The 50,358-nt window shown below is 53.9% G+C and carries 48 protein-coding genes, 1 tRNA gene, 1 other RNA gene and 2 riboswitches; of the genes, 15 read left to right on the top strand and 35 right to left on the bottom strand.

Annotated elements, in window-relative coordinates:
* Window positions 1-263 precede the first annotated feature (263 nt).
* The 14 genes from ACE6ED_RS25945 to rpoE form a co-directional block, all read right to left on the bottom strand.
* Complete coding sequence (locus tag ACE6ED_RS25945; protein ID WP_410830349.1) at window positions 264-530, bottom strand: pro-sigmaK processing inhibitor BofA family protein; 267 nt, start codon at window positions 528-530, stop codon at window positions 264-266.
* Window positions 531-572: 42 nt separating this feature from the next.
* Window positions 573-824 (bottom strand): hypothetical protein, encoded by a 252-nt coding sequence (locus ACE6ED_RS25950; protein WP_410830350.1) that lies wholly within the window; start codon window positions 822-824, stop codon window positions 573-575.
* Between the two features lie 218 nt (window positions 825-1,042).
* The gene (gene recR, locus ACE6ED_RS25955; RefSeq protein ID WP_410830351.1) at window positions 1,043-1,642 is read right to left on the bottom strand and encodes a recombination mediator RecR; all 600 of its coding nucleotides are present in this window, start codon (window positions 1,640-1,642) and stop codon (window positions 1,043-1,045) included.
* 30 nt (window positions 1,643-1,672) lie between these two features.
* Window positions 1,673-1,984: a YbaB/EbfC family nucleoid-associated protein gene (locus ACE6ED_RS25960; RefSeq protein WP_410830352.1), complete on the bottom strand. Its 312-nt coding sequence runs from the start codon at window positions 1,982-1,984 to the stop codon at window positions 1,673-1,675.
* A gap of 57 nt (window positions 1,985-2,041) precedes the next feature.
* Entirely contained in the window at window positions 2,042-3,781 is a 1,740-nt protein-coding gene (gene dnaX / locus ACE6ED_RS25965) for a DNA polymerase III subunit gamma/tau (protein ID WP_410830353.1), read from the bottom strand.
* 139 nt (window positions 3,782-3,920) lie between these two features.
* Window positions 3,921-4,187: signal recognition particle sRNA large type (ffs, locus tag ACE6ED_RS25970), an RNA gene on the bottom strand.
* A gap of 186 nt (window positions 4,188-4,373) precedes the next feature.
* Window positions 4,374-4,571 carry a 50S ribosomal protein L31 gene (gene rpmE, locus ACE6ED_RS25975; RefSeq protein ID WP_410830354.1) on the bottom strand — a complete coding sequence of 66 codons (198 nt, stop codon included), beginning with the start codon at window positions 4,569-4,571 and terminating at the stop codon, window positions 4,374-4,376.
* A gap of 108 nt (window positions 4,572-4,679) precedes the next feature.
* Window positions 4,680-5,969, bottom strand: a complete 1,290-nt coding sequence (locus tag ACE6ED_RS25980) for a radical SAM protein (protein WP_410830355.1) — start codon at window positions 5,967-5,969, stop codon at window positions 4,680-4,682.
* Between the two features lie 177 nt (window positions 5,970-6,146).
* Window positions 6,147-7,496: a transcription termination factor Rho gene (gene rho, locus ACE6ED_RS25985; RefSeq protein WP_410830356.1), complete on the bottom strand. Its 1,350-nt coding sequence runs from the start codon at window positions 7,494-7,496 to the stop codon at window positions 6,147-6,149.
* Between the two features lie 241 nt (window positions 7,497-7,737).
* Window positions 7,738-8,991, bottom strand: coding sequence for a UDP-N-acetylglucosamine 1-carboxyvinyltransferase (locus ACE6ED_RS25990; protein WP_410830357.1), 1,254 nt, complete (start codon window positions 8,989-8,991; stop codon window positions 7,738-7,740).
* A 199-nt stretch (window positions 8,992-9,190) separates the two neighbouring features.
* A complete protein-coding gene (fba, locus tag ACE6ED_RS25995) occupies window positions 9,191-10,045 on the bottom strand; it encodes a class II fructose-1,6-bisphosphate aldolase (protein ID WP_410830358.1) in 855 nt (284 codons plus the stop codon).
* 280 nt (window positions 10,046-10,325) lie between these two features.
* Window positions 10,326-10,712 (bottom strand): response regulator, encoded by a 387-nt coding sequence (locus ACE6ED_RS26000; RefSeq protein ID WP_410830359.1) that lies wholly within the window; start codon window positions 10,710-10,712, stop codon window positions 10,326-10,328.
* A gap of 251 nt (window positions 10,713-10,963) precedes the next feature.
* On the bottom strand, window positions 10,964-12,571 hold the full coding sequence (locus tag ACE6ED_RS26005) for a CTP synthase (protein ID WP_410830360.1): 1,608 nt from the start codon (window positions 12,569-12,571) through the stop codon (window positions 10,964-10,966).
* A 310-nt stretch (window positions 12,572-12,881) separates the two neighbouring features.
* A complete protein-coding gene (gene rpoE, locus ACE6ED_RS26010) occupies window positions 12,882-13,448 on the bottom strand; it encodes a DNA-directed RNA polymerase subunit delta (RefSeq protein ID WP_410830361.1) in 567 nt (188 codons plus the stop codon).
* A gap of 403 nt (window positions 13,449-13,851) precedes the next feature.
* On the opposite strand from rpoE, the gene ACE6ED_RS26015 reads away from it, so the two are divergent.
* Window positions 13,852-15,060 (top strand): S8 family peptidase, encoded by a 1,209-nt coding sequence (locus tag ACE6ED_RS26015; RefSeq protein ID WP_410830362.1) that lies wholly within the window; start codon window positions 13,852-13,854, stop codon window positions 15,058-15,060.
* Window positions 15,061-15,585: 525 nt separating this feature from the next.
* Here the strand turns inward: ACE6ED_RS26015 and argS are convergent.
* From argS to speE, 6 genes are all read right to left on the bottom strand, one after another.
* On the bottom strand, window positions 15,586-17,271 hold the full coding sequence (gene argS, locus ACE6ED_RS26020; protein WP_410830363.1) for an arginine--tRNA ligase: 1,686 nt from the start codon (window positions 17,269-17,271) through the stop codon (window positions 15,586-15,588).
* Window positions 17,268-17,738 carry a YwiB family protein gene (locus tag ACE6ED_RS26025; protein ID WP_410830364.1) on the bottom strand — a complete coding sequence of 157 codons (471 nt, stop codon included), beginning with the start codon at window positions 17,736-17,738 and terminating at the stop codon, window positions 17,268-17,270. Before ACE6ED_RS26025 ends, argS begins: the two co-directional genes overlap by 4 nt.
* 112 nt (window positions 17,739-17,850) lie before the next feature.
* Window positions 17,851-18,522: a GNAT family N-acetyltransferase gene (locus ACE6ED_RS26030; protein WP_410830365.1), complete on the bottom strand. Its 672-nt coding sequence runs from the start codon at window positions 18,520-18,522 to the stop codon at window positions 17,851-17,853.
* Between the two features lie 2 nt (window positions 18,523-18,524).
* On the bottom strand, window positions 18,525-19,202 hold the full coding sequence (locus ACE6ED_RS26035) for a GNAT family N-acetyltransferase (RefSeq protein WP_410830366.1): 678 nt from the start codon (window positions 19,200-19,202) through the stop codon (window positions 18,525-18,527).
* A 39-nt stretch (window positions 19,203-19,241) separates the two neighbouring features.
* Window positions 19,242-20,099 carry a carbon-nitrogen hydrolase family protein gene (locus ACE6ED_RS26040; RefSeq protein ID WP_410830367.1) on the bottom strand — a complete coding sequence of 286 codons (858 nt, stop codon included), beginning with the start codon at window positions 20,097-20,099 and terminating at the stop codon, window positions 19,242-19,244.
* A 196-nt stretch (window positions 20,100-20,295) separates the two neighbouring features.
* Entirely contained in the window at window positions 20,296-21,126 is an 831-nt protein-coding gene (gene speE, locus ACE6ED_RS26045) for a polyamine aminopropyltransferase (RefSeq protein WP_410830368.1), read from the bottom strand.
* Between the two features lie 200 nt (window positions 21,127-21,326).
* Between speE and ACE6ED_RS26050 the strand changes: the two genes are divergently transcribed.
* The 4 genes from ACE6ED_RS26050 (at window position 21,327) to ACE6ED_RS26065 (ending at window position 26,112) form a co-directional block, all read left to right on the top strand.
* Entirely contained in the window at window positions 21,327-23,390 is a 2,064-nt protein-coding gene (locus ACE6ED_RS26050) for a transglycosylase domain-containing protein (protein ID WP_410830369.1), read from the top strand.
* 147 nt (window positions 23,391-23,537) lie between these two features.
* Window positions 23,538-24,203, top strand: a complete 666-nt coding sequence (locus ACE6ED_RS26055; RefSeq protein ID WP_410830370.1) for a DNA-3-methyladenine glycosylase — start codon at window positions 23,538-23,540, stop codon at window positions 24,201-24,203.
* A gap of 222 nt (window positions 24,204-24,425) precedes the next feature.
* Window positions 24,426-25,592: a copper amine oxidase N-terminal domain-containing protein gene (locus tag ACE6ED_RS26060; protein ID WP_410830371.1), complete on the top strand. Its 1,167-nt coding sequence runs from the start codon at window positions 24,426-24,428 to the stop codon at window positions 25,590-25,592.
* A gap of 55 nt (window positions 25,593-25,647) precedes the next feature.
* Window positions 25,648-26,112 carry an AbrB/MazE/SpoVT family DNA-binding domain-containing protein gene (locus ACE6ED_RS26065; protein WP_410830372.1) on the top strand — a complete coding sequence of 155 codons (465 nt, stop codon included), beginning with the start codon at window positions 25,648-25,650 and terminating at the stop codon, window positions 26,110-26,112.
* A gap of 88 nt (window positions 26,113-26,200) precedes the next feature.
* On the opposite strand, the gene ACE6ED_RS26070 is transcribed toward ACE6ED_RS26065, so the two are convergent.
* Window positions 26,201-26,710, bottom strand: coding sequence for a YwhD family protein (locus tag ACE6ED_RS26070; protein ID WP_410830373.1), 510 nt, complete (start codon window positions 26,708-26,710; stop codon window positions 26,201-26,203).
* Between the two features lie 103 nt (window positions 26,711-26,813).
* Between ACE6ED_RS26070 and ACE6ED_RS26075 the strand changes: the two genes are divergently transcribed.
* From ACE6ED_RS26075 to ACE6ED_RS26100, 6 genes are all read left to right on the top strand, one after another.
* Window positions 26,814-28,826: a M1 family metallopeptidase gene (locus ACE6ED_RS26075; RefSeq protein WP_410830374.1), complete on the top strand. Its 2,013-nt coding sequence runs from the start codon at window positions 26,814-26,816 to the stop codon at window positions 28,824-28,826.
* Between the two features lie 11 nt (window positions 28,827-28,837).
* On the top strand, window positions 28,838-29,656 hold the full coding sequence (locus tag ACE6ED_RS26080; RefSeq protein ID WP_410830375.1) for a hypothetical protein: 819 nt from the start codon (window positions 28,838-28,840) through the stop codon (window positions 29,654-29,656).
* A gap of 188 nt (window positions 29,657-29,844) precedes the next feature.
* Window positions 29,845-29,980: riboswitch (cyclic di-AMP (ydaO/yuaA leader) on the top strand.
* 19 nt (window positions 29,981-29,999) lie between these two features.
* Window positions 30,000-30,467, top strand: a complete 468-nt coding sequence (locus ACE6ED_RS26085) for a C40 family peptidase (protein ID WP_410830394.1) — start codon at window positions 30,000-30,002, stop codon at window positions 30,465-30,467.
* A 372-nt stretch (window positions 30,468-30,839) separates the two neighbouring features.
* Window positions 30,840-30,983, top strand: a riboswitch (cyclic di-AMP (ydaO/yuaA leader).
* Between the two features lie 2 nt (window positions 30,984-30,985).
* Window positions 30,986-31,477 (top strand): C40 family peptidase, encoded by a 492-nt coding sequence (locus ACE6ED_RS26090; protein WP_410830376.1) that lies wholly within the window; start codon window positions 30,986-30,988, stop codon window positions 31,475-31,477.
* A gap of 289 nt (window positions 31,478-31,766) precedes the next feature.
* On the top strand, window positions 31,767-32,273 hold the full coding sequence (locus ACE6ED_RS26095; protein ID WP_410830377.1) for a GNAT family N-acetyltransferase: 507 nt from the start codon (window positions 31,767-31,769) through the stop codon (window positions 32,271-32,273).
* A 105-nt stretch (window positions 32,274-32,378) separates the two neighbouring features.
* The gene (locus tag ACE6ED_RS26100) at window positions 32,379-32,735 is read left to right on the top strand and encodes a c-type cytochrome (RefSeq protein ID WP_410830378.1); all 357 of its coding nucleotides are present in this window, start codon (window positions 32,379-32,381) and stop codon (window positions 32,733-32,735) included.
* 158 nt (window positions 32,736-32,893) lie between these two features.
* Here ACE6ED_RS26100 and ACE6ED_RS26105 read toward each other — a convergent pair whose 3' ends face one another.
* Together ACE6ED_RS26105 and ACE6ED_RS26110 are read right to left on the bottom strand one after the other, a co-directional pair.
* Window positions 32,894-33,190 (bottom strand): 4a-hydroxytetrahydrobiopterin dehydratase, encoded by a 297-nt coding sequence (locus tag ACE6ED_RS26105; protein ID WP_410830379.1) that lies wholly within the window; start codon window positions 33,188-33,190, stop codon window positions 32,894-32,896.
* A gap of 256 nt (window positions 33,191-33,446) precedes the next feature.
* Window positions 33,447-33,740 carry a hypothetical protein gene (locus tag ACE6ED_RS26110; RefSeq protein ID WP_410830380.1) on the bottom strand — a complete coding sequence of 98 codons (294 nt, stop codon included), beginning with the start codon at window positions 33,738-33,740 and terminating at the stop codon, window positions 33,447-33,449.
* Between the two features lie 204 nt (window positions 33,741-33,944).
* On the opposite strand from ACE6ED_RS26110, the gene motA reads away from it, so the two are divergent.
* On the top strand, window positions 33,945-34,739 hold the full coding sequence (motA, locus tag ACE6ED_RS26115) for a flagellar motor stator protein MotA (RefSeq protein ID WP_410830381.1): 795 nt from the start codon (window positions 33,945-33,947) through the stop codon (window positions 34,737-34,739).
* A complete protein-coding gene (locus tag ACE6ED_RS26120; RefSeq protein ID WP_410830382.1) occupies window positions 34,732-35,553 on the top strand; it encodes a flagellar motor protein MotB in 822 nt (273 codons plus the stop codon). The genes motA and ACE6ED_RS26120 overlap by 8 nt, the downstream gene beginning before the upstream one ends.
* Window positions 35,554-35,792: 239 nt before the next feature.
* On the opposite strand, the gene rluF is transcribed toward ACE6ED_RS26120, so the two are convergent.
* Both rluF and ACE6ED_RS26130 read right to left on the bottom strand, forming a co-directional pair.
* A complete protein-coding gene (gene rluF / locus ACE6ED_RS26125; RefSeq protein ID WP_410830395.1) occupies window positions 35,793-36,494 on the bottom strand; it encodes a 23S rRNA pseudouridine(2604) synthase RluF in 702 nt (233 codons plus the stop codon).
* Window positions 36,495-36,518: 24 nt separating this feature from the next.
* Window positions 36,519-38,831 carry an ATP-binding protein gene (locus ACE6ED_RS26130; protein WP_410830383.1) on the bottom strand — a complete coding sequence of 771 codons (2,313 nt, stop codon included), beginning with the start codon at window positions 38,829-38,831 and terminating at the stop codon, window positions 36,519-36,521.
* 320 nt (window positions 38,832-39,151) lie between these two features.
* Here ACE6ED_RS26130 and tadA point away from each other — a divergent pair, with 320 nt between their 5' ends.
* Complete coding sequence (tadA, locus tag ACE6ED_RS26135; RefSeq protein ID WP_410830384.1) at window positions 39,152-39,673, top strand: tRNA adenosine(34) deaminase TadA; 522 nt, start codon at window positions 39,152-39,154, stop codon at window positions 39,671-39,673.
* On the top strand, window positions 39,673-40,245 hold the full coding sequence (locus ACE6ED_RS26140; RefSeq protein ID WP_410830385.1) for a GNAT family N-acetyltransferase: 573 nt from the start codon (window positions 39,673-39,675) through the stop codon (window positions 40,243-40,245). The genes tadA and ACE6ED_RS26140 overlap by 1 nt, the downstream gene beginning before the upstream one ends.
* A gap of 91 nt (window positions 40,246-40,336) precedes the next feature.
* Here the strand turns inward: ACE6ED_RS26140 and ACE6ED_RS26145 are convergent, their stop codons facing one another.
* The 10 genes from ACE6ED_RS26145 to ACE6ED_RS26190 form a co-directional block, all read right to left on the bottom strand.
* Entirely contained in the window at window positions 40,337-41,425 is a 1,089-nt protein-coding gene (locus ACE6ED_RS26145) for a hypothetical protein (RefSeq protein WP_410830386.1), read from the bottom strand.
* A 101-nt stretch (window positions 41,426-41,526) separates the two neighbouring features.
* On the bottom strand, window positions 41,527-41,679 hold the full coding sequence (locus ACE6ED_RS26150; protein ID WP_410830387.1) for a small acid-soluble spore protein P: 153 nt from the start codon (window positions 41,677-41,679) through the stop codon (window positions 41,527-41,529).
* Entirely contained in the window at window positions 41,676-42,032 is a 357-nt protein-coding gene (locus ACE6ED_RS26155; RefSeq protein WP_410830388.1) for a hypothetical protein, read from the bottom strand. Before ACE6ED_RS26155 ends, ACE6ED_RS26150 begins: the two co-directional genes overlap by 4 nt.
* A gap of 176 nt (window positions 42,033-42,208) precedes the next feature.
* Window positions 42,209-42,297 (bottom strand) — tRNA-Ser (locus ACE6ED_RS26160).
* A gap of 61 nt (window positions 42,298-42,358) precedes the next feature.
* A complete protein-coding gene (gene serS, locus ACE6ED_RS26165; RefSeq protein WP_410830389.1) occupies window positions 42,359-43,648 on the bottom strand; it encodes a serine--tRNA ligase in 1,290 nt (429 codons plus the stop codon).
* 83 nt (window positions 43,649-43,731) lie between these two features.
* Window positions 43,732-44,310, bottom strand: a complete 579-nt coding sequence (pdxT, locus tag ACE6ED_RS26170; protein ID WP_410830390.1) for a pyridoxal 5'-phosphate synthase glutaminase subunit PdxT — start codon at window positions 44,308-44,310, stop codon at window positions 43,732-43,734.
* A 20-nt stretch (window positions 44,311-44,330) separates the two neighbouring features.
* Window positions 44,331-45,212 carry a pyridoxal 5'-phosphate synthase lyase subunit PdxS gene (gene pdxS, locus ACE6ED_RS26175; protein WP_410830391.1) on the bottom strand — a complete coding sequence of 294 codons (882 nt, stop codon included), beginning with the start codon at window positions 45,210-45,212 and terminating at the stop codon, window positions 44,331-44,333.
* 106 nt (window positions 45,213-45,318) lie between these two features.
* Entirely contained in the window at window positions 45,319-46,725 is a 1,407-nt protein-coding gene (locus tag ACE6ED_RS26180) for a D-alanyl-D-alanine carboxypeptidase family protein (protein ID WP_410830392.1), read from the bottom strand.
* A gap of 123 nt (window positions 46,726-46,848) precedes the next feature.
* On the bottom strand, window positions 46,849-48,306 hold the full coding sequence (guaB, locus tag ACE6ED_RS26185) for an IMP dehydrogenase (protein ID WP_410830396.1): 1,458 nt from the start codon (window positions 48,304-48,306) through the stop codon (window positions 46,849-46,851).
* Between the two features lie 340 nt (window positions 48,307-48,646).
* A complete protein-coding gene (locus ACE6ED_RS26190) occupies window positions 48,647-50,116 on the bottom strand; it encodes a methyl-accepting chemotaxis protein (RefSeq protein ID WP_410830393.1) in 1,470 nt (489 codons plus the stop codon).
* Window positions 50,117-50,358: the final 242 nt, after the last annotated feature.

Below are 50,358 nucleotides of genomic sequence, written 5' to 3' on the forward strand. Positions count from 1 at the left end.
GAATAAATTCTCATTTGTGAAATCACCGAAGTGATTCCCACTCACTCGTTGTTCAGTTTTCAAAGATCAAGCACTTATTTCGTCATTGCTTTGTTTCAGCAGCGACCTTTATAATATATCATAGCTTCTTGTCTAAAGTCAAGGGTTTTTAAAAAAATTATTTTATCTCATTACCTTCTGAACTACAGGTTCTTTCCGGTAATCCTTGACTCCAGCTCAAAGGGCCGAGTATTAATGTATCACATCCATTCAACTCGCGTCAACTACCCGATTAATGTAAATTTTAGGCCTAGCAGCAGAAGTACACCCGGGAGACCCAAAAGGGTTACCGTTCCAATGGTCGCCGGGTTAATCGGAATATACATCCCCTCCAGAAAACCCGAGAAATTAATCAAATAAAGCGCCACGGCAGCCAATATAAGATGCGTCCCAAGGAGGGACAGCCACCCCCACCCCAATTTTTTTCTGAACACAATGGCAACAAGCAGAGCTGCAGAAATCACAAGTACCCCCAATGCAGCTACTCTCATTTTCGTCCCTCCGTTTTCTCCATTTCGTATTTTATGATTCGCTCACTCCATTTGACTGCGGTCCAATCCCAGCATCTTGGCACGCTTTAAATGGATTTGATACTTTCGTTCGGCCGCCTCAAGAATGTAGATGGCATAATCAATTTGGTCCTGGCCAACTGCCTCATCAAACATCAAATACGCCCGCTCCCACTCCGAATGCGCACTCCGGACATCCAGATACACACTCCAGTGCTCTTCCTCCGCTCCGATTTGCTGATGCCCGTTTTTTTTCGTGCGCTTCCACCACTCCATATGCCCGCCTCCCGAAAGTTCATATGTGAGCGATCTGCCTATTCCGCAAACCGCTGCTTTTTCATACATATCGGAATTCGGACAAACTTAGAACCACGGCTCATCCCGCCTTTTTCTCCAAGTGTCCAGGACCGCCCGGTACCGCCTCCTTACGGACTATTGCACAAAAAAAAGAGCCTGGATCTCCAGGCCCTTCTCCAATGTTTACTTCGACTTCTTCATAACAGCTCGCGTCTTCCCTCCAGCGCCTTGGAGAGTGTCACTTCATCCGCATACTCCAGATCTCCGCCTACCGGAAGCCCGTGGGCAATTCTTGTCACCTTAATGTCAAAAGGGCGCACCAAACGAGAGATATACATCGCGGTCGCTTCTCCCTCAATATTCGGGTTGGTGGCCATAATCAGTTCTTTCACCCGTTCATCACTAAGACGTGTCAGCAGCTCCTTTAGCCGGATATCGTCAGGGCCGACCCCTTCCATAGGAGAAATCGCCCCTTGCAGCACATGGTAGTATCCGTCGAATTCCTTTGTCCGTTCCATGGCCACCAGGTCTTTGGAATCCTGCACCACACAGATGACAGAGGCATCGCGCGTCTTATCCTGACAAATCCTGCAGGGGTCAGTGTCTGTAATATTGCAGCACACGGAACAATAGTGAAGATTCCGCTTCACGCTTACAAGTGCTTTGGCAAAATCAATCACTTCATCCTCCTGCATATTGAGCACATGGAACGCAAGCCGGGCCGCAGTCTTGGGACCGACTCCCGGCAGATGAGTAAACGCATCGATCAGTTTGGCGATCGGTTCGGGATAATACAATCTTCAGGTTCTCCTTTGGCTTAAATAAAATTAGAACAGGCCCGGAATTTTCATTCCTCCTGTGAATTTGCCCATATCGTTGTTCGCCAGTTCTTCCGCTTTGGTCAGCGCATCATTCACAGCGGTCAGGATCAGATCCTGCAGCATTTCCACATCATCCGGATCCACTGCTTCCGGTTTAATTTGAATGGAGAGGATTTTTTTGTGTCCATTGGCTTCCACTGTAACCACGCCGCCGCCAGAAGTGCCTTCCACCGTCTTGCTGCCTAGCTCTTCCTGGGCTTTCAGCATTTGTTCCTGCATTTTTTTCACTTGCTTCATCATTTGGTTCATATTGTTCATTTGCGATCTCTCCTTAAAAAGGTTCTAGTGACGAGCAGCCGCGGCCGCTCAAAAGCGCTATTCCTTAATGACCACCAGATCTTCTCCAAACAATTGAATCGCTTCATCGATCCAAGGTTCGGATCGGTCGCCCGGGGTTTCATGCTCATGCTCCAGCTTCAGCTCTTCCTTGTTCTGCTGACCGCCGCCGGCTACCGCCTCATTCCAGTCACGCATCATCATCGTTACCAGCCGATAAGGCTTGCCAAGACGGGAAGCGAGTACATGCTCGATCACCTGCTTATTGGCCGGTTTCTCTGTCGTATCCCGGTGAATGGTGTTCTTAAAAGCAACCAGCACGGCGTCTTCCATCACCGAGACTGGCTCCCCATCCACAAACCAGGCATGCACCGTGACTTTCTCTTCCTTGACAGCCTGGAGCACAAGACTCCACTGCTTGTAAACCTCCGTGAACTCAGAGCTGTCTTTGGCTGCGATAAACCGGTCCATGTTAGGAGGAATCTTGGCTGCCGAGGATATCCGCGGCGCCGGGGCAGCTGGTTTCGCTGTGGCATTACGCTCACGCCCTCCGCCCGAAACGCCGGCTTGCACCGCCTGCTCAAGCTTCTTCTCCAGAGCGGCAACCTGGCGCTTCAACGCTTCAAGCTCCGCCTGTCCCGCTGCTGGTCCGCTTTCCGCGGATGCTCGTGCCGCCGGAACCGCTGCCGATCCATCCGGCTCGGCGCACAGCTTCATAAGCGCTACTTCAAACAGTGTCTGCGGATGGGTCGCATACTTCATCTCCCCGAGATAACGGTTCAGCGTATCGATAATACCAAACAGCCGTTCCCGGCTGAAAGATGCGGCCATCTCCCGGAAAGGCTCCGGGTTCAGAACGCGGTCGGTCATTCTCTGGGAATCCGGAATCATCTTGATCATAAGCAGATCCCGGAAGTAATAAAGCAGGTTCTCCAGGCACTTGTCGGCGCTTTTCCCTTCCTGCATCATCTGTTCTACAAGATCCAGCAGTCCCGCCATGTCGCCCTGCTGTATTGCGGAAGCGAGCCGGGCGAACTGTTCAGCCGGTATTCCGCCGGTCATCCCCAGCACCTGCTGGTAGGTTACCCTTCCGTCTGTAAATGACGAGATCTGATCCAATATGCTGAGTGCATCCCGCATTCCTCCATCGGAGAGCCGGGCAATATACTGCAGCGCATCATCATCAGCTTCTATGCCTTCACCTCTGCAGATCTCCGCCAACCGGCCGGTCTGTTCTTCAAGCGCCACACGGCGGAAATCGAACCGTTGGCAGCGCGAGATAATGGTGGCCGGCAGCTTATGCGGTTCCGTAGTTGCGAGGATAAACATCACATGCTGCGGCGGTTCCTCAAGCGTCTTAAGGAGCGCGTTGAAGGCTTCCGTTGTCAGCATGTGCACTTCATCTATGATATACACTTTGCGGCGGACTTCGGTGGGCGCATATTTCACTTTCTCCCGCAAATCGCGTATTTCCTCAACCCCGCGGTTAGAAGCCGCGTCAATCTCCTGCACATCCATAACGGCTCCCGAAGAAATCCGCTGACAGGAAGCGCACTCATTGCATGGTTCAGGCCCATTCGGCCGCTCGCAGTTCACCGCTTTGGCCAGTACCTTCGCGGCGGTGGTCTTGCCGGTTCCCCGCGGTCCGCTGAACAGGTAGGCATGCGATACCCGCTGTTCGCGAATGGCGTTCTGCAGCGTCTGGATAATGTGCTGCTGTCCTACCATGTCTCCGAACGACTGCGGCCGCCAAGCACGGTACAGCGCAATATGATCCATTAGGCATTACCCTCTTTCAACTGCCGCCTTACCGGCATTTGTCGCTTATCCATTATACTATATTCCCCCGCTCATGACCAAAAACAAAAAAGCATCTTCGCCAATATCGCAAAGATGCTTACCTATCCAAATTTATAAACCGTGCACCTGTTATTGATGGCTGCGATCCAAGCGGCAATCCTGCACAGCTGCTCGGGCTAGGCTATCCTCCGGCACAAGAGCAAACTTGCTTATGGCTGCTTCCTTCCGGACCTGACCAGGTTCACAAGCACTCATTGCGGAGGACCCAACCGTCAACACAGCGTGCAGGGACCAGCCTCACATCGGCAGCACCTCTAACAGGAATTCAACCCCGCTATAGCGGATTGCGAGTTACAGGGCACCGCTACCTCCCCGTCTAGCACGGCGAACTTAAGTATATCCTACCCCACGCCGAAAATCAACCGGACAGGGTCAAATCGGCCGCGTATCCTGTTGGAAATCAAGGAATGATATTCCGCGGCCGCGGCGAAAGCCGCTAAAAAAAGAAAAAACCCGGTTCGATATGAACCGGGGGTTGATCGGCGGACGGCCCTTAAGGGCGCGCTTCCGATTACATTCCGTATTTCTTCTTGAAACGGTCGACACGACCGCCTGCATCCAGGAACTTCTGCTTGCCTGTGAAGAACGGGTGGCAGTTGGAGCAGATTTCGACGCGCAGATCTTGTTTCACCGATCCGGACTCGAACGTGTTGCCGCATGCGCAGGTTACCATGGTTACATGGTATTTCGGCTGAATTGCTTCTTGCATTACTTTTCACCTCTTTTGCCCTGATACTCATGCGGTATCAGAGTTGTATAGACACATAAACGTATTATATCACTCTAACCTAAAATGGGCAATATCCATTTTTGTTCATCAAGGCCGTACGCCGGATGGGCTGACCGGCCGCTTCGGACGGGACATTCCCGCCGGCGGAACATGCGTATAAGAACCAATGACCACATCAGGCAGCTCAGCGCGGAAAATCTCCAGCATTTGCTTCATTCCCAAAATTTCTCCGCGCGCAGGGGGAATAAGCCCCAGGTAGCTCTCCGGATCAATATTCAGATTGCGCATCTGGATCAGCCGAAGACCGGTCCGTCTGGCAAACTCGATCATCGCTTCGATTTCCTCCTCGCGGTCTGTTACGCCAGGGAAAATCAGATAGTTAATGGACGTGTATACGCCTTGGGATACCGCATACTTCAGAGACTTTTCCACATTCGCCAATGTATAGCCTCTAGGTTTGTAGTAGGCATTGTAGTGATCATCCAAGGCACTGATTGTGCTGACCCGCATCAAATCCAGCCCCGCGTCGACAATCCCCCGGATATGGTCGGACAACCCGGCATTTGTGTTGATATTGATATATCCCATATCGGTAATTGAACGGACTTCCCGAATCGATTCGATGATGAGCTTCGCCTGAGTGGAGGGTTCGCCTTCACAGCCCTGCCCAAAGCTGATAATGGACTCCGGCGTCTTCAGATGCTCCAGCATAACCTGCACCAGCTCATCCACACGCGGACGGAAGTTCATGCGCGTCTGGGGCGAGACGAACCCGCTGTCATCCGGCTGCTCCGAGATACAACCAAAACACCCCGCATTGCAGGAATAAGAAACCGGCAGGCCTCCCTCCCACCGCTGCAGGAATGTGTTGGAGGAAGTCAAGCACTCGTAGCCGAGCGCACAATGAGACAAATGCTGGTACAACCGGTTGTCCGGGTATTTCTCTGTCAGCATGCCGACGCCCGCCTTAACCTGCTCACGGTCGCAGCCGACAGGATCCCATTTCTCGGGATCGTCTGTCGGATCGGCAGCGACATAAAACCCGCCGTCCTTCCACACTACGGCCGTATAACCGAATAAAGGCAGCTTGTATTCTTTGTCCGTCTTTACATAGCCAGGCAGACCGAGCCGCGTGTACCCCTGCGGAAGAAGCGCGCCTACCGCCTGGGATCCCTCCGGCAAAGCCTGCATTTCGCCGCTGTCCGGATCAATGCCCACCGCTCTTGTGCATGGCAGACCAACCAGCGTCGCCCCTTCGGGCAGCGGAATGAGTTCGTCTTCCATAATCTCCACGATCATATCCCCGCTGCGGGCAAGCCCGTACAGCTCGGGATGGTCATATACGTTTCCTTGCCCGTCGGCATATACCAAAAACATGTTGTTCTCCTCTTGTTCTTCAAACTTGTTGGCTTGCAATTCAAGCTTGCAATTCAAGCTTGCAATCAAGTGTCAGTTCAGGCTTCCACACCGTTCGCATCTTCAAAAAGAGCGAATGCGGCTTGTTCCGCCATGGTGAATGGTGTAAAACTTTAGTGCAACAGGGTTGAATCCGTATCAGGTAGTCGGCACGGACGCTTTGCCGCGCGTTGTCCGGCGGGCAGCGGCTCCGCTGTTCGAGGTTCCGCCTGAACTTGCCGTACCGCCAGGGTGATCCTTGCTTCCTTCAACGTCAAAAGCCGCCAGGAACTCCGCATTCGTTTTGCTGTTGCGCAGCTTCTTCAAGAAACCTTCGACAAAGTCGTAGGATTCGTTCATATTTTTGCGGATGGACCAGATCGTATCCAGCTCTTCCTTGGTCAGCAGCACTTCTTCGCGGCGTGTTCCGGATCGGCGGATGTCGATGGCCGGGAAAATACGGCGTTCCGCCAGCTTCCGGTCCAGATGCAGCTCCATATTACCGGTTCCTTTAAATTCTTCATAAATAATATCATCCATACGCGAGCCGGTATCGATCAGCGCGGTTGCCAGAATTGTCAGACTTCCGCCTTCTTCAACATTTCGGGCGGAGCCAAAAAACCGTTTCGGCCGGTGGAATGCAGCCGGGTCGATCCCCCCGCTCAGCGTTCTGCCGGACGGCGGCACCACAAGATTGTAGGCTCTGGCCAGACGGGTAATACTGTCCAGCAAAATTACAACATCCTTTTTGTGCTCAACCAGCCGCAGGGCGCGCTGGAGCACCAGCTCGGCTACCTTGATATGATTTTCGGGAAGCTCGTCGAAAGTCGACGCCACTACTTCCCCTTTTACGGAGCGCTGCATGTCCGTTACTTCCTCGGGACGTTCGTCAATCAGCAGAACAAACAGCTCAATCTCGGGATTATTGGCCGAAATACTGTTGGCAATCTCTTTTAGAAGGAGTGTTTTCCCTGCCTTGGGAGGAGCAACGATCAAACCGCGCTGTCCCAGGCCTACAGGAGCAAGCAGATCCATGATACGGGTCGACAAATGGGTAGGGGACGTTTCGAGCGTCAGCTTATCTTGCGGATAAAGAGGCGTAAGCGCCGGAAAATGCAATCGTTCTGCGGCTGTGGCCGGATTCTCGCCGTTTACGGCGTTAACCTGCAGCAACCCGAAATACCGTTCGTTTTCTTTGGGCGTTCTGCATTTACCGGAAACCAGGTCGCCCGTTCTAAGATCAAATTTGCGGATTTGGGAGGCGGAGATATAAATGTCCTCGGCACTCGGGAGATAGTTGATTGGCCTCAAGAATCCGTAGCCTTCCGGCAGGATTTCCAGTACGCCTTCCATAAACATCAGCCCGCTCTGCTCCGCCTGTGCACGGAGAATGGCGAAGATCAGCTCCCGCTTCTTCATCTGGCCGTAGTAAGGAATCTGATATTTCTTCGCCAGTTTATACAAGTCGGTCAGCTTCATTTCTTCCAGATCGGAAATTTGAAGATCCATGTAATAACCACCTATTCAATTTTATATAAGTACAACTGCGCATACAGGCGCGACAAACTATAAGTCTATCAAATCCTCATTAGGATAGCATTACCCAAAATGGAAGGAGATATGCAGTGTTTGGCAAAAAACTATTATCAGAGGGATTACAGGAATGTCCGAACATGGGCCGTGCGGCCGGCATCACTTACATCCGGCCGCACGGCAGGGGAATTCGTTAAGCTTAAGTACTACGGAGAAGTTACTCGTGCTCGCGCCATACCTCCGCGCCCAGGCGCCGGAGGTTCTCTTCCAGATTATCGTATCCCCGGTCAATATACTCGACACCGGTGACTTCCGTCACCCCGCCTTCGACGGTAAGACCCGCGATGACAAGGGCTGCGCCGGCTCTTAAGTCGGCTGCCTTAACTTTGGCCGCATTCAGTTTGCTCCCCTCAATGATGGCAGAGCGCCCTTCTACGCGGATTTTGGCGCCCATACGCACCAGCTCCGGAACATGCTTGAACCGGTTGCTGTATACAAAATCACTCAGGACGCTGACGCCCTCCGCTTGAGTAAGCAAACTTGTCATGGGCGACTGAAGATCGGTGGCAAAGCCGGGATAAATCAGCGCCTTGACGTCAGCCGGCTCATACCGGTCCTTGCCGATAACGCGAATGCTTTCATCCAACTCCTCGATTTGCACGCCCATTTCCAGCAATTTGGCGGTTAACGCCTCCAGATGCTTCGGAATGACATTATCAATAAGCATATTCCCGCGCGTCGCCGCCGCGGCAATCATGTAAGTTCCAGCTTGAATCCGGTCGGGAATAATCGAATGGCGGCAGCCATGCATTTCGGATACGCCTTCAATCCGGATGGTCTCGGTTCCTGCGCCCTTAATGACAGCGCCCATGGAGTTAAGCAGTGTGGCAACATCTATAATCTCAGGCTCTTTAGCCGCGTTTTCGATAATTGTTGATCCTTTGGCCCGGGAGGCCGCCAGCATAATATTAATAGTCGCCCCTACGCTGCATACATCCAAATAAATCTTGGCGCCGCGCAGTTCTTTGGCATACAAATGAATGGATCCGTGTTCGTTGGTTACTGTTGCACCCAGCGCTTCAAAACCTTTGATGTGCTGGTCGATCGGACGGGGTTCGAAGTTGCATCCGCCCGGAAGGCCGATGGTCGCTTCTTTGAATCTTCCAAGCAGCGCCCCCATCATATAATAGGACGCCCGCAGTTTCTTGACCGGCCCGTTGGGCATCGGTATGGATACGATACGGGAGGGATCGATCCGCATCTGGCTGCCTGACCAGGTTACGTGCCCGCCAAGCTCCTCCAGAATTTCGGAATAGACGGCAACGTCGCTAAGGGCCGGCAGGTTATCCAGTACAACTTCGGATTCGGCCAGAATCGCCGCGGGAATAAGCGCAATGGCGCTATTCTTGGCTCCGCTGATCGTGACAACGCCCTGTAAGGCGCGGCCGCCCCCAATCATTAACTTTTCCATCGATTATCAGGTTCCCCCTACGTATTTTGCAGCTGATTAGTCCGGTCCGTCAGAACGGTCCGTAATGAAAATGGAAAGACACCTGCATTGCAGCGTGCTTTCCATAATAAACGATGAACCGGAACGAACCCGGGTTCGTTCCGGCATAAATGACATCCTGCATCAGCCGGCCTGTTAACGGCCAGCACAAACAGGAATCTTAAGCTTTGTTGTTGGAACCGAATTCGCGGATTTTGCCGATTACGGTTTGTTTGATGGCTTCGCGGGCCGGTTGGATAAATGTACGCGGGTCATAGGCGTTTGGTTTAGCTGCCAGTACTTCGCGAACAACCTTGGCGAATGCCATTTGGTTTTCGGTGTTTACGTTGATTTTGGAGGTGCCCAGAGAAATGGCTTTTTTGATATCATGCTCAGGAATGCCAGTACCGCCATGCAGAACCAGCGGAAGCTTAACCGCGTCGCGGATCTCTTCCATTTCCTTGAATCCGAGGTTCGGTTCGCCTTGGTAAGGTCCGTGTACGGAGCCGAGCGCAGGAGCCAGGGTGTCGATGCCGGTCTCTTGAACGATGCGTACGCACTCTTCAAGTTTCGCATACATGATGCCGCCTACCACGTCGTCTTCCTGTCCGCCTACCGTGCCGACTTCCGCTTCTACGGAAGCGCCTTTGGCATGGGCATATTCTACAACTTTCTTCGTCATTTCAATGTTCTCGTCGATCGGATGGTGAGAACCGTCGATCATAACGGAAGTGAAGCCGGCATCAAGAGCTTCTTTACATTTCTCGAAGCTGGAGCCATGGTCCAGATGGATTGCAACCGGAACGGTGATTTTCATGTCGTGGATCAGGCCTTCGACCATTTTCACAACTGTGTAAAATCCGCCCATATGACGGGCTGCGCCTTCGGATACACCCAGAATTACCGGGGACTGCTCTTCTTGGGCCGCGCCCAGAATCGCTTGTGTCCATTCCAGGTTGTTGATGTTGTATTGACCTACCGCGTATTTGCCTTCAAGGGCTTTGTTCAACATCTCTGTCATCGATACTAATGGCATGATTCATCCTCCTAAAGATGGTTTGTCGCTCTGTTTTTATGAACCGACATCACATACAGGCCTATTATAGCACAACCTGTCTCAAATACTAAATAGGGCCGGACAAAAAAACGTCCCGGTGGGACGGAATTCATCCAACCCTTGCAAAAATGCCGCTTCCGGACGGTCAGGCCGCCCTCGCATCCGGACAGGGATGCCGTTTCGGGCATACCCCTCCGTTATGTAATACCCCATTTATTCTGACACTAACAAAGAGAATTCATGGAAGGCGCCAACGACATCAGTTGTTCTGATCAGCTGAATGGTCCCGCAGGTGTGTATTGACGGCCACGCGCATCTCGTCGATGTCGAACGGCTTCGTAAAGTGCATCAGCGCACCCAGCTTGGTCGCCTCCTTGATCATATCCAGTTCCCCGTAGGCTGTCATCATAATGACCTTTATATCAGGGTCGATCTCCTTTAAATGCTTTAAAATCTCCAGTCCGTCCATTCCTGGAATTTTCATGTCCAGCAGCACCAAATCCGGCGATTCGCTGCGGACGATGTCGAGAGCGATTTTGCCGTTCGCCGCCTGGAACGTGGCATAGCCCTCACTGTTGAACACTTCCATCAACAGTATCCGGATTCCGTTCTGATCATCGACAATCAACACCTTTTTCTTATCCATTCGACACCCTCCCGATAGTTGCGGTGGATTGGCTGTGCTGCTTAAAGGGCGGCAACAGTCTCCAACAACATGATCAAAGATATAAATTCGTGCCACACAAGTAAATTCCTGCTAATTGGCAAAAATGCACGAATTACCGGTATATTTGACTCTGGATTGCAAGCGGCCCCTAAAACTTTTGCTGCGCACAAAAAAAGCCTCCATTAACGGAGACTTTTTTGCGCACGGTTTCGGCACCGGCAGGCCAGCGATCAGCGGTTCTCCTGGTGAACCAGGGAAGCCTTAACGAACTCGCGGAAGAGCGGCTGCGGACGGTTCGGACGGGAGGTAAACTCCGGATGGAACTGTACCGACAGGAACCACGGATGGCCCGGCAGTTCTACGATTTCAACAAGGCGACCGTCAGGGGAGGTGCCCGAGATCACCAGTCCGGCTTTTTCGATCTGATCGCGGTATACATTGTTGAATTCATACCGGTGGCGGTGGCGCTCGTATACAAGCTCGTCATCATAGCAGGACATAGCCAGCGAACCCGGCAGCAGCTTGCAAGGATACAGGCCAAGACGCATGGTACCGCCCAGATCCTCAATATCCTTTTGCTCAGGCAGCAGGTCGATCACCGGATGCGGAGTCGAAGGATCGATTTCGGAGCTGTTCGCGCCGGCCAGACCGGCCATGGAGCGTCCATACTCGATCACTGAAACCTGCATACCAAGGCAGATACCGAAGAACGGCACACCCTTTTCCCGCGCATAGCGGATCGCCGTGATTTTGCCTTCGATGCCGCGGTCGCCGAAGCCGCCGGGCACCAGAATACCGCCGATGCCCCCCAGCAGCTCGTCCACATTCTCATCCGTCACCTCTTCAGCGTTTACCCAGCGGATGCTGACGTCGGCATTGGCGTCAAAGCCCGCATGCGACAGGGATTCCACCACGCTGAGGTAAGCGTCGTGAAGAGCGACGTACTTGCCCACGATGGCGATTTCCACTTTGCGCTCCAGCTTGTTAATCCGCTCCAGCAGGCTTTCCCACTCACGCATATCCGGCTTCGGTGTGGTCAACTTCAGATGGTTGACGACGATTTCGTCCAGCCCTTCGTCACGCAGGTTCAGCGGAACCTCGTACAGAGTAGAGGCGTCGCGGCATTCTACAACCGCATTCGCGTCAATGTCGCAGAACAAAGCGATTTTGGCTTTCATGTCGGAGGACAGCTCATGCTCCGTCCGGCAGACGATCACGTTTGGCTGGATCCCGATGCTGCGCAGCTCCTTCACGCTGTGCTGGGTCGGTTTGGTTTTGACTTCACCGGCAGCCTTGATGTAAGGAATCAGCGTTACGTGAATATACATTACGTTTTCCCGGCCGATATCGCTTTTGATCTGACGGATCGCTTCAAGGAACGGCAAGCTTTCGATATCGCCTACGGTGCCGCCGATTTCGGTAATGACGACATCGGAGCCGGTCTCCCGGCCGGCGCGGAATACGCGTTCTTTGATCTCATTGGTAATATGCGGGATAACCTGGACCGTTCCGCCCAGATATTCGCCGCGCCGTTCTTTGCTGATGACCGACGAATAAATTTTGCCTGTCGTGACGTTGCTGTTCTTGGACAGGTTGATGTCGATGAACCGCTCGTAGTGTCCAAGATCGAGGTCCGTCTCAGCGCCGTCGTCGGTTACAAACACTTCCCCGTGCTGGTAAGGACTCATCGTTCCCGGGTCTACGTTGATGTACGGGTCGAATTTTTGAATCGTCACTTTCAAGCCTCTGTTCTTAAGCAGCCTGCCCAGCGAGGCGGCGGTGATCCCTTTGCCCAGGGAGGACACAACGCCACCCGTTACGAAAATGTACTTTGTCACTGTAAAACCCTCCTATATAAAGTCCGGAAATTCAGGCGGCGTATGATGTTTATCGTTACCCGCTTTTCCACCGTTAAAACGGGGAGAATCCAATCCGCTTTCCACCCGGCGTCTTTTAACGCCGATACCCTGCCAAATCAAAGGGAAAATGCCCCGGTCCGCGGCCTATAAAAACAAAAAAAGTGACACCCGCAGAACCGGGGGCACTTTTTATATTGGAAATCTATTTATGCATTTTCATCAGAAGCCCATGCAATAGTTTACTCTGTGGGTTGTTCGCTGTCAAGCAGAGAATTGCCCGGTCCGCGGCTTAGTAGTCGTCTTCCTCGTCGCTTCCGGATTCTTCTTCGTCCAGCTCGTCTTCGCCCTCTTCGTCGTCTTCGAGCTCTTCGCCATCCAGCTCTTCATCCATGGCCACATCTTCGTCGTCCACGTCTTCGCCGCTGTCGTCGTCGGAATACAGGTCGTCACGATCCTCATCGATGGTATCAAAGTCTTCTTCGTCGCCGGAGTAGGTATCCTCCTCATCCGTGAAGTCATCGTCTTCCAGATCGTCGTCGTCATCATTGATGATGCGCGGACGTTTGGCGTTGCCGACCGGATCGTCGGAGCGCTCGAGCGGATACCAGCGTTTCAGGCCCCACAGGTTGGTGCCTACGCAGGCGAACCGTCCGTCAATATTAATTTCGGTATATAACTGGGCGATGGATTCGTTGATCTCTTCGTCGGTCAATCCGCGGACCTTGGCCACCTCGGCCATCAGATCCCGGTAATAATACGGCGTATTGGCCGCTTTGAGCACCAGAAAAGCCAGATCGACCATCGGCATTTCTCTAATCTTCTCCGGATCGAGCTTCAGATTCAGCGGTGTACTCACTCGGACACTTCCTCTCACGCAATGTTCACGTTCTTCGCAATACATTTCAATATATCCATATCAAACCTAAGTAAAACCTATTTGGCAGCAAAATGCAAGTCCATTCGGATAGGGCTTGTCCTGTGCCCGCCTGCCCGGAAAATGCCGGTCCCGCTTTTTTTATCCCATGCGAAAAAGGCGGAGGGAGTCCCTCCGCACCCGACTGTATCCGCGCCAAGGATCGGCTCCTTACGGGATGTTGCAAAGAGACCGGAACATCTCTTCCCTGTTATTCTATGTGAACCGCGCCCGTTTGACACGAATTCCGGCCCATTTTGGCAAAAAAGGGCAAGTTCCCATTCCCGCTATGCGTCCGCCTCATATTATAACCCAGCACCTGCAACAAGAGGGGACGGCGAACGCAATGGATTACTATGCATTTTGGCAGACGCTGCTTCAGGAAATCCCGGCGGCGTCCCGGCTGGGGGACCGGAGAATCGTGACCTTCCCCGATCCGCGGCAGTACGCCGGCGCGTTTTCGTATTGGAAGTCGCTGAAGGCGAAGGAACCGGCGCTGCGGCGAATTCGGAGCTCGCGTTTGATCCGGGCTTTTTTTGTGCCCTCTGCGGCGGCTGCAAAACTGGAAGATGCCTACGGCCATACCATACGGATCGAAGAGGATCACCGGGTTCAGATTCACGCGGCGCCGCCGGGCCAGGCTCCCGCCTCCATCCCTTGGGGCGTTAAGGCGGTCCGCGCACCCCAGTCTTGGACCCGTTCAACCGGTGTTCAGGTCAAAATCGGGGTTATAGACACGGGCATTGATTACCGGCATCCCGACTTAAAACACGCGATTGGACCCGGGATCAATCTGCTGCACCGGGGGATGCTCCCGCTGGACGACAACGGCCACGGCACGCATATTTCCGGTACGCTTGCCGCCGCCGGCGGGAACCGGGGCATAATGGGCGTCGCTCCAAGAGCGCTGCTGTGCCCCGTTAAGGCGTTCGATCACAGCGGGTCAGCGTATGTTTCCGATATTGTGCTCGGTATCGACTGGTGCGTCCTGAACCGGGTCGACCTGATCAATATGAGCTTCGGCATGAAGACCGGCAGCAAAGCGCTGCACAACATTGTTATGAAAGCTTACGATGCCGGCATAGCAATCATCGCCTCTTCGGGCAACGACGGCAAACGCGGCGGCGACTACCCGGCCCGCTATCCCGAAACCATCGCCGTCGGCGCTTTTGACAAAAAGCGCAGAATCGCCGCGTTCAGCAACCGCGGCGCATATATCGACATCTACGCGCCGGGGGAGAGTATCCCCTCCTGCTGGCTGCGGGAGGGGTACAAAGAAATGAGCGGCACCTCCATGGCGACGTCGCACGTCACCGGGGCGGCCGCCCTACTGCTGGCGCTTAGGCCGGGGATCAAGCCGCGCGAGCTCAAGGCGCTGCTGCGCCGGACCGGCGCCCCGCTGAAGCTGCGCAAGGGCCAGAAGCGCGCGGCGCTTGGCGGCGGCACGGCGGACGCGCTGCGGCTGCTGCGGGCGGGCCTGCGGGCGCGGCGGAAGCCCGCGGCTCCCGCGGGCGCCAAAGCCGCTGCGCCGGCCAGCGCCAAGACGGCGGGCTAGCGCTTGGTCGGCGGGCCAGGGCGGCGGCACGGCCTGGCGGACGCGGCGCAGGTTGGGCGCGAGAGAGTTGGCGCGTGGCCGACGCCTTGCGTCAGCGCGCCCGCGCCCGGCCACTGTGCTGACGCGCGCCTAGCCACCGCTCAAGTCAGCGCTCAGTCAGCGCTCAGCCAGTGCTCAGCCCCCGCTCAGTCAGCGCCCAGCTAACGCTCCGGCTCCGCGTCCGAGCATGCGCCGGCACCTCTGTGCGGCGCTTCCGTGCCCGCTCGCAGCCCCCGCGCCTAGCTGCCGCGCCGCCCGCGCACTGGCTCTTCGCCCGCCCCCAGCAGCCGGGCACAGCTTCACGCCTGACCCGCGCCAGCACAGCTGCGGCTACCTTCCGGGCCGCCAACACGCCGGCTCCTTGCCGCGCTTATGCCGCCGCGCCCGCCGCGCTCCACCCGCGCAAGCGCACGCCAAAAACCGCCTTGCGGGAAATCCCGCAGGCGGTTTCTTCGCGCCGCTATGCATAAGCGCGGCGGGCAGAGCTTACATCCGGTCCGGCGCCGTTACGCCGACCAGACGCAGCACGTTGGCGATCGCCGTTCTGGCCGCGCCGAGCAGCGCCAGCCGGGCGACCGTCTGTGCAGCGTCTTCCGTGATGACGCGTTCCGCTTTGTAGTAGCTGTGGAACATGGAAGACAAATCGTATACGTACCGGATCAGCCGGTGCGGCGCGTAGTTCTCCGCTGCAAGGCCCACTTCGGCCGGCAGCTCGCCGATTTTGCGGAGCAGATCGTATTCCCGCTCGTTGTTCAGCTTGCTGAAGTCCACTTCCGACAAATCCGGCAGCGTAATCCCCTGCTCTTCCGCCTGGCGGAAAATGCTGCAGATCCGGGCATGCGCATACTGAACGTAATACACCGGGTTTTCATTGGATGTCGAAATCGCCAGGTCCATGTCAAAGTCCAGATGGGAATCCATGCTCCGCATAGTAAAGAAATAGCGGATCGCATCGACGCCAACTTCGTCCATCAGATCCTCCATCGTTACGGCCTTGCCCGTACGTTTGGACATCTTGACCTTTTCCCCGTCCTGGAACAGGCTGACCATTTGGGCGATCAGCACAACCAGCTTGTCCGGATCGTTGCCCAAAGCCGACATCGCCGCTTTCATCCGGGGGATGTAGCCGTGGTGATCGGCGCCCCAAATGTTGATCATCTTATCGTAGCCGCGCTCGTACTTATCATTATGGTAGGCGATATCCGGCGTCAGGTAGGTGTAGGTGCCGTCGTTTTTGATCAGCACGCGGTCCTTGTCGTCGCCGTATTTGGTCGTGTTCAGCCAGGTTGCGCCATCCTGTTCATACACCTCGCCGCGGTCCCGCAGCTCATCCAGCGCACGCAGCACTTGTCCGTTTTCGTACAGCGACGTTTCGCTGTACCAGATGTCGAACGGAACGCGGAAACGTCCCAGATCGCGTTTGATTTTGGCCAGCTCTTTTTCCAGCCCGTACGTCCGGAAAAAAGCGGCGCGTTCGCCCGGCGTCAGCGACAGCAGCTCTTCGCCCTTCTCCTGCACCAGCTCTTTGGCGAATCCTTTAATGTCTTCGCCGAAATAGCCGTCCTCCGGCATTTCCGCCGGCTGGCCCAGCTCCTGCAGATAACGGGCCTCGATCGACATCGCCAGGTTGTTTACCTGATTGCCCGCATCGTTAATGTAATACTCCCGCGTTACTTGGTAACCGGCAAAATCCAGGACATTGCACAGCGCATCGCCTACAGCCGCGCCGCGGGCATGTCCCAAGTGCAGGCTGCCTGTCGGGTTCGCGCTGACGAACTCGACTTCCACTTTGCGGCCGGCTCCGGCGTTCATCCGGCCGTAATCGCCGCCAAGCTGCGCGGCCAGCGTAATCACCGGGTAGAGATAGCTCTTGGAGAGCGTAAAGTTAAGAAAGCCGGGGCCGGCGATCTCCGCTTTTTCAATCGAAGCCCGGCTCCGGTCGAGATGCTCCAGAATCGCTTCAGCGATTTGGCGCGGATTCCGCTTGGCCAGCTTGGTCAGCTGCATCGCCGCGTTGGTGGCCAGGTCGCCGTGCGCCTTGTCTTTTGGCGTCTCCAGCGTAAAATTCGGCAGTTCTTCGCGGGCAACCAGACCCGCGGCCACTACCGCGTCGGCGATCGCTTCTTTGACCCGTTCTTTGACCTGCTCGAGCGGATTTTGAATCTGTGTCATGATTTCGGTTCCTCCTGTATATGCAAACTGAGCGCGAACCGCCCCGATAACTCGTCGTATACGTAAAGGTCGTAAGTCCACGACACGATTACGGACCGCCCGCTGCGCGTGATGTCCAGCTCACGGGTGTCGGTCGACAAATTAAACTGTGTGAACGGTGAACGGTAAAATCCCGGCAGCCGCTTCCCGGAGCGGAAGCTCTGCTCCGATTCCACGCCGCCATGGCGGATGATCTTGATTTCCTCCGCCGCGATTTTGACCGTTGTGCGGATGGAAGGCGCCCCCTGCTCCGGTCCCTGTCCCGGCTCTTCATAACGGATATACAGCTGCGAACCTCTCGTTATGGCCTGACCTGGCACCTGAAGCACCGTTCTTTCGCCTTCATGCAGACTGGAAAGGGTAACGGCGACGCCGTATCCCGCTGTACCGCCGCGGGCTGCCGGGCCGTTTTCGCCATGCTGTGACATTTCGCTCCCCTTCCTCCCTTTGCCGCCGGTTCTGACGCGTTTATTGTTCCATTGTACTACTATATCCAGTTCGGCGGGCCAATTCAATTTATAATATTCCTTGTTTCCTTCATTATAAAGGAAGAAGAGGAACCGCCGGCCGCCCTCTAAGCTCCTGCACCATGTCCATCCACGCCACAGGCTTGTTGGGAAGAACCGTGTAATACCGTGTCAGAAAATCGGCGATCAATCCCGCTTCCAGCTCGGTTCGTTCGTAGTCGGACGGCATAAAGCACAGGTCCAGCCCTTCTACTGCTTCCCCGTCATTCCCCCAGGAGGGATGCACATACGGAAAATCAAGCCGCTTATAGCCGAGATGCGACAGCACTTCCCTGCGGACAAACGGGTCCATCGGCTTCACGCCCCCAAACTCATGGTGCTCCACCCGGTAAGGATCGTAAATTTCGGCGAACATCCCCCTCAGCTCTTTACCGCCTTCCGCAGCAAGCTTCCGCAGGTCCTCCAGCCGGTTCACCGCCAGGAAACGTCCAATGCCAAGCCCTTCGCGGCCGATAATCGTAAAGTCGGTCATGGCCACATTCCAGTCGGCATAATACCGGTATTCCGTCGCCCCCACCACTTCTCCTTCGTGAACTGCCGCAAACACACGGATGCCTGGATCCTCCAGCGGCTCTTTCCAGAGCGAATACTCCAGCACTTCCTCCGGCGGGAAAACCTCCTGCATCAACCGGTGTAGCTTGGCGAACAGCGGGTCCCCGATGCTTGTAATTCGTGCGTATTCCATCTTTAATTCTCCTCCGCTTCAAAAAAAGGATTGCGCCACTCCATTAAAGCAGCGTAGTTCTTCGACTCTTCATCCTCCAGGTAATCCGCCGCCACGCCAACCGGCGTGCGGCCGCAGCGCAGAAGAAACGAAATCACCGGGTCGGACAGCCTGCCTTCCACTACGGCCGCCAAATATTGGTCCGCCGTCATTTCGCCGGCATGAAGATGGTAACCCGGCATTCTCCCCGCACCAAGCAGCCGCTGCAGCCGCTGCTCCACCACGACATGATACAGCGACTGGATCAGCTCCTTGCCCAGTCCAAGCTTCCGGTGCTTAGGGCGCACACAGATATCCGCGATATAAAGCGTGTCCCCATCGGGGCGGTGTGTCCTCAAATACCCGTTGTCCGTTACCTCCGCCCAGGAGTGCGCTGCTTCCTGCGCATTATAGCGAATTTTCAGTCCGGTGACCGATCCGGCCAGCTCTCCGTTAATCTCCGCGCACAGCGCTCCTTCGGGGAACAAGGCGATATGGCTCCGGAGCTGCTCTTCATTCCACCACAGCTCGGACGGATAAGGAGGCGGGAACGCCTCCGCCTGGATGCGGATCATCTCGGCGAAATCCTGCTCCCGGTAATTGCGTATAATCACGGGAACCGGTTTTTTGTCATCAAAAGCGTACAGCGTCTTGTAATACATCTTCTTAAAGGCCCTCCATCCCGTGCCGCGTGTCGTTGTTCAGGTCCAATCCGTATAGAGATCGGTCCGCCGGTCGCGCCATGTCGTCACGGATCCCCGTTCCCGCACCCGGTACAGCAGCTCCAGATCGAGATCGGCGGTAACGATCATATCGCCGTTAATTTCGCCTTCGGCTAGCAGCCCTTTTGGCGGAAACGGAATATCGTTAGGCGTAATAATTGCGGCCTGACCGAAATTGGCGCGCATCAAATCCACTGTAGGCAGTGATCCGACCGTTCCCGTGAGCACCACATAAATTTGATTTTCGATTGCCCGCGCGTGGCTTGTATACCGCACCCGGTGAAAGCCATGCCGGTCGTCCGTGCAGGATGGACAAAAAATAACGTCCGCCCCTTTGGCCCGGGCCATCCGCACAATCTCCGGAAATTCGATATCGTAGCAGGTGAGCATGGCGATGGTGCCTTTTTCGGTGGGGAACACCTCAAGCCCCTCGCCCGCGCCCATATTCCACCCCTCCACCTCGGAAGGCGTGATATGCAGCTTCGCCTGCTCCGCTACCCGTCCGTCCGGATAAAACAGATGCGCCACATTATACAGTTTGCCGCCCCGGCTGATAACATGGGTTCCTCCGATGATATGCATGCCGTATTTCCGGGCAAAGCCTGTAAACATCTCCCGGTACCGGTCGGTGAACTGCGGCAAATCTTCAATTCCAAGCGCGTTGCCCTGTCCGTCCCCAATGGACATTAACTGGGTGGTCAGAAATTCAGGGAACAGCACGAAATCAGCCGCAAATTCCTCGGCGGTCTTGACGTAATGCTCGCATTCTGCGGCGAATTCCTCAAAGGACGAAATGGTGTGCAGATGGTACTGCACGGCGGATACGCGAAAGCTCATCGGCTACCTCCTGACAAATGCTCCATTCATTTCTTCAAATTTTATCATAACCCCAGGCACAGTACAAAAGACCTGTTTTCTCCTGTCCGGCTGGATGGCGATGCCTTTAGTGCAGGATTAAACACGCCGAAAAACGGCAGCCCATGGCCTGTCCAGCCGTGAAACTGCCGTTTTTCCGGTTTTCGCTTCTATTCGCTCAGTCCCTGCACAACTCTTCAACGAACCTGGGCAGCACAAACGCCGCTTTATGCAGCCGGGGAGAATAATATTTCGTATCCAGCTCCGGTATGTCGTTTTCGTCAACCTCAAGCGGATCGTGTTTTTTGCTGCCCATGGTAAACGTCCACAGCCCGCTCGGATAGGTCGGAATGTTCGCTCCGTACACCCGCACCACCGGGAAGATTTCCTTTACATCTCGGTGTACCTGGCGGATTAAATCCGCTTTGAACCAGGGGTTATCGGTCTGCGCCACAAAAATCCCTTCATCCTTAAGCGCTTCGTGGATACCCTGGTAGAACCCGCGCTCGAACAACGGAGCTGCCGGACCAACCGGCTCTGTGGAGTCGACCATAATTACATCGTATTCGTTTTTATGCTCCAGAATATGCATATAGCCGTCATTGACAATCACCTCGACCCGCGGGTCATCCAGCTTGCCCGCAATTTCCGGCAGGAACTGCTTGGAATACTCAATAACCTTGCCGTCAATTTCAACCAGCACAGCCCGTTCCACGCCCGGATGCTTCAAAATCTCGCGGATGACCCCGCCGTCTCCGCCGCCCACCACCAACACCTGTTTCGGGTCGGGGTGCGTATTCAGCACGGGATGGGCCACCATTTCATGATAAACAAATTCGTCCTTTACCGTGGTCATGACCATACCGTCCAGGACGAGCATCCGCCCGAACTCCTCGGTCTCTATCATATCAAGCTGCTGAAATTCCGTTTGTTCATGAACGAAGGTTTGACGGATTTTGGCCGTGATGCCGAAGGTAGGGGTTTGTTTTTCGGTGAACCATAATTCCATGTTAATCCCTTCTTTCCGAAGTCTTGATGTGCTGCCTGAAAATGCATTATACGCGATACATCCTTCGACTGCAAAAAAACTTGCGGCGCATGATTTGTTCTGTGGAAGAGCGCTCTCCGATGAATATCCACACTCTTCCTTCCCCATAATGAAAACAGAAGAAACGGCCAAGGCCACCAATGAAAAGGAGCGATGAACAAATGACAAGCCCGGATTCCCGCCCGCCCAAACGGATGAAGCGCCTGCGCCGCGTCCTGAAGCTGATGACCGGGCTGTTTATCCTGCTGCTGCTGGCTTTTGGCGCCCTGCTTGGTTATTTGTATCAAAAAGAACTCCCACCTGTCGGCGACGACGCCCGCTCCCGGCTGGTGGATGCGGGCGGAAACGTCATTGCGGCATTTTCCGCCGACGGCCGCACCCATGACCCGGTCGGCCTCGACCGGATTTCCCCGCACTTGATTCAGGCGACGCTGGCCGTGGAGGACCGGAAATTTTACAACCATTTCGGGTTTGATTTGAAGGGGATGACGCGTGCCGTCCTGGTGAATCTGGAAAGCGGCGAGCGGACCCAGGGAGCCAGCACGCTCACCCAGCAGCTTGCCCGCAATCTGTATCTTTCCCACGAAAAGACCTGGTCCCGCAAAGTCCGCGAAGCATTTTATACGATGCAGCTGGAAATGAAGTACAGCAAAAACGATATTTTGCGGATGTACCTTAACGAAATTTATTACGGCCATGGAGCCTATGGCATTGAAGCGGCCGCCCGGATGTACTTCGGCAAACCCGCCTCTGCGCTCAATTTGGCGGAAAGCGCGCTGCTTGCCGGCATTCCTAAGGGGCCAACGTATTATTCGCCGTACACCCATTGGGACAACGCCAAGCAGCGTCAGGAGCTTATTTTGTCAACGATGGAACGCCTCGGACAGATCACCGCGGCCGAGGAGCGTGAAGCAGCGGGGCAGCCTTTGAAGCTGCGCCCCAAAGATGCGCCTGAGACGGTGCAGAGTGCTCCTTTTTTCCGCGACTATGTGCGGGGGCTCGTGCGAGAAGTACTGCGGATCAGCGATGACGAATTGGAGCGCGGGGGGCTGACGGTGTACACCACGCTTGATCCCGCCGTTCAACGGGCGGCCGAAGAGGCGGTAGCCAAAGAGATGGAAGGCAGCGGCGAACTGGAAACCGCCCTCGTCTCGGTTGATCCGAGAAACGGGTTTATTCGGGCAATGGTGGGCGGTAAAAACTACCGCGATAACCAATACAATCACGCTCTCGCAACCACCCGTCAGCCGGGTTCGTCATTCAAGCCAATCATGTACCTGACCGCGCTGGCCTCCAAGGAAATGACCGGGCTGTCGGTATTCGACAGCAAACCAACGCTGTTTCATTTCGATGACAACCGCAAAACGTACCAGCCCCGGAATTTTGGCGACAAGTATCTGGGGGAAATCGACATGCGTCAAGCGATCGCTGCCTCCGACAATATTTACGCTGTGAACACCATTATGAAAATTGGAGCCGGGCGGGTTGCCGATATGGCCCGCAAACTGGGTATCAACAGCCCGCTGAATACAGTGCCGTCGCTTGCGCTCGGCACTTCGCCGGTCAGTCCGCTGGAAATGGCGGGTGCCTTTGCGGTCATCGGCAGCGGCGGCGTTAAACGCCCGGCTACCGCCATCCTTAAAATTACGGACGCTGACGGCACCGTGCTGTACAAAGCCCCTTCCTCCGAAGGCGAAACCGTTGTGGAACCGGCCGCTGCCTATGTGTTAACCCGGCTGATGGAAGGCGTGTTTGAGGACGGAGGAACAGGCAGCCGTGTATCCAGCCTGATCAAACGTCCCGTGGCAGGCAAAACGGGGACAACCGACACCGATGCATGGATGGTCGGCTTTACTCCCGAACTGGCCACCGCCGTCTGGGTCGGATACGACAAAGGCAAAGAAATTCGTGTTGCGGATGGAAGGCGCGCCGCGCCGATCTTCGCCCGGTTCACCGAAAAGGCGCTGGAGAATGTGCCGCCGAAAATTTTTGCGGTCCCCTCCGGTGTCGTTAGCGTCTACATCGATCCTGAATCAGGGCTTCTGGCCGGCCCCGGCTGTCAGGGGAAACGGCTGGAGACCTTCGTCAGCGGCACCGAACCGGCACAATACTGCGGCATCCATGGGACACAAGAGCCGCCCGCACCTTCTCCTTCGCCGGATGCCGGCTCCTCGGGGGAAGAACGGTCATGGTGGGGGGATTTCAAACGGTGGTGGCTGAACTGATCCGTCCCGCCAGCATTTCGTCGAAGAGTCTTTGCCGTTGTCGTAAAGCTGTATTGCCGTGTTAAGGTCCCGTTGAACGGATCGCTCTTCGGCGTTATGATGAGGGGAGCGAACCGCCCCGGAGCGGGACAAGGAGGCTGTACGAGCATGAATGAAAGCCTGCCGGGCAATATACGAACTTGGAAAGCGCTGCCCCCCGCGCTGTACGGATTGACCGCGCTGGAGGCAGCGCCCCTGCTGCTGGGCTGCTGCCTGGTCCGGAGGACTGAGGACGGCGAAATTGCCTGCCGGATCGTCGAGACGGAGAGTTATGGCGGACGGGAGGATAAAGGGAGCCACGCCTACGGGGGGCGAAGAACCGAACGGACGGAGGTCATGTTTCATAGCGGGGGCGAAGCCTACGTGTATCTGATTTACGGCATGCATCACTGTCTTAATCTCGTGACAGGGCAGGAGGGCGACCCGCAAGCCGTCCTTATCCGGGCCATTGAGCCGCTTACCCCCGAGGATGCCCGGCTTATGGCCGCATACCGCGGGGCGCCTCAGCGGAAGCCTGCCGGCCTCTCGGGCGGTCCCGGCAAGCTGTGCAAGGCGCTCCGGATCGACCGGAGTCTAAACGGCATGAGAATGGACCGGCCCATTGGGCCGCTGTTTCTGGCAGAGGGTGAATCCCCGCCCGGGCAACCTATTGTCTGCTCACCCCGGGTAAACATTGCCTATGCCGAGGAATACGCCGCACTCCCCTGGCGGTTTTATTTGCAGGGAAACCCCTATGTTTCCGTTGTGGACAACCAGGCTTTTCCTTACCGTTAAGATTGTTTTTCATTCCGCGTTTCTAAGACCCATTATTGGGTATAAAGATATAGAACCCCAAAGCAACCTCTCCCTTTAGACGCTAAACGGAGGGGTTTTTCTATGATTTCTTATCCACAGCATTTTTTTTTGCTCACTCCGCAACCTTTATCGGTTGGTCACGTTTATTACATAAACGTGCGTGAGCCGGAATAGCTGTTTCCACAAGGAGGGAATGCCCTTATGACTCGCATTGCGGCCAAAGCCATCTCCACTTGTTTGCTGCTGCTTGCCGCAGGCATAACATGGTTCCACGATAACGGCCGCGCCGAAGCTGCAGAAGCGGAGAAACCCGCCGCCGTTACCCGCACACTGGAGCAGGAGGCCTTCCGCCGTGCAGGCACCGTCTATCTCCCGCTCAAGGAGACCGCCGCCCCGCTTGACCTGCAGGTCGCGTGGAACCCTGCCAATTCCTCGGTGGAGGTCACGGGCCTGCATCAGGCCGTAAGTCTGAAGCTCGGGCAGCCCAAGGCTTATACGATCACCAACAAGACGATTAAGCTGGGTGCTCCCGTCCTAGTCCAAAACGGAGTAACTTATGTGCCGGACTCTCTTTTCGCGAAGGCTTTCAGCCTGCCCGTGACCTGGGACGGCGGCTCCGATATTTCCCTTCCGTACAGCGAGCAATACATAAAGAGCGTCAACGGTCGCCGGATGTTTTGGCTGAACAGGGAATACGGCGTCATTTATACGGGGGAAAGCGGACGGACGCCGGTTCGGTCCGGCATACTGGAGATTGGCCGAAGCGAACTGGATTGGGTCAGCATCAGGTCCCGGCTCATTAACTCCGAATCGTCCGTGCTTGATATCGACAATGCTTACGGCGAACCGCATGTTCATCAGACGCGTTACCGCGCGCTGCTGCACAAGGGACGTCTTGTCCGCCAAGGGGACAGCAGCTTCTCGGGTGCCCGGGGCCTCGCGTTTAAAGAGAACGTGCCGGCTTTTCAGGGGCATGTGGTAATTGTTGACCGTCATCTGCTCACGCTGGTTACTCCCGATGGACAGGCGTACAAAACCTATGATCTGCGGCAGATAACGGGCGTGGACGACGCTTTTGCGGTAGAAGCAGTGGAGCCGGATTTCCTGCTGGTCCGCCCTTATCAACAAGCCGCACTGTATGTGATTGACCGGAAGACGCTGCAGGCTGTTCTGCTGTATCCTCAATTGCTCAGCGCGGAAGACAAGGTGCGGCTGGAAGAATACCCGGATACGGAAGTGGACTATCCCGGGGATGGGTTGACCTATACGGGGCGTTCCGGCAGGCAGCTGTCGTTTGAGTGGAAGTCATTTCCGGATGGAAGACTCGTGCATTTTACCTACACACTGCCTCTTCCGGGAGAATCATAATTTTTGGTATAATCAAGAAAACAATCCAAATCTATGGGAATAAGGGGACGCTGGGATGAAAGATACGGGGATGATCCGGAGTTTGGACAGTCTTGGGCGGATTGTGGTACCCGCCGAAATTCGGATGACGCGCAACATTGAAGTGGGAGACCCGATCGAGTTTTTCATTTTAAATGACAACATCATTGTGCTTCGCAAGTATACCTCTACGGAATGCACCTTTTGCAGAAGTCTGGACCGCGTAACCTATTACCGGGACCAGTTCATCTGCAGCAGCTGCCTCGGCGAGCTGGCCAGCCCTTCACGTGAACCTGAGCCGTCCGACCGGCCGTATATGCCGGCCCCCGAAGCGGCTTCCGCCGTGTATGAGGGGAGCGGACGCAAGAAGGCCCGTTCCGAAGAAATGCGCCAGCGGCTGGAACAAGCGGTACAGCAGTATCCGGCCGCCAGCCAGAAAGAGCTTGCCCGCATTTTGGGCATCAGCCAGGCCAGAGTCAGCCAGTTAAAACGCAAATTTTGACCTTTTCCTCATCATCCTGGTACATAATCATCCGAAACAGACAAAGCCTTCACCGCCTTGAATACCAGGCGTGAAGGCTTTGCTTGTGTTATTGGGTTTCAAGCGCTTCTTTCAGGACTTCCGGCGAAGCCGACCACCACTCTTCATTGTGGGATATCAGCAGCGTTTTAAGCGCCCGCTTCTCTGCATCTCCCAGACCATCCAGAATAAATTTCCGTTTCAGCGCGGCATCCAGTTTATTGACATGGTCCGCAAGAATCTTCCATCCGCGGCGCGCCTCTGAATCGATCCACATTTCACAGGCCGTCGCGCCTCCGTAGAACTGGCCTTCGGCATTCCGGTCCACCGCCACCCACACCAGCCATACCTGGCGGCCTCCGGGAACCTCCTCCCGGTTCGGGGTGAATTTAATCCCCTTCTCCACCTTGCTCTTGGCATGCATTGCTCCGATATCGATTACAGCTGCACCGCCGTCAATAATGATGGGCGAAACGTTGCTCAGATCGATGGAGCCCGCTCCAAAGCCCTTATGCTTGCTTTTGGCATTAACTATATTTAAGGCAATCTGTTTTTTGCCGTCTGGCTGCACATTATCCATGCTGCACGTCCCTTCCCTTCAGAATAATTTAATTTTAGCTAATAATGCGGCGAATGCAAACATATACATCCCCTAGATGCTTGTCAACGGGAGGTATTCCAGTATGAAGCCATTGTCATTGCCGGCTCTGTTGATCGCCGCATCCCTGTTCGTGTCCTGCTGGCCGGGCGGGGCGAACGCTTATGCCGCCTTATCCGAGACCAGCCCGTCTGTATCCGCGCCGCAATCGGCCAAGTCCCCCGCCGCCAAGCCGCCTCCTCCTTCGGCGAGCAGGCTGGAGACGGGCGCCGATTCTTCTTCAGCGGGGCCCAAAGAGGCGGTGCTCAGCAGCAGGGTGGCGGAGTACCATATCGACGTCCGGCTTGATCCTGAATCGGACACGCTTAAGGGGACGGAGACCGTTACCTGGACCCATCCGGGACGCCAGCCGGTCAAAGATCTGTACTTTCATTTGTACCCCAACGCCTTCGCTTCGGCGGACACTACCTTTATGAAAGAGTCCGGCGGCAAGCTGCGGGAAGACAAAATGCCGGCGGGCGGCTATGGGTCGATGACGCTGACCGATATCCGGACCTCGGACGGGGAGCCTCTTCTTCACAGACTGCAATATGTTCAGCCGGACGACGGCAATCCCCACGACCGGACACTGGCGAAAGTGCATCTTCCCCGGCAGGTAACGGCAGGTGAAAGCGTTACTTTAAGGCTCCAATTCGAGGTCAAGCTGCCCCGCATCTTTGCGCGGATGGGAGCCGCCGGCGATTTTGTAATGGCCGGGCAGTGGTTTCCGAAGCTTAGCGCTTATGAGCCCAGAGGCGTCCGCGGAACGGCAAATGAAGGCTGGAATCTGCATCAGTACCATGGAAGCTCTGAGTTTTACAGCGATTTCGGTATCTATAACGTTACGATCTCCGTTCCCTCTGATTACAAGGTAGCGGCAACGGGATTCCCCGTCCGAACCGCTTCCGTCAAAAACGGGATCAAATCCTACCGTTTCTATGCCGACGACGTGCATGACTTCGCCTGGGCCGCCTCGCCCCGCTTTGTTGTGGCCGAAGAAGCGTTGTCTACGCCCGAAGTGCCGGGCGTGCGCATCAAGCTGTATTTGGACCCGATGCATAAAGACTTGAAGGAGCGGTATTTTCAGGCTGCCAAGTCCGCATTGACCTATTTCAGCAAATGGTATGGCCCTTATCCGTATTCAACGCTCACGGTGGTGGTTCCGCCGCTTGACGGCAACGGGGCGGGCGGCATGGAATACCCGACCCTGGTCACCGCCTTCGGCGCTTCCGACCCGAATCCGGACTCCTCACTGGAACGCACAGTAATTCATGAGATCGCCCATCAATATTTTTACGGGATGATCGCGAGCAATGAATTTGAAGAAGCCTGGCTGGATGAGAGCTTTGCCTCGTATGCCGAAGACCGGCTGATGGAACAGGAGTACGGAGCGGTGCCGAATCTCCCGCTGCAGGCAGGTTTCGTCACTTCTCCCGCCCCGCTGAAGCTGGAGGCGTGGAAATACGGCGGAGCGGACATCTACACGCAAAATGTCTATCTGCGCGGCAAGCTTGTCCTAAAAGACATCGAGCGCCAGACCGGGCGCAAAACGATGGACCGCATTATGCGGACCTACGCGGAAAAATACCGGTTCCGGCATCCGACGACCCGTGATTTTCAGCAGGTTGTCGAACAGGTCACCCGCAAACCGTGGCAGTCCTATTTTGATCAATATGTGTATTCGGGCGGTACGGCGGACTTTGCCATTGATTCCATCCAGATAAACCGCGATGAAACGGACGGGGCGGCAAGCTATGAGTCCGTCGTCCAGATTGGGCGAAAAGGAGCGGAGTATCCTGCGGTGCCTGTCCGGTTCACCTTCGCAGACGGGCGGACGCTGCAAAAACAATGGGACGGCACCCGAAGCGGCACAACCTTCCGTCTGCGGCATACCGCGCCGCTGGTTCACGCCGAAATCGATCCGGACCGGACGCTGCTGCTGGAAACGAAGCATTGGAACAATTTCCGCAAGGCGGAGCTGGATCCGAAGACCGCCTCCCGGTGGACGCTGGGCGTCGCCAAATTTATAGAGACCGTGCTTGGCATTTTGTCCTGGTGAGGTGAACGAGCTTGAAAACGCCGATTGCCCGCGGCTGGCGCAGTGTTAAAGAGCAGACTTATATTCTCATTCTTTTGTTCGTATATCGTCTGCTGTGGGGTTACTTCCTCTACAGTTTTGTCCGGGATGCTGTTTATCCCTTTCTGCTGCGGCTCCGGGAAAATGCCGACAGCACCGCCAAACTGCTGTATTACGTCGAGGCGCAGTTCAGCCTGCTGGAAAATGCCGAGGTCCGCACCTGGCTTTGGACGCTGGCGGCAATGGTGCTGCTGCGTATGCTGGTGTCCCCGCTGATCCGCGCCGGGCTGCTGTACGAGCTACAACAGGAGAGTCTCGGCAACCGCGGCCTGTTTCTTTTTCCCGGCATGAAGCGGTACGGCTGGCCCGTGTTCCTGTTCAGTCTGGCGGAGTGGGGGCTGACCCTGCTGCCTTTCTGCTGGCTTGGTCCGAAGCTCTACACGCTGACCACGGCTTCCTATTTGCAGCCGGCTCTGCTGTTAACCGCCGCGGCTTATGCCGCAGGATGGGCGCTGTACGCCTATATCATCCGGCAATGTTTCCTATATATGCAATTCGGGTATGTTCATAACCGCAGCATCGCCGCTGCACTAATGACTTATTTTAAAAATATTGTCCCGGCCACCGGCTTATCGCTCCTTTTAGGAGCCGGCGGCGTGTTCAGCCATTTGCTGGCGCTGCTGGTTGGCTGGCTCTGGCCCGGACTGCCCGCGCTGCTTGCAAGACAAGCCGCGCCGTTCCCGGCCACTCTTTTTAAACTGTGGGGAATCGCTGCCCAATATCATCTCTGGAGCAGCAAACAACGGAACTGAAACGTTCGCGGCACAAGCCGCCGCCCTTATCGGGTGGCGGCTTTGTTGTGTGCGCCCTTTTGACTAGAAGCGATGTGCCAAAAATATTTGCAAAACGTCCGGGCCTCTGTTACAATGACACCTGTACTTAGTAACAACTTTGTAATCTTTACTCGTTAATTTGTTACCGATTGGACAAGTCATTATAGGTGCGTAACATGCCAAATTCCCCAGCACCGGGGGAGCGGGGGACCCAGTTGTGGGTGAATTGATCTCATTCCGAGATCATAGGGAACCTTCTACCGAATCCTTGAGCTAACCTCGCAGGCACCGGAAGGAGAACAACTAGTTGAAAACACGTTCCATCAAGACAAAACTGACCGCAGCAACGCTGGGCCTTGTGATTGCCTTCACAGTGGGGGGCGGAAGCGCTTCCGCAGCGACCCAAATGGACCATGTCATTTCTTCTACTCTCGGAGTAAGCTACAAGACAGGCGGCACTACAACCTCTGGCTTCGACTGCTCCGGCTTCACCAAGTATGTATTTAAGAAACTGGGCGTGACTTTGCCCCGTACATCGAAATCTCAATATCACATTGGAACGGCTGTAAAACGCAGCGCGCTTCGTTCCGGCGATCTCGTATTCTTCAACACGACAGGACGAGGCATATCACACGTAGGTATTTATGTTGGCGGCGGAAAGTTCGCCCAATCCTCTTCTTCGCGTGGTGTAACCATCAGCTCGCTGAGTGAAAGCTATTGGTCCAAACGCTACGTTGGCGCCAAACGTGTTATGAGTACCTCCAAATATCAGACTGTAGCCTACGATTGATCGAATCTCCTCTATACAATCCTCACTTTAATCAATGGAGCCCGGGAGCCGATTGTTGCCGCAATCGAATTTCCGGGTTTTTCCTTTTCCTTATTCTCCCTATTACCCTTATTTTTTTTCGCTGAAACCTCAGTTCAGGAAAAAAGACATAAAAATGATAAAAACCGCTTAAAGCCGCGTGGTTACAGGGTTTTTGGTAACGCATTCAATTCAAAAAACGACCTTGCCCCCCATTTAGCGGGGAAGTAAAGATTGCCAACCGGCTTTTACTTTGTTACAATAAGCGCAGTGAGTTTTTAGTAACATTTTTGTAACGAATGCCGTATAATTTGCTAAGCTTTTGTCACTCATTGATCATAACGCCGAATTCATTAATCAGAATCGCCGAGTTCCCTGACGGACAGGGAAGCGGGGGAACCAGTTTTGGGTGAATTGACCTCCTGTCATTAGAGGGGTCATAGGGGAACCTTCTACCGAATCCTTAAGCTAACCTCGCAGGCATGGAAGGGGTTTATATTTTGAAGAAGAAGTTGGCAGCCGCAGTCCTCAGTTTTTCCCTCGCACTTACCCTCGGAGCGGGAAGCGCTTTTGCAGACTCCAAGCTGGACTCCGCAGTTGAGGCCGCAATTGGAACGAAATATGTTTCCGGCGGAACCACCACTAACGGATTTGATTGCTCCGGATTCACTATGTACGTATTCGACAAGCTTGGTATCAAGCTTCCTCATCAATCGGGGGCCCAATACAAGATGGGTTCCGCAGTTTCCCGGGATGATTTAAGATCGGGAGATCTCGTCTTCTTCAACACAAGCGGCAGAGGCGTGTCCCATGTCGGAGTATATGTGGGCGACGGAAAGTTTGCTCATGCCTCCTCAAAACGTGGTGTAACCATCAGCTCGCTGAACGATAGCTACTACGTCAACCGCTACGTTGGCGCCAAACGAATTATGAGTACCGACACTTACGAGTCCGTCGCCACGGAATCGGAAGACAACGATGATGTAATGTAATCACATTCACCATTCAAAGGCTCTTTCCCAAGATTTTTGCCGAAATCTTTGGAAGGAGTCTTTTTTTGTCTACACATCACTAATTTACCCTTACCACCGGGTATCAAACAGCCTTTAGGCCTATTTCGGATCAGAAATTCAAATTTTTTTTCATTTGTCAAGTTCACCTCTCCACTCAACTGGATGCTTGCTTCGAACTGTCCGGATTAGGTATATAATAATGATGGGGAAACGGACGGTCTCTCCTCCCCAGGTTAGTTCCTAATTAATGAAGGAAGGGTGCCCGCCTATGTCTGTATCTCCGCGGTTATTTCAGGTTATTCCCATGCAAGTCAAACATGCGCGAGCGGTATGTGACTGGAAATATGAGGCTCCTTACAATATATACGGCTGGCTGCCTTGGGAGCAGATGGAGGCGCTTGGCGTGGAGTTCGGAGATCCCGAGCTGCGCGATAGCCAGTATGTTTCGGTGCTTGACGTTAAAGGTGAACTATGCGGTTTCGGTCAGTTGTTTCCTATGGATCGGGTGGTCCGTTTGGGCATCGGGATGCGCCCCGATTTATGCGGCCAGGGTAACGGTCCTTCTTTCGTAAAAGCCCTGGTTCGGGAGGCCCGCCGCCGCTACCCGGGGCAGGAGATTGATCTCGAAGTCCTGACTTGGAATCAGCGGGCTATCCGCGCCTATCAGCGAAGCGGATTTACGATCACGGACACCTATGAACGCCAAACCCCCAACGGAATGAAGCCTTTTTACTGCATGGTCTATGACGAGACGCACAGTGAAGGGTTGGAATAGCGGGAATACCCGCTAATATTTGTCTGTTTTTTGACACAATGGCTATGATACCGCTTCACCTTCCGTTATAATGAGGGAAGAGCTTACATAGAAAGGACGAATGGGATGCAAAAATGGTTGATGAGCGGTTTATTTTTCCTGGCTTGCGCGTTCGCAGTTATATTGATGTTTACTCTGCCGGGCAAAGAGCAGGTCGCCGAGCAGAACAATCCGACCATGCCTGTAGTCCAGCTGGATACCGCGGCTGCGGAAGCGACCGTAAAAGCCAACTGTATCAGCTGCCATGGAGACCAGCTGCAGGGCGGCGTCGGCCCAAGCCTGCAAAATGAAGGCAGCCAGCATGACGCTGAAGCGATCTACAAAGTCATCAGCAAAGGACGCGGACAGATGCCGTCCTTTAAAGACAAGCTTGCACCCGAAGAGATTGCCAATGTGGCCATGTATTTGTCCGAAATGAAATGACTGAATTCCTTCCCGTTAAGGGGCCGCCGGGTACAGACTGTGTATTCGGCGGTTTTTTTGCGTCTCTAAGCAAAAAAGCAGAGACCGTCCGGAATCCGCTCCGCGATCTCTGCCTGCCTCTAGCCCCTGCTATATTGAATTATTCTGCACGTCCTGATTTATTGTCCGCCCCGCGACTTCTCGAACGCCTCGTTGAACTCGTGCGCCTCCCGTATATCCAGCGCCGTTACTCCGCCCTCTTCGCGTGTCGTCAGTCTTAACGTCACATTCTTGTAGTCGATTGTGATATGCGGATGGTGATCAAACGCTTCCGAGATGGCAGCCACCTCATCGACAAACGCAATGCCTTTCATAAATTCGGAGAAGACGTATTTGCGCACCAGCACGCCGTCATCCAGCTTCCAACCCTCCAGCTTGCCGACTTGCTCCTGCAGCTCTGCCTCAGTGAATAACAATGGTATATCCTCCCTTACTACCGTTTGCTTGCGAACGGCTTGACGCCTCCTTCAAGCAAAACATCCCTCAGCTGCTTGGTCCAAGGGATGCGCCAGAAAAAAGGCCATTTTCGGTTAAATGTATTCCCGGTTCCTGATAAATATGAATACGATGTGCGGCTATTCGTTAACGCACCGTATTCGCTGAGTCGTTTCTCCTGTAATTTTACCACGCGGCCTGACTTTCGGGCAAATCCTCCTTTGGACCCGCCTGCCGTTAGACCAGTTCCACCGATACCAGGTCTTCCTCCCCGGCCATCACATTAATCCGGTGGGTATCCGGATCATGCATTACCACACCGCTGCCGACATGAATAACCGGTTCACTGCCAAGCCCGTAGAACAAATCCTCGGCAAGCGCTTCCCATACTTCCGCTTTGGATTCCTCAGGAAGCTGCTCCCAATCCTCCGGGTCCATTTCAAAAAACAGATAACTGTCCGGGATCATCGAGACCGCCTTGGTCAGGTCCGTCAATATTTCTCCATAATCTCTCCCGTGCTTTACTCCCACGTTGTATCACTCCGTTTTCGCATATAGGCTGATCTTCCTTTTTTCCATTATAGCCTAAAAATATCACTTCACAAAAAAGCTTGCCCTGTCGATAAATAAGAATATACGTCACGATGTATACGCTACGGTACCCTGCCGCATGTTCAGGGACGAACTGCGCGGCAAAGACGGACCACGGTTAAATCTCATGGACGAGGTGCATAAATGGAAATTTCAACAATTATTGGTTTAGTACTAGGGTTAGTTGCTGTTGTATACGGTATGGTGCTAAAACATGCTCCACTGACAGCTCTAAACAATCCTGCCGCTTACGTCATAATATTGGTGGGGACGGCTGCATCAGTCTTCATGGCCTTCCCGTTTAACGAGGTAAAGAAAGCTCCTAAACTGCTTTTGATGACCGTAAAGCGCAAGAAGATGATCAGCAAACAGGAATTGATCTCCATGTTCATGGACTGGGCATCCATCACCCGCCGCGAAGGCCTGCTCGCATTGGAGTCGAAAGTTGACGAAATTGAAGACGGATTCCTGCGCAACGGCATGCGGATGATTATCGACGGCAACGACCAGGAATTTGTACGCGACGTCCTGATGGAGGATATTCACGCCACCGAGGAGCGCCACAAAGCCGGCGCGCTTATTTTCTCCCAAGCCGGGATGTACGCGCCTACGCTGGGGGTACTCGGGGCCGTTATCGGTCTGATTGCCGCTCTGGCGGACATGAGTGAGATGGAGAAGCTCGCTCACGCAATTGGCGCCGCCTTTATCGCCACATTGCTTGGTATCTTTACCGGTTACGTGCTCTGGCACCCGATCTCCAACAAGCTGAAACGGATGTCCAAGCAAGAGATGGAGATTCGGATGATGATGCTCGAAGGCCTGCTGTCTATTCAGTCCGGCGTTTCAACCATCGCGATCAACCAGAAACTGTCCGTCTTCCTGACGCCGACCGAACGCGCCAAGATGAACACCGAGAAGGAGGGCGGCACAAGTGAGTAAAAAGGCCCGGCACGAGGATCACGAGGAGCATGCCGACGAATCCTGGCTGCTGCCTTATTCCGACTTGATGACCCTGCTGGTTGCCCTGTTTCTGGTTATGTACGCTATGAGCGCCACCGACGCCAAGAAATTCGAAGAAATGAGCCAAGCCTTCAGTATGGTCCTTAACGGAGGCACAGGCGTCCTGGACCACAGCGCTGCCGCACCTACCGATTCGAGCTTGGATCAAGGCAAAGGCGAACAGATGGACAATGTGGTGGCCGAAAACACCGGCAACCAGGACCTGGCGAAGCTTCGCCAGCAAGAACAAGAGAATCTGGAGAAACTTAAGAAGCAGTTTGACGAATACATCAAAAAAAGCGGGTTAACCAACCTGCTCAGTACCAAGCTGAATCAGTCGCAGCTAATGATCACGATCAGTGACCAGGCTTTGTTTGCTTCGGGACAGGCAGCTGTCAAAGATGAATCGCGCCAGCTGGCCAAGTCGATCTCCTACATTTTGCAGCAGTTCCCGGATTATAATGTGGTCGTACAAGGCCATACAGACAATATTCCGATATCGAACAGTATCTATTCTTCAAACTGGGAGCTGAGCGCCAACCGCGCTACACAGTTCCTTAAGATCCTGCTGCTCAACAAAAACCTCGATCCAACCAAGTTTAGTGTAATCGGCTACGGCGAATATCAGCCGGTGAGCGATAACAACACAGCTGCAGGAAGAGCCAAGAACCGGCGGGTCGAAGTATCCATCCTGCGTAAATATCAGGACGGCAAACAGACCATCTCAGCGAATCCGGCTAAACCAGCCAATTAGACGATAAAGGACTCTCGGTCATCGAGAGTCCTTTATTTGTGCCCTGCTTGCTCTATCCGTTTACCCGCATCGTTACGGGACGCGTCTTATACGCCCTTACAAGCATTACTCGCTTGCACTCTTGCAGTTCTTTCCCATCTACTCACTTTGCTGCACTTCCCCACCTACTCACTCGTTACAGACACATGCTGATGTGTCATCCAAGGAGCAGGGAGGCCGGAGGAGACGGGGCGCTATCCTTACAGCAGACGGTACTGCAGCAGCCGGCCGAGCTCTTCCTTCTCGCTATCGGTCAAATCCCGCCACTTTCCGACAGGGAGCGTCCCCAGCCGGATGTTCATAATCCGGATCCGCTGCAGCCGCCGCACTTCATAACCGAATGCGCTGCACATCCTGCGGATCTGCCGGTTTTTGCCCTCTGTCAGAATAATCCGGAATACTCTGTCCGAGACTCTGGTCACGTCACAGGGCAGTGTTTTGCTTCCCAAAATCTTTACGCCGCTTGCCATCCCTGTCAGAAAAGAAGGCGTTACCGGCCGGTCAACCGTCACAATATACTCTTTTTCATGCCGGCCCTCCGCGCGGAGGATCTTGTTAACGACATCCCCGTCATTGGTTAAGAGGATCAACCCCTCCGAATCCTTATCCAGACGTCCGATTGGAAAAATCCGCTCCGTATGCCCAACAAAATCAACTATATTGCCTTTTACGTGTTCTTCTGTTGTGGAGGTAATCCCTACCGGCTTGTTTAACGCAATATACACGGTTTTGGCGGTCGACAGAAGCGGTTTGCCGTCAATCCGTACCTCGTCGCCCGCCTCCGCCTGGCTGCCAAGCACCGCCGTCTCTCCATTAATCGTTACCCTGCCGCTCTCCACCAGCTTGTCTGCTTCGCGCCGGGAGCAGTAACCGGTCTCGCTGATGAATTTGTTGATCCGCATGCTGTCGTTCACTCCGATCTGTCTCTAGGCCTCAGGAGACGCCTCTTCGCCTTTATCCTGCTTCAGCAGGTCTCCTGCGGGCAGCTTGATGATGACGGACGTCCCGCGTCCCACCTCGCTCTGTATCTCCATCGTGCCCTTATGCGCTTGAATAATACGCTGGCTGATCATCAGGCCCAATCCTGTGCCGGTCTCTTTATTGGTGAAAAACGGTTCGCCAAGCTTCGGCAGCATCTCTTCGGGGATGCCTTGCCCTTGGTCCGAAATCACGATCCGGACAAATGCTTCCTCGATCGACTGCTGAATGGTGATTTTTCCGCCGCTCGGCATGGCTTCGATTGCATTTTTCATAATGTTGATAAACACCTGTTTCAACTGGTTTTCTTCACAGTGAACCGTACCCGGAACCGAAGAAAAGTCCGCAACGAACTCAATTCCATACAAATGTGCTTGGCTGTCCAAAAGGGACACCACATCACTCAGGATATAACGCACATCTTTTGACTGAAAATGCACCGCCTGCGGCTTCGCCAAAATCAGGAACTCGCTGACAATCAAATTGATCCGCTCCAGCTCGGACAACATCAGCTCGACATGCAGCGGCACGAGAACCTTTTTCTCCTGCTGAAGCTGGAGAAATCCCCGCAGCGTCGTTAACGGGTTGCGGATCTCATGCGCTACGCCTGCCGCCAATTGGCCGACTGTGGTCAGCTTCTCCGAACGGCGAAGCAGCTCCTCCATCCGGTTCCGTTCCGTCATATCCCGCGAGACGTGAATAACAGATTGCGGATGGCCTTCCTCGTCGCGAATAACCGAGGAGCTGATGCTGACCTCCACAATCGTCCCGTCCCGTTTCAACCGGATCGTCTCCAGCGGCGGCAGCTGTTCTCCCCGCTTCAGATCCTCCAGCCGCGTATCCTCCTGGAACCGGACGCTGTCCGGCACCAGCAACGGCCGCTGGCCGATTACTTCCTCCGCGCTCCAGCCGTACAGCTCTTCGAACGCCCGGTTGACGCTGATAATCCGTCCTTCCATATCGACAGTATGGATGGCGTCAGACGTGCCGTTGATCACGGACTCCAGGTGTTCTTTTACCGCGCGGTTTTCTTCAAGTGTCTGGCCCAGCCGGCTCGTATGCTGCATCAGATTGCGGGTCATCGCATTGATCCGCAGGGACAGCTGCCCCAGTTCATCCCTGCTGCGGACATTAAGCGGCGGTTCAAAGTTCCCGCGCGCCACATCGTTAACTTTGGCCAAAATCGCTTGAATTGGCCGGGTGATAAACCCTGCCAGCACATAGCTGAGCAGGAAAAAGAAAGCGAGCAGAAGCAGGGAAATCGACAGGTTATTGAGCAGCTGGTCTTTGACTACAGCCGAAATCGCATTATAGTTCATAACCACCGCGATCACATACGTCCCCAACGTCGGCTCCGTTACAGGAATAAAGCTCTTCAGAACCTTTTCTCCCCGGACCGTCGTTTCCATAGTGTACGGCTCTTTATAATCGAGCACATTCTGAATCGCCGCTTTATCTTCTGTGACGTTGCCGTACCGGTATGTGCCGTATTTGATCGGTTTGTTCCGCAGCTTGCTGTTAACCCTATCCTCTCCATCGGCTTCCATAGTATCCGTACCGAAGGTATTGGGATTGAACCCGGTAATCTCCAGTATTCGCGGATTCGCCTCTTTCATTTGCTCGACAATTTCGTTGGGACTCATAATTCGGACATAATCGCTTATCGAAGTACTGCGTATATAGGGATCAATCAGATAGTTTCGTTTTCCGTCATAATAATATCCCCATTTCTCGATATACTCCGGATTGGAAGAGGAATACTCGAACGGTCCCGACCAGAAATGCTCCATGCGCTGTCCCTGTTCGATCGACACATTTCTTTTCTCAAACAGCTGCAGGAACGCAGTATACCAAAATCCCCAAGACTTTGTGGATAACCCGATCTCCTTCGGATCTGAGGAGCGAGCAACCTTTACATCCCCTTCGGTTTTTACCAAGAGTGAAATGTTGGTCACGCCCAATTTTTGCGACAGACGCTGCAATTCCGCATTATCTACATCGGCGATATCCTCTGGCAGCTCGCCGGCTGCGAGAATAGCGGCCATATGCAGATTTTGCGCGATCTGGTGCTCCACATAATTCGAGCTGTACCGGCTCTGTTCGACGGATACCGCAATTTGCTTCGCAACCATTTCCATGTTGGATTCGCTTTCCGCCCGGAGATTATCGCGGGTTGCATACATGTTAAACATGAGGTTCAATCCCAGAATCAGCAGCACCGAACCGAAAATAATTGCCGATAATTTTGTTTTGATGGACAAGCTTTTTCGTCACCTCTTATCCGCTGGCAAATCCTTACGGCGCTTCAATCAATATCATACCTTTTGCCTACCTGTTTGAAAAGGGATTAACTCTGATTTGGCCCGCTGCCTAAGGCAAAAGATTGAAATTTTAAAGGACTTTCACTACAATGAGGAAGGGTTCATCCACAACTTATCCACATATAAACAAAATAACAAATAAGCATGTGAATAATAATGTGGACAAGTAGCTTGTTATCCACAGAGTTATGCACATTCTGTTAAGAACGAATGCCTGTTCGTTGGACAATAGGCTGTTTTAATGAAAGGGGCACACCGACTTGAGTTCGGAGGAACTACTTATCCCGGCGGAATGGGAAGAACACGAGCACTGGATGAAAGAGGCCATTGCCGAAGCCAAAAAAGCGGAGGCTCTTGGCGAAGTCCCCATCGGCGCGGTCGTCGTTCAGCATGGAGAAATTGTAGGCAGGGGCTACAATCTGCGGGAGACGACATTGGACTCAACCGCGCATGCGGAGATGGTGGCGATCCGGGAAGCCAGCCGCAACTTGAATTCCTGGCGGCTGCTGGACTGCAGGCTGTATGTAACGCTGGAGCCCTGCCCCATGTGTGCGGGCGCCATCGTCCAGGCCCGTGTGCCTATCACCATTTACGGTACACCTGATCCCAAGGCAGGCTGCGCCGGTACATTGATGAACCTTCTGGAAGAGCCGCGGTTTAATCATAGAACCGCCGTGATCCAGGGCGTTTTGCAGGCGGAGTGCGCCGCGCTTTTAACTGACTTTTTCCGGCGGCTCCGTAAGAAACCAGCGGCTGATGTGGCCGGGAAGGAGAAAATATAGTGAAGCTTACCCTCTACGACACGCCCAGCGGAATTTATATCCGGCAGCTTGGGCCGGAAGATGCCGAGGCGCTGCTCGAACTCCGTGTGCGCAACCGGATGTCACATCAGCGGTATGAACCGCTGCGCGAGGATGATTTTTTTACACTGGATAGCCAGCGGGAACTAATCATGCAGCGGGTGCAGGACGCGGCGAACGACAGGGGGTATGCCTTCGGGATTTATTTGCTTGAAGGTACGCTGATAGGGCAGGTGAATCTCTCCAATATTGTGCGCGGCGTCGGCCAGTTTGCCGATATCGGTTATTTTATGGATCAGGCTCACCAAGGAGCGGGCTATATGACCGCCGCTGTACGCCTGGCCCTCGGTTATGCTTTTCGGGCGCTGCGGCTGCACCGGGTACAGGCTGCCGTGCTGCTGGACAACACTCCCTCCAGACGAGTTCTGGAGAAAAACGGTTTTCAGGCAGAAGGCATTGCCCGCCGTTATATTCAGATTAACGGGATGTGGCAGGACCATCAGATTTACGCTATTCTGTCCGACGAGCTGGAGGAGAAGGTGCCATACGCCTAGCGGCTTCTTGTTCTTACCTACGTAAAAAAGCCCATTGCAGCGAATACAGCTGCAATGGGCTTTTGCGTAGTGCGGGATGATGAGAATTAAATTAGTACGAAGATCCTAAAGAATCCATTTCCTGCTCGAACTCTTCCATAGTCATCACTTCGTCGCCTTGCGGAATACCGATCTTGAATTCGGGTTTCTCGTTAATCCGGCTGTATTGGTTGCTGCCTTTCAGCGACAAGCCAATGTTCTGGGAAGAATCCGGGTCCTTGAAGTTGATGTTCATCACCATGTCTTGATAGACCGGGAAATCATCCTTGTTCAGCGCCGTATTTACCTGGAACTGGTTAATCGTCAGGACTTTGTCCAGTTCAGCCAGCCCCTCATCGAACTCTTTTTTGGCTTCGCCGGATTGAATTTCTGTCTTCATTTCATCCAGATCAGCCTGCTCGATCTCCAGCATTGTGCGGTATTCTTCTTTGGACAGAATATCGATCACTTTCGGCAGCGCGTTGTTCACCAGGATCGTGATGGCTTCCTTCACGTTGTCGTTCGTCACTTCAAAACGGACCACTTGCTTGGCGTCAACGCCTTCCGGCAGGTTCGCGTCTTTGGTGCTTACGTTCTTGAAATATTTCTCTTGATCATATTCGCTCAGAACGGCGTCCGCGACTTCATTGGACAGCTTCTGCAGTTTCTGGGTATCCATCGCAGCCGGGTTGAATTCAGTTCCTTCCTCGGCAGCCAGCTCCTTCAAATCCAGTTCGATAAATTTGCCAACCATCGTCTCCGGCAGCGGCAAGAAAGGAATGGATGGAACCTTAACATAAATCTTCTCCGATGTCATCACCATCGGCATGGTAAAGCTCATCGCCATATCCCCTTTAAGGTTCAGGGTCAGCGTAGCTTCTGTCTGCATAGGATCAGCCTGATAAACGCCCTCTACGGTCATTTCAGCGTTCTTGAGCATGCTTACAACCTGCGACATGCCAGCCGCTTCATCTTCCTGCAGGTCCATCTTAAGATCATTGAGCACCACCGTGCTCTTCATTTCATAAGATTTGAGTTCCGTAACTTGCGTAGCCGCGGCTTTCAGCGCCTCTTTTGGCTCTTGTTTGGCTCCGCATCCGGACAGTAATACCGCTGTTGATAGCAGCACTGCCGCTGCAGACAACCCCCATTTTTTCTTCATTCTTTGTGTCTCCTCTCCCATGGTAAAAATAATCCCCATTAATCATAAACCATTTAAACGACAACAGAAACAACTTTTTGGCAAATTTGTTACACGGCTGCTTATCCTTCCCGATTCAGGTGACTGACGTGATTGGCGTTCTTCACCTTTTTCGAGCCCGACAGAGGTTCCGGACCGCCCGTATGGCGCTGCTTGTCCCGGTCTGGTTTACCCTGGCGGCTGCCCGTAGCTGGATAGCTGTCTGGCTTGCTCATCGGCCTGCCTCCTTCACATTGGTAATGCGCTGAAGATTCTGCGCACATTCATGAATATGACGGGTGTAGTCACGGGCCAATTCCTGCACCACATCCGTTCTCTCATCCGCACTGCGCCCTGCACGTTCCACGTCGACCAGATCGACCGCAACCTCCCGGCTGTCCACATAGGTGCAGCGAAAATCAAAAGAATACGCCTGATGACCGGCCGCGTTAATATGAATACGCAGGCTGTGCGGATCGGTTTCATCCGCTTGAACGGCAAAGCTGTCCCCATCCTCCAGGAAAGATGGCATCTGCGCTTTCCATGCGGAGACAAGCGCAGGCTGATCGATCTGCAATTCCCTGTTCATATCGTTGACCTCCTTTGCTGGGAGCAACCGGGTTTCCCCGCCCGGTGCTCCTAATACGGTGCGGAAAAAGGCTTGATTTTATTCCGCTGCCGCCCAAAGGTTTGTACAAGAAAAAAGATATACAAAAAGACCGCTCCTCATAAAGAAGCGGTCTGCTGATCATTTGTAATTGAAAGTGGCGGAGAGGATGGGATTCGAACCCATGTGGGCTTGCACCCTAACGGTTTTCAAGACCGCCCCGTTATGACCGCTTCGGTACCTCTCCAGTGATTTAAAACAGCACATGCATCAGTTATTATACCACATTCCAAGCTAAAACAGCAAGATCACTGCGCCGATTTAGGTGAAATCACCTGTACGTTGCCCATGTAGGGCTGAAGGCGTTCAGGAATGCGAACCGATCCGTCCTCCTGCTGGTAGTTCTCAAGTATGGCAGCGACTGTACGACCTACAGCCAGCGCGGAGCCGTTTAAGGTATGAACAAATTCAGGCTTCGCCTTCGGCTCCGGCCGGTAGCGAACATTGGCGCGGCGTGCCTGGAAGTCTTCTGTGTTCGAGCAGGATGAAATCTCGCGGTACATCCCGCTCTCCGGCAGCCATACCTCCAAGTCATACGTCTTGGCGGCGGTAAAACCCATATCGCCGGTGCACAGGGACAGCACGCGGTACGGAAGCTCCAGCAGCTGCAGGACACGCTCGGCGTCGGCAGTCATCTTCTCAAGCTCCTCGTAGGAAGATTCAGGTGTTGTAATCTTCACCAGCTCCACCTTATTGAACTGGTGCTGACGAATCAGCCCCCGCGTATCCCGGCCTGCCGACCCGGCTTCCGAGCGGAAACAAGAGCTGTAAGCGACGCAGTATTTCGGCAGATCCGAGGCGTTCAGAATCTCCTCCCGGAAGTAGTTGGTGACCGGCACTTCCGCTGTCGGAATCAAATAATATTCTGTATCCCGTAGTTTGAAGAGATCCTCCTCAAACTTAGGCAGCTGTCCTGTGCCGAACAGGCTGTCTTTATTTACAATGTAAGGAGGCAGCATTTCCTGGTATCCGTGTTCGCCGCTGTGCAGATCCATCATAAAATTGATGAGTGCGCGCTCCAGCCGGGCTCCAAGCCCTTTATAAAACACAAAACGGGATCCCGTCACTTTAGCGGCCGCCTCAAAATCAAGAATATCCAGGTTTTGCGCCAGCTCCCAATGCGATTTGGGCGTAAACGCAAACTCGCGCGGCTGCGACCAGCGGCGCACCTCCACGTTCTCTTCTTCGGACCGTCCCACCGGCACCGACTCATGCGGAATGTTCGGAATGCTCTGTGTCAGCTCTGCGATTTGTCCTTCCAACACACGGACTTCTTCGTCGAGTTCCTTGATGCGGTCGGATACGCTTCGCATTTCGATAATCAGTTCTTCCGCCGGTTCCCCGCTTTTCTTGCGTTTGGCAACTTCGCCCGACACCGTGTTCCGGCGATTCTTCAGTGCTTCCGTTTCCTGCAGCAATTCTCTGCGGCGCAGATCAAGCTGCGGAAATCCTGCGATAAGCTCCAGCGATTTGCCCCGGTTATTCAGCGCCTGCTCTACTCTAGCATAGTCGCTGCGCAATATTTTGACATCAAGCACAACAATTCCCTCCTGAAACGACCTTAACTCTTCCGCAGATCGTAAGGCCGCTTTGGAAGAGTCAGAGTGTCTATAGATGCAGTTTAGACCCGGGCTGAAGCTTCAACCATCTCTGCAAAATACTGATGCAGACGATAGTCATCCGTAAGCTCGGGGTGAAACGAAGATACCAGCAGATGCTGCTGTCTTGCAGTGACAATCTCATCCTTGTAGGTCGATAGCACCTCAACCTCTGGGCCTACCTCTTGGATTAGCGGAGCCCGGATGAACACCGCCCGAACTGGCTCCTCAATCCCTTTGACTTGAAGATCGCATTCAAAGCTGTCTTTCTGGCGGCCAAAGGCATTGCGGGCCACAGTGATATCCATAAGCCCAAGGTGGCTTTCTTCGCCGCCTGCAATCCGTTCCGCCAGCACAATCATCCCGGCACAGGTTCCAAAAATCGGTTTGCGCTGCGCCGAGAACGTGCGGACCGCTTCGATAAAGCCGTATTTACGCATAAGCTTGCCAATCGTGGTGCTCTCGCCGCCGGGGATAATCAGTCCATACAACTCCTCCAGCTGCTCCACCTTCTTGACGGGAACGCCTTCAGCGCCAGCCCGTTCAATGCTGACGATATGCTCTTCAACAGCGCCTTGCAGCGCCAGCACGCCAATCTTCATTCTGTTACCTTCTCTCTGGATTACCAGCCGCGGTCGGACATGCGCTCCGCCGCCGTAAGGCTGGCGATGTCAATGCCTTTCATCGGCGTTCCAAGGTTCTTGGACACCTCGGCAATCAATTTATAATCCGTATAATGCGTGGTTGCCTCAACAATGGCACGGGCGAATTTCTCGGGGCTGTCCGATTTAAAAATACCCGATCCAACGAATACGCCGTCCGCACCAAGATGCATCATAAGCGCCGCGTCCGCCGGCGTAGCCACACCGCCTGCCGCAAAGTTGACGACCGGAAGCTTGCCAAGCTGATGTACCTCAAGCAGCAGGTCATAAGACACGCCCAGAACCTTGGCTTCAGCATACAGCTCATCCTTAGACATATTCTGCACCTTGCGGATCTGGCTGTTGATGTAACGCATATGACGAACGGCCTCAACAATATTTCCTGTACCCGGCTCGCCCTTCGTACGAATCATGGAGGCCCCTTCGCTGATACGCCGAAGCGCTTCGCCCAGGTCTTTGGCTCCGCACACAAAAGGAACGGTAAAATCGCGTTTGTCGATATGGAACACTTCGTCGGCGGGTGTCAGCACTTCACTCTCGTCCAGATAATCGACGCCGAGAGACTCCAAAACTTTGGCCTCCACATAATGACCGATCCGGGCTTTGGCCATAACGGGAATGCTCACCGCCTGAAGGACCTCTTCCACGATGGTCGGATCGGCCATACGCGCTACCCCGCCGGCCGCGCGAATATCGGAGGGAACCCGTTCCAGCGCCATTACGGCCACCGCTCCGGCTGCCTCGGCGATCCGGGCCTGCTCCGCATTCATAACGTCCATGATGACGCCGCCTTTTTGCATTTCCGCCATACCTCTTTTTACACGCGATGTTCCCGTTTCCATGTCTATACCTCCTGAGTATACGAACTTGATCTGACTTGTAATTGTACCGTAAGGGGAGCTATTGAACAAGCTGTCTGTCTGCCTGCCTGTTGCCCCCGAAAACGGCCTAGAACAGATTTTTAATACCCGCGAACAGGTCGCTGAAAAATTCGCCGATTGCCCGGAACAGCAGCGCGAACCAGCCGGCCTTCTCCGCTTCTTCCGATGTAATCAGATTGACGGTCTGCACCTGCGGCTGCGGCATTCCTTCAATTGTGTACGAGTAGGTTACCTTGCCCAGCGCCGTACCTGCAGCGATCGGAGCTACCATGGCGGAGGCGTCATTCAGCTGAACTTTGGCGTTCACTTGGGGATTGGCGGTTCCCTTCGGTACGATAAACGTAACGCCCGCATCCGTTACAACGCCTACCTGCTTTTCTTTGCCTTTTTCCACAGGAACGGTTTCGGTGCCTGCCACAACCGCCTTAGGCGCAACCACCTGCTTGATCTCAAAGTTGTTAAAGCCAAAATCGAGGACTTTCTTGGTCTCCGTAAAACGGTGCGCTTCCGAATTGGCGCCCATAACAACGCTGATCAGCCGCATGCCGTCACGTTCCGCCGTTCCTGTGAAGCAGTTCCCGGCGCTGCTGGTGTGGCCCGTCTTGAGGCCGTCCAGGCCCTCATATGCGTAGGCTTTAAAGTTCGGAATGTTTTTGTTCGCTTCCAGCATCCAGTTGTAATTGATCATCGGCTTGTCGTCGCGTTCCCGAAACTTGTAAGACTGAATTGTTGTAAAACGGGTGTAGTCCGGGTGGTCCATTACGATGTGTTTTGCAAGAATCGCAGCGTCCATTGCCGACATGACCGTTTCCTTATCCGTATCCGGCTCGAACTTGTCCGGCATATCCGCCCGGCTCAGTCCGGTAGAGTTCACGAAATAGGTATTCTTCATTCCCATCTTCTTCGCCGTTTCGTTCATCAGCTTCACGAATTCAGCTTCCGAACCCGACACGTATTCCGCCAGCGCCACCGTAGCGTCGTTAGCAGAGCCCACAGCCATCGCTATGTACAGTTCCTCAACGGTATGTTGATCGCCTTCCGCCAAAAAAATACGCGAACCGATCTGCTTTGCCGCATTTTCTTTAACATCGACTTTGTCTTCCCATTTAAATTTGCCCGCTTTCACCGCATCGGCAACCAGATATTCGGTCATCATCTTGGTCATACTCGCCGGAGGCAGCGGCACATCGGCGTTCATCGACAGCAGGACACGGCCTGTCGTCGGTTCAAGCAGCACGGCCGACTTCAAATCAAGCTCAAGCGACTCCACGCTTGGAATCTTGACCGCTCCGGTCTTGGCCGCCTGCTTGCCGGATCCTTCGCTCTGCGTCTGCGCAGCCGCGCTCGGCGCCGGAGACGCAGCCCCTTGGGCCATAACCGGCATTGTGGAAAAGCAAAGCATATTTAGAAGCAGACCTGCCGCCGCTGTTCTTACAACAAATTTCTTTCCTTTGGAATTCCCCTTATGCTTCAATGAATTAACTCCCTTTCAGCCATATATCGATTGCTTGTTCTATTCTAACACAGGGGTATGCGCAAAAAAAGACAGACCGGGCGAAAAACGCCTGGTCTGTCTAGAATAGGTTGAAACTGGCAATTACAGCGAATAGTTTGGCGCTTCCTTCGTGATCTGTACATCATGCGGATGACTTTCGCGCAATCCCGCGCCCGTGATCCGGATAAAGCCGGTATCCTCGCGCAGCTCGCGGAGGTTCTGCGTTCCGCAGTACCCCATACCGGAACGCAGACCGCCGATCAGCTGATGAACCGTATCGGACAATGGGCCTTTAAAAGCTACCCGGCCTTCGATTCCCTCTGGAACCAGCTTCTTGTCGTCGTCTTGGAAGTAGCGGTCCTTGCTGCCCTGTTTCATGGCGCTCATGCTGCCCATACCGCGGTATACTTTGAACTTCCGGCCTTGATAAATTTCCGATTCGCCCGGGCTTTCTTCCGTTCCGGCGAACAGGCTGCCCATCATTACCGCATGCGCGCCCGCGGCAATCGCCTTGGTGATCTCCCCGGAGTATTTGATTCCGCCATCCGCGATAATCGGGATACCGTATTCGCGTGCAACGGTTGCGCAGTCATAGATTGCGGTGATCTGCGGAACCCCGATGCCTGCAATAACGCGGGTGGTACAAATCGAACCTGGACCGATACCTACTTTTACAACGGATGCTCCGGCTTCAATCAGTTCCCGGGTAGCTTCACCTGTGGCCACGTTGCCGGCAATAAGGGTCAGGTCCGGATACAGCTCGCGCAGCTTGCGGACTGCTTCAATAATATTGATGTGATGACCGTGAGCAGAGTCTACAGTGATGACATCAACGCCCACTTTGACCAGCGCTTCCGCCCGCTCGAACGTATCTTTGGAAATGCCGATCGCCGCGCCGGCCAGCAGCCGCCCGTGTGCGTCTTTGGCTGCGTTAGGGAATTGGATTGCTTTTTCAATATCTTTAATGGTGATAAGACCCTTCAAAATCATCTGATCGTCCACCAAAGGCAGCTTCTCGATCTTATGGCGCTGCAGCAGCACCTCGGCTTCCTGGAGTGTAGTGCCTACTGGAGCAGTCACCAGGTTGTCCCGCGTCATCACTTCGCTAATCGGCATGTTGTAGTCGTGGATAAAACGAAGATCGCGGTTCGTCAGGATACCGACAAGTTTGTTCTCCTCATTCACAATCGGCACGCCGGAAATCCGGTATTTGCCCATCAGCTTCTCCGCGTCGGATACCAGCCTGTCCGGTGTGAGCGAAAACGGATTGGTGATTACGCCGCTTTCGGACCGCTTCACCCGATCGACTTCCTCTGCCTGCTGTTCCACGCTCATATTTTTGTGAATGATGCCGATTCCGCCTTCACGGGCAATTGCGATGGCCATCGCCGCCTCGGTTACCGTATCCATACCGGCGCTGATCAGCGGAATATTCAGTTTCACATGCTTGCTCAATTGAGTCGAGACATCAACCTCTTTCGGCAGCACTTCGGATTTCCGCGGAATCAACAGCACATCGTCAAACGTAAGCCCTTCTTTGGCAAGCTTGTCCTCCCACACCTGGGTCATTCCTCCTCGTTTATGTTTTGTTCTGGCGCCCACCCACTTATACAGAAAAGAAGACGCGTGGACATGAGTCCATCCCCCGCACACACAGCATCACGGCGGAAACGGCGTCTGCCCAGCCTCTTCCTTACAGGTTGGAGTCGTCGGTCCAAAAATTTATTATTGCCATCTTAGCAAAGGCCTATTGGACTGTCAAGAATAATGAAGAACCGCCTGCCCCATCATTAATCAATCAAGAAAAAATGCGGATATCCGTACAGATGTCCTTCCATTACGGACACTTAGCTAAAGCAAGAGATTAGAACTCTTCATCGCAACCCGGCTAGCATTCAGCTCAGCCGGCCTTGGAGTCTGAGGGAACCGAAACCAATTCATTTAAATCCGCGATGAGCTTCTCCAGTTCCCCAAAATTTTTGACCATCCGGTTTGTAATGGCACGCTGCTCTTCCATCCCCGCCAAAATTTCTTCAGCCGCGGCGCTCGACTGCTGGGTCACACCCGAGATTTCCGTCACCTCGTTTACGACCCTGCGTGAGGAATCCTGCATACTAATGGAGCTGTCTTCGATTTCAGCCGCCTGGGATAACACCATGCCTGTGTTTTCGTAAATCGATTGAAGCACTTCTTCCGCAGCCTGGGCGGCGGTTTTTCCCTCCTCTAACGAGTGGCATGCCTGTTCAAAACGGTCAGCCAACGTCTTCGACTGGGACTGAATGCTCCCCACAATGTCTGAAATCTCTTGAGTCGCCTGTTCGGAATGTGCAGCAAGCTTCCGCACCTCAGATGACACGACTGCAAAACCTTTGCCATGCTCGCCGGCTCTTGCCGCCTCAATGGCTGCGTTCAGGGCGAGTAAATGCGTTTGTCTGGAGATATCCGCTATAGTGGACAATATGACGGACACCGCTTCGTTTCTGCGGTTAAACTCCTCCATATCCGCAGCAGTATTCCTCATCATCAAATAAATTTCGTTCATTTGTGAATTCAGCTGGCGAATCTGTACGCTGCCGCTTTCGGTCATATCGGTGGTATGAGACGATAACCGTTTCATTTCCATCGCCGACTGAGCAACTCCCTGAATATGCCGGTCCGAAACGGACAAGGAGTCGGAGATTTCGGTTACGCTGCTGGCTTGAAAATCCACGCCTTTGGCCACTTCCCCAAAGCTTGTGATGACTTCGTTAGTAATGAGACCGGTTTCGTTGACTCGTGCCTTAAGCTGCTCCATTACTTTAAAAAGGGTCCGGGAAGCGTTTTGTATACGTTCCAGCATAGACTCCATACGAAGCCGCGATCCCTCGATTGCGTTCTGGCGTTCTTCACTTTGCTGCAGCAGCCGCTGGTTAAGAACCGAGACCGCTAACAGGATTAAACCGATGATTGTAAACAATGCCAAATCCACTATATTGCCAGATAACAGTTCCTGTTTTGGCGGGAAAGCAATCAATTGAATGATATATTTAATCAGCGCCACTACAAAAAATGCAGTAAAATAGCGGGCCGTCGGATAAATCAACAACACGGTGGCATATAAAAATGTCGTAGCGATGTTCATTCCGTCTGAGGTAGTGTAGACAAGCATTGATATTAGCAGCACCGTTGCTGCCCAAGGGATGATTCGAATAAATTTACGTGTACGATTACTATAAATCATCCATGAGCAGAATACAGCTGCTGCACCATTGGTAATCCATAGTGAAGGTTGCCGGGTCAATGCCAAAACCACACCAAGCACCAATACCAGGGTGAAAAAACCAGTAATCAACTTATTTCTTTGCCAAATAATTTCGTCAAATCGACTCATAACACGTTTCTCCTTTAACCAAGATTGATAGAGTACATCTCATGCTGTCTGTGCTTTTCGCTTGTGTGCATCAATCCCGTTAGTGACTCCACTCGCGCAGCCGACATTTATATATCGGATGAATAGCCTTAGCTAATTAAAGGAAAAAAATATGCTTTTATTCTTTTGGGAGAATGTTGAATGGTTTCCCACGAGCCCCTATCATTGCTCATTTAACAGCCGCTTGATTAATGAGAAAACAC

Source organism: Paenibacillus nanchangensis, from assembly GCF_046543445.1.
Classification (GTDB): Bacteria; Bacillota; Bacilli; order Paenibacillales; family Paenibacillaceae; genus Paenibacillus_AQ; species Paenibacillus_AQ nanchangensis.

Coding starts and splice junctions, on each gene's coding strand:
- ACE6ED_RS25945 (WP_410830349.1), bottom strand. CDS start 530: ATGAGAGTAGCTGCATTGGGGGTACTTGTGATTTCTGCAGCTCTGCTT.
- ACE6ED_RS25950 (WP_410830350.1), bottom strand. CDS start 824: ATGGAGTGGTGGAAGCGCACGAAAAAAAACGGGCATCAGCAAATCGGA.
- ACE6ED_RS25960 (WP_410830352.1), bottom strand. CDS start 1,984: ATGAACAATATGAACCAAATGATGAAGCAAGTGAAAAAAATGCAGGAA.
- dnaX (WP_410830353.1), bottom strand. CDS start 3,781: ATGGATCATATTGCGCTGTACCGTGCTTGGCGGCCGCAGTCGTTCGGA.
- rpmE (WP_410830354.1), bottom strand. CDS start 4,571: ATGCAAGAAGCAATTCAGCCGAAATACCATGTAACCATGGTAACCTGC.
- ACE6ED_RS25980 (WP_410830355.1), bottom strand. CDS start 5,969: ATGTTTTTGGTATATGCCGACGGGCAAGGAAACGTATATGACCATCCC.
- rho (WP_410830356.1), bottom strand. CDS start 7,496: ATGGATCTTCAAATTTCCGATCTGGAAGAAATGAAGCTGACCGACTTG.
- ACE6ED_RS25990 (WP_410830357.1), bottom strand. CDS start 8,991: ATGGAAAAGTTAATGATTGGGGGCGGCCGCGCCTTACAGGGCGTTGTC.
- fba (WP_410830358.1), bottom strand. CDS start 10,045: ATGCCATTAGTATCGATGACAGAGATGTTGAACAAAGCCCTTGAAGGC.
- ACE6ED_RS26000 (WP_410830359.1), bottom strand. CDS start 10,712: ATGGATAAGAAAAAGGTGTTGATTGTCGATGATCAGAACGGAATCCGG.
- ACE6ED_RS26015 (WP_410830362.1), top strand. CDS start 13,852: ATGGATTACTATGCATTTTGGCAGACGCTGCTTCAGGAAATCCCGGCG.
- argS (WP_410830363.1), bottom strand. CDS start 17,271: ATGACACAGATTCAAAATCCGCTCGAGCAGGTCAAAGAACGGGTCAAA.
- ACE6ED_RS26025 (WP_410830364.1), bottom strand. CDS start 17,738: ATGTCACAGCATGGCGAAAACGGCCCGGCAGCCCGCGGCGGTACAGCG.
- ACE6ED_RS26030 (WP_410830365.1), bottom strand. CDS start 18,522: ATGGAATACGCACGAATTACAAGCATCGGGGACCCGCTGTTCGCCAAG.
- ACE6ED_RS26035 (WP_410830366.1), bottom strand. CDS start 19,202: ATGTATTACAAGACGCTGTACGCTTTTGATGACAAAAAACCGGTTCCC.
- ACE6ED_RS26040 (WP_410830367.1), bottom strand. CDS start 20,099: ATGAGCTTTCGCGTATCCGCCGTGCAGTACCATCTGCACACCATTTCG.
- speE (WP_410830368.1), bottom strand. CDS start 21,126: ATGGAATTATGGTTCACCGAAAAACAAACCCCTACCTTCGGCATCACG.
- ACE6ED_RS26050 (WP_410830369.1), top strand. CDS start 21,327: ATGACAAGCCCGGATTCCCGCCCGCCCAAACGGATGAAGCGCCTGCGC.
- ACE6ED_RS26055 (WP_410830370.1), top strand. CDS start 23,538: ATGAATGAAAGCCTGCCGGGCAATATACGAACTTGGAAAGCGCTGCCC.
- ACE6ED_RS26060 (WP_410830371.1), top strand. CDS start 24,426: ATGACTCGCATTGCGGCCAAAGCCATCTCCACTTGTTTGCTGCTGCTT.
- ACE6ED_RS26065 (WP_410830372.1), top strand. CDS start 25,648: ATGAAAGATACGGGGATGATCCGGAGTTTGGACAGTCTTGGGCGGATT.
- ACE6ED_RS26070 (WP_410830373.1), bottom strand. CDS start 26,710: ATGGATAATGTGCAGCCAGACGGCAAAAAACAGATTGCCTTAAATATA.
- ACE6ED_RS26075 (WP_410830374.1), top strand. CDS start 26,814: ATGAAGCCATTGTCATTGCCGGCTCTGTTGATCGCCGCATCCCTGTTC.
- ACE6ED_RS26095 (WP_410830377.1), top strand. CDS start 31,767: ATGTCTGTATCTCCGCGGTTATTTCAGGTTATTCCCATGCAAGTCAAA.
- ACE6ED_RS26100 (WP_410830378.1), top strand. CDS start 32,379: ATGCAAAAATGGTTGATGAGCGGTTTATTTTTCCTGGCTTGCGCGTTC.
- motA (WP_410830381.1), top strand. CDS start 33,945: ATGGAAATTTCAACAATTATTGGTTTAGTACTAGGGTTAGTTGCTGTT.
- rluF (WP_410830395.1), bottom strand. CDS start 36,494: ATGCGGATCAACAAATTCATCAGCGAGACCGGTTACTGCTCCCGGCGC.
- ACE6ED_RS26145 (WP_410830386.1), bottom strand. CDS start 41,425: ATGAAGAAAAAATGGGGGTTGTCTGCAGCGGCAGTGCTGCTATCAACA.
- ACE6ED_RS26150 (WP_410830387.1), bottom strand. CDS start 41,679: ATGAGCAAGCCAGACAGCTATCCAGCTACGGGCAGCCGCCAGGGTAAA.
- ACE6ED_RS26155 (WP_410830388.1), bottom strand. CDS start 42,032: ATGAACAGGGAATTGCAGATCGATCAGCCTGCGCTTGTCTCCGCATGG.
- pdxT (WP_410830390.1), bottom strand. CDS start 44,310: ATGAAGATTGGCGTGCTGGCGCTGCAAGGCGCTGTTGAAGAGCATATC.
- pdxS (WP_410830391.1), bottom strand. CDS start 45,212: ATGGAAACGGGAACATCGCGTGTAAAAAGAGGTATGGCGGAAATGCAA.
- ACE6ED_RS26190 (WP_410830393.1), bottom strand. CDS start 50,116: ATGAGTCGATTTGACGAAATTATTTGGCAAAGAAATAAGTTGATTACT.